37 protein-coding genes (1 of these 37 running past the window's edge) are annotated in these 57,671 nt (G+C 63.2%); 19 read left to right on the top strand and 18 right to left on the bottom strand.

The window, feature by feature from the left end; translation table 11 throughout:
* The 3 genes from PQU94_RS15700 to PQU94_RS15690 form a co-directional block, all read right to left on the bottom strand.
* Positions 1–27 carry the 5' end (the start) of a GntR family transcriptional regulator gene (locus PQU94_RS15700; RefSeq protein ID WP_272742381.1) on the bottom strand. 633 nt of this gene lie to the left of the window's left edge, so 27 of the gene's 660 nt are visible here — the first part of the coding sequence; the start codon lies at positions 25–27; its stop codon lies beyond the left edge, outside the window.
* A 187-nt stretch (positions 28–214) separates the two neighbouring features.
* Complete coding sequence (locus tag PQU94_RS15695) at positions 215–1,234, bottom strand: 4-hydroxyproline epimerase (protein WP_338736362.1); 1,020 nt, start codon at positions 1,232–1,234, stop codon at positions 215–217.
* 258 nt (positions 1,235–1,492) lie between these two features.
* Positions 1,493–2,407, bottom strand: a complete 915-nt coding sequence (locus tag PQU94_RS15690) for a dihydrodipicolinate synthase family protein (RefSeq protein WP_272742379.1) — start codon at positions 2,405–2,407, stop codon at positions 1,493–1,495.
* 77 nt (positions 2,408–2,484) lie between these two features.
* Between PQU94_RS15690 and PQU94_RS15685 the strand changes: the two genes are divergently transcribed.
* The 4 genes from PQU94_RS15685 to PQU94_RS15670 all read left to right on the top strand — a co-directional run bounded on the left by PQU94_RS15685 (position 2,485) and on the right by PQU94_RS15670 (position 8,436).
* Positions 2,485–3,714, top strand: coding sequence for an NAD(P)/FAD-dependent oxidoreductase (locus PQU94_RS15685; RefSeq protein WP_272742378.1), 1,230 nt, complete (start codon positions 2,485–2,487; stop codon positions 3,712–3,714).
* Between the two features lie 11 nt (positions 3,715–3,725).
* Positions 3,726–4,907 (top strand): M24 family metallopeptidase, encoded by a 1,182-nt coding sequence (locus PQU94_RS15680; RefSeq protein WP_272742377.1) that lies wholly within the window; start codon positions 3,726–3,728, stop codon positions 4,905–4,907.
* 13 nt (positions 4,908–4,920) lie between these two features.
* Positions 4,921–5,085 carry a hypothetical protein gene (locus tag PQU94_RS15675; RefSeq protein WP_272742376.1) on the top strand — a complete coding sequence of 55 codons (165 nt, stop codon included), beginning with the start codon at positions 4,921–4,923 and terminating at the stop codon, positions 5,083–5,085.
* Positions 5,086–5,253: 168 nt separating this feature from the next.
* Positions 5,254–8,436 carry a glycoside hydrolase family 2 TIM barrel-domain containing protein gene (locus PQU94_RS15670; protein ID WP_272742375.1) on the top strand — a complete coding sequence of 1,061 codons (3,183 nt, stop codon included), beginning with the start codon at positions 5,254–5,256 and terminating at the stop codon, positions 8,434–8,436.
* Here the strand turns inward: PQU94_RS15670 and PQU94_RS15665 are convergent.
* Complete coding sequence (locus tag PQU94_RS15665) at positions 8,430–9,452, bottom strand: LacI family DNA-binding transcriptional regulator (RefSeq protein ID WP_272742374.1); 1,023 nt, start codon at positions 9,450–9,452, stop codon at positions 8,430–8,432. The genes PQU94_RS15670 and PQU94_RS15665 overlap by 7 nt on opposite strands.
* Positions 9,453–9,570: 118 nt before the next feature.
* Positions 9,571–11,805, bottom strand: a complete 2,235-nt coding sequence (locus PQU94_RS15660; protein ID WP_272742373.1) for a glycoside hydrolase family 3 C-terminal domain-containing protein — start codon at positions 11,803–11,805, stop codon at positions 9,571–9,573.
* A gap of 720 nt (positions 11,806–12,525) precedes the next feature.
* Here PQU94_RS15660 and PQU94_RS15655 point away from each other — a divergent pair.
* The 4 genes from PQU94_RS15655 to PQU94_RS15640 all read left to right on the top strand — a co-directional run bounded on the left by PQU94_RS15655 (position 12,526) and on the right by PQU94_RS15640 (position 20,298).
* Positions 12,526–14,373: a carboxylesterase/lipase family protein gene (locus PQU94_RS15655; protein WP_272742372.1), complete on the top strand. Its 1,848-nt coding sequence runs from the start codon at positions 12,526–12,528 to the stop codon at positions 14,371–14,373.
* 81 nt (positions 14,374–14,454) lie between these two features.
* Positions 14,455–16,755 (top strand): glycoside hydrolase family 3 C-terminal domain-containing protein, encoded by a 2,301-nt coding sequence (locus tag PQU94_RS15650; protein WP_272742371.1) that lies wholly within the window; start codon positions 14,455–14,457, stop codon positions 16,753–16,755.
* 158 nt (positions 16,756–16,913) lie between these two features.
* Complete coding sequence (locus PQU94_RS15645; protein WP_272742370.1) at positions 16,914–19,280, top strand: S9 family peptidase; 2,367 nt, start codon at positions 16,914–16,916, stop codon at positions 19,278–19,280.
* Positions 19,281–19,284: 4 nt separating this feature from the next.
* Positions 19,285–20,298 (top strand): Ldh family oxidoreductase, encoded by a 1,014-nt coding sequence (locus PQU94_RS15640; RefSeq protein WP_272742369.1) that lies wholly within the window; start codon positions 19,285–19,287, stop codon positions 20,296–20,298.
* Between the two features lie 18 nt (positions 20,299–20,316).
* On the opposite strand, the gene PQU94_RS15635 is transcribed toward PQU94_RS15640, so the two are convergent.
* Positions 20,317–21,324 (bottom strand): cupin-like domain-containing protein, encoded by a 1,008-nt coding sequence (locus PQU94_RS15635; protein WP_272742368.1) that lies wholly within the window; start codon positions 21,322–21,324, stop codon positions 20,317–20,319.
* A gap of 193 nt (positions 21,325–21,517) precedes the next feature.
* Between PQU94_RS15635 and PQU94_RS15630 the strand changes: the two genes are divergently transcribed.
* The 3 genes from PQU94_RS15630 (at position 21,518) to PQU94_RS15620 (ending at position 28,572) form a co-directional block, all read left to right on the top strand.
* Positions 21,518–24,487, top strand: a complete 2,970-nt coding sequence (locus PQU94_RS15630; RefSeq protein ID WP_272742367.1) for a TonB-dependent receptor plug domain-containing protein — start codon at positions 21,518–21,520, stop codon at positions 24,485–24,487.
* A 196-nt stretch (positions 24,488–24,683) separates the two neighbouring features.
* On the top strand, positions 24,684–27,026 hold the full coding sequence (locus tag PQU94_RS15625) for a glucosidase family protein (protein ID WP_272742366.1): 2,343 nt from the start codon (positions 24,684–24,686) through the stop codon (positions 27,024–27,026).
* 139 nt (positions 27,027–27,165) lie between these two features.
* Positions 27,166–28,572, top strand: a complete 1,407-nt coding sequence (locus PQU94_RS15620) for an amino acid permease (RefSeq protein WP_126423267.1) — start codon at positions 27,166–27,168, stop codon at positions 28,570–28,572.
* 173 nt (positions 28,573–28,745) lie between these two features.
* Here PQU94_RS15620 and PQU94_RS15615 read toward each other — a convergent pair whose 3' ends face one another.
* The gene (locus PQU94_RS15615) at positions 28,746–30,089 is read right to left on the bottom strand and encodes a sigma-54-dependent transcriptional regulator (protein WP_272742365.1); all 1,344 of its coding nucleotides are present in this window, start codon (positions 30,087–30,089) and stop codon (positions 28,746–28,748) included.
* An 8-nt stretch (positions 30,090–30,097) separates the two neighbouring features.
* Positions 30,098–31,792 (bottom strand): sensor histidine kinase, encoded by a 1,695-nt coding sequence (locus PQU94_RS15610; RefSeq protein ID WP_272742364.1) that lies wholly within the window; start codon positions 31,790–31,792, stop codon positions 30,098–30,100.
* A gap of 198 nt (positions 31,793–31,990) precedes the next feature.
* On the opposite strand from PQU94_RS15610, the gene PQU94_RS15605 reads away from it, so the two are divergent.
* Positions 31,991–33,367: a dicarboxylate/amino acid:cation symporter gene (locus PQU94_RS15605; RefSeq protein WP_272742363.1), complete on the top strand. Its 1,377-nt coding sequence runs from the start codon at positions 31,991–31,993 to the stop codon at positions 33,365–33,367.
* Between the two features lie 178 nt (positions 33,368–33,545).
* Complete coding sequence (locus PQU94_RS15600; protein WP_272742362.1) at positions 33,546–34,262, top strand: TorF family putative porin; 717 nt, start codon at positions 33,546–33,548, stop codon at positions 34,260–34,262.
* A 98-nt stretch (positions 34,263–34,360) separates the two neighbouring features.
* On the opposite strand, the gene PQU94_RS15595 is transcribed toward PQU94_RS15600, so the two are convergent.
* On the bottom strand, positions 34,361–35,584 hold the full coding sequence (locus PQU94_RS15595) for a sensor histidine kinase (RefSeq protein ID WP_272742361.1): 1,224 nt from the start codon (positions 35,582–35,584) through the stop codon (positions 34,361–34,363).
* A 3-nt stretch (positions 35,585–35,587) separates the two neighbouring features.
* A complete protein-coding gene (locus tag PQU94_RS15590) occupies positions 35,588–36,160 on the bottom strand; it encodes a response regulator transcription factor (protein ID WP_272742360.1) in 573 nt (190 codons plus the stop codon).
* 117 nt (positions 36,161–36,277) lie between these two features.
* Here PQU94_RS15590 and PQU94_RS15585 point away from each other — a divergent pair, with 117 nt between their 5' ends.
* From PQU94_RS15585 to PQU94_RS15575, 3 genes are read left to right on the top strand one after another with little or no spacing between them, the layout of a single operon-like run.
* Positions 36,278–37,576: an efflux RND transporter periplasmic adaptor subunit gene (locus tag PQU94_RS15585; RefSeq protein ID WP_272742359.1), complete on the top strand. Its 1,299-nt coding sequence runs from the start codon at positions 36,278–36,280 to the stop codon at positions 37,574–37,576.
* Complete coding sequence (locus tag PQU94_RS15580) at positions 37,573–38,253, top strand: ABC transporter ATP-binding protein (RefSeq protein ID WP_013480861.1); 681 nt, start codon at positions 37,573–37,575, stop codon at positions 38,251–38,253. Before PQU94_RS15585 ends, PQU94_RS15580 begins: the two co-directional genes overlap by 4 nt.
* A gap of 8 nt (positions 38,254–38,261) precedes the next feature.
* Complete coding sequence (locus tag PQU94_RS15575) at positions 38,262–40,706, top strand: ABC transporter permease (RefSeq protein WP_272742358.1); 2,445 nt, start codon at positions 38,262–38,264, stop codon at positions 40,704–40,706.
* Positions 40,707–40,766: 60 nt separating this feature from the next.
* Here PQU94_RS15575 and PQU94_RS15570 read toward each other — a convergent pair whose 3' ends face one another.
* Positions 40,767–42,080: an MFS transporter gene (locus PQU94_RS15570; protein ID WP_272742357.1), complete on the bottom strand. Its 1,314-nt coding sequence runs from the start codon at positions 42,078–42,080 to the stop codon at positions 40,767–40,769.
* 402 nt (positions 42,081–42,482) lie between these two features.
* On the opposite strand from PQU94_RS15570, the gene PQU94_RS15565 reads away from it, so the two are divergent.
* Both PQU94_RS15565 and PQU94_RS15560 read left to right on the top strand, forming a co-directional pair.
* Positions 42,483–44,837: a glycoside hydrolase family 95 protein gene (locus PQU94_RS15565; protein WP_272742356.1), complete on the top strand. Its 2,355-nt coding sequence runs from the start codon at positions 42,483–42,485 to the stop codon at positions 44,835–44,837.
* Between the two features lie 83 nt (positions 44,838–44,920).
* Positions 44,921–46,531, top strand: a complete 1,611-nt coding sequence (locus PQU94_RS15560) for a family 43 glycosylhydrolase (protein ID WP_272742355.1) — start codon at positions 44,921–44,923, stop codon at positions 46,529–46,531.
* 131 nt (positions 46,532–46,662) lie between these two features.
* Here the strand turns inward: PQU94_RS15560 and PQU94_RS15555 are convergent, their stop codons facing one another.
* The gene (locus PQU94_RS15555; protein ID WP_272742354.1) at positions 46,663–47,412 is read right to left on the bottom strand and encodes an IclR family transcriptional regulator; all 750 of its coding nucleotides are present in this window, start codon (positions 47,410–47,412) and stop codon (positions 46,663–46,665) included.
* A 249-nt stretch (positions 47,413–47,661) separates the two neighbouring features.
* A complete protein-coding gene (locus tag PQU94_RS15550) occupies positions 47,662–48,672 on the bottom strand; it encodes a zinc-binding alcohol dehydrogenase family protein (protein WP_272742353.1) in 1,011 nt (336 codons plus the stop codon).
* A gap of 316 nt (positions 48,673–48,988) precedes the next feature.
* On the opposite strand from PQU94_RS15550, the gene PQU94_RS15545 reads away from it, so the two are divergent.
* Complete coding sequence (locus tag PQU94_RS15545; RefSeq protein ID WP_272742352.1) at positions 48,989–50,245, top strand: DUF3422 domain-containing protein; 1,257 nt, start codon at positions 48,989–48,991, stop codon at positions 50,243–50,245.
* A 187-nt stretch (positions 50,246–50,432) separates the two neighbouring features.
* Here the strand turns inward: PQU94_RS15545 and PQU94_RS15540 are convergent, their stop codons facing one another.
* The 5 genes from PQU94_RS15540 to PQU94_RS15520 form a co-directional block, all read right to left on the bottom strand.
* The gene (locus PQU94_RS15540; RefSeq protein WP_272742351.1) at positions 50,433–51,557 is read right to left on the bottom strand and encodes a pectinesterase family protein; all 1,125 of its coding nucleotides are present in this window, start codon (positions 51,555–51,557) and stop codon (positions 50,433–50,435) included.
* Positions 51,558–51,561: 4 nt separating this feature from the next.
* Positions 51,562–52,521, bottom strand: coding sequence for an alpha/beta hydrolase (locus PQU94_RS15535; protein ID WP_272742350.1), 960 nt, complete (start codon positions 52,519–52,521; stop codon positions 51,562–51,564).
* A 52-nt stretch (positions 52,522–52,573) separates the two neighbouring features.
* Complete coding sequence (locus PQU94_RS15530) at positions 52,574–55,585, bottom strand: TonB-dependent receptor (protein WP_272742349.1); 3,012 nt, start codon at positions 55,583–55,585, stop codon at positions 52,574–52,576.
* A gap of 124 nt (positions 55,586–55,709) precedes the next feature.
* On the bottom strand, positions 55,710–56,675 hold the full coding sequence (locus tag PQU94_RS15525) for a FecR family protein (RefSeq protein ID WP_272742348.1): 966 nt from the start codon (positions 56,673–56,675) through the stop codon (positions 55,710–55,712).
* Complete coding sequence (locus PQU94_RS15520) at positions 56,650–57,225, bottom strand: RNA polymerase sigma factor (RefSeq protein ID WP_272742347.1); 576 nt, start codon at positions 57,223–57,225, stop codon at positions 56,650–56,652. The genes PQU94_RS15525 and PQU94_RS15520 overlap by 26 nt, the downstream gene beginning before the upstream one ends.
* Between the last annotated feature and the right edge of the window lie 446 nt (positions 57,226–57,671).

Here is a 57,671-nt window from a genome sequence, read left to right as displayed (position 1 = left end):
GGAGAGCGTTTGAACGACCAGCGCCATGGGGAACTCTTGTTTGGGTTTATATGTTATACGCTTCTGGTAACATTGTGTCGCTAACGCTAACAAGTCAATATCTGTAACCTGATTCTGCGTATAATGTGAGCCGCAAACCCTTTGTCACAAACGCCCGGAGCGGGCAACGGCTATCCGCGGCCCGCTCCGTTGACGGAGTGAGGGGGCTGAGCGGTCAGACGACCTGAAAACCGTCCCAGAACTGATCTTCGCGGTCGATCCAGATCGTGTTGAAGCCGGTTGAGATCGCCGAGCCTTCGATGGACGGGATGATGGCGGGCTGACCGTTGAGATCGACCTCTTTCGTCACCACGCCGGTAAAGCGGCTACAGATATAGCTCTGGTGGATAAAGGGCTCTCCCACCTTCAGGCGGCCCGTGGCGTGCAGGTGCGCCAGCCGCGCAGAGGTCCCGGTGCCGCAGGGCGAGCGGTCGATGGCGCGTTCGCCGTAAAAGACCGCGTTGCGACCGTGGGCGGGCGTCGCGTCCCCCTCCGCGTTTTTGGGGGCGTCGGCCCACAGGACGTGGCTGACGCCGCGAATGGTCGGGTCGAGCGGGTGCACGGGCTCATAGACCTCACGCACCAGGGCGCGGATGGTGCGGCTCAGTTCGATGAGGCGCGCGGCCCCCAGAGCGTCGAGGCCGGTATAGGGGCCGTCTTGGGTGGGCTCGATAATAGCGTAGTAGTTGCCGCCGTAAGAGACATCGAGCGTGATCGCGCCGAAGTCCGGCACGTCTATCTCAATACCGGTTTTGGCCAGATAGGCCGGGACATTGGTGATCCTGACCGCCGTCACCCTGGGGCCGTCGGTTTTATAGTCGATGTCGATAAGCCCGGCGGGCACTTCGAGCTTCAGCCTGCCCGGCGTGCGCGGCGTGATCAGGCCGTTTTCCAGCGCGAAGGTCACCATGCCGATGGTGCCGTGGCCGCACATGGGCAGGCAGCCGGAGGTTTCGATAAACAGGATACCGGCGTCGGTGTCCTCGCGCGTCGGCGGATAGAGGAAGCCGCCCGACATCATGTCGTGACCGCGCGGCTCATAACACAGTCCGGTCCGGATCCAGTCGAAGCGGGTCAGGAAGTCCTGCCGCCGTTCGGACATGCTGGTGCCGCGCAGCAGCGGCGCACCGCCCGCCACCAGACGCACCGGATTACCGGCGGTGTGACCATCAATGCAGAAGAAGGTGTGACGCATAGGGGGCCTCATAAAAAAGTCTCCCGATAAATCGGGATACTTTTTCATGTAAATCAATAAGGACGCGCCGGAACCGGAGCGCAATCCGATAAAGTGGCATCACTTTTCGGAAAAATTGCGCGACTACCAAAAAGTTGAGCCGATTTCGACTTAACCTAAGCGAAAAAGGCTCAACGGCGGCCCGTCGTTCCGGCGCGGATTTTATACCTCCCCGCTGTGCGGGGAGGCGGACCAGACCGCGTAGCGGTCTGGAGGTGCTTACGCCGCCTTGTTGATGCTCAGCGACGGGCGCGAGGCAGCGGCCTCTTCGACCATTTTGATGATCTGGGCGCGGCGCTCACCGATCAGCGGCATACGCGGCATCCGCACGCGCTCGGAGCCGCGACCCATGACCTGCTCGGCCAGCTTGATCGACTGCACCAGATCGTGCTCGGCATCGAGGTGCAGCAGCGGCAGGAACCAGCGATAGATTTCGAGCGCGGTCTTGGTGTCGCCCGCTTCCAGCGCCTTGACCAGCATGACGGATTCGTGCGGGAAGGCCGAGGTCAGGCCCGACACCCAGCCCTGCGCGCCCAGCAGCAGGCCTTCATAGGCCACGTCGTCGAGGCCGGCGAAGATCGAATAGCGGCTGCCAAAGGCGTTATAGACGTCGGTGAAGCGGCGCGTATCGGCGGCGGATTCCTTGATCGCCACGATGTTCTTCACCGGGCGCAGCGCTTCGAGCGCATCATTGCCGATATTGACGCGGTAGGCGGTCGGGTTGTTGTAGAGCATGATCGGCAGGGCGGTGGCATTGGCCACCTGCGTGAAGTGCTCAACCAGCTCATTCGTCTTCGGCACATAGACCATGGCCGGCAGCAGCATCAGGCCATTGGCACCGATTGTTTCGGCGTCGCGGGCAAAGGCGACGGCGCGCGGCGTGGTCAGTTCGGAGGTGCCGACGACGACCGGGACGCGACCGTTGACGACTTCGACGATGGCCGACAGCAGCATACGCTTTTCGTCGGGTTCCAGCGAATTGTTCTCGCCGCAGGTGCCGAGCGCGATAATGCCGGTCACGCCGTCCTTGATCAGGTCGTCAATTACGCGCTGGCTTTCCGGCACGTCAATGGATAGGTCTTCTTTGAATTGTGTGGTGACCGCCGGAAACACGCCGCGCCAATCGACATTCATTGTTTACTCCAACTGCTTGCGTAAGAATATATACCGTATACAATATGCGATGATGCGGCGCAAGAAGGAACGTGCATTTGTCTAGGGTCATCATTGTCGGGGGCGGAATCGTCGGTTTGTCCGTCGCCCTGGAACTCCAGAAACGCCGCGGTGACGTGACAGTGCTTGATCCGGAATCCCCCCGGAAGGGGGCATCATACGGCAATGCGGGCCATATTGCTATCGAACAGGTGGAGCCGCTGGCGTCGTGGGGTTTGATTCGCAGCGCATGGCGGCGCTGGTTCGCACGCGGCGGGGCCTTGTCTTTTCCCGCCGCTGGTGTTGCGGCGTGGTTACCCTTTGGTCTGCGGCTGATGGCCGCAGCCGCCCCGGCCCGCTTTGCCCACGGCAAGGCCGCCTTGTCGGCGCTGATGGGCGAGGCCATGCCGGCGTGGCGGCGGCTGGTGCAGTCGCTGGGTGCGCCCGACCTGATCTGCGAAGACGGCCACTATGTGGTCTGGGAGAGCGAGGCGTCGGCAAAGGCCGGTCTGGCCGCCTGGCGCGAGACGGATACCGGTTCGGCGCGTTTCCACGTCCTCACCCCGGACGAAAGGGCGGCGGTGTCGGCCCTGACGCCGCGCCCCCTGCACGGCGGCATCCGTTTTGAGAATACGGGTCAGGTCGCCGATAATGCGCGCCTGCTGGCCCAGATGGAGGCGGCGTTTCTTACGGCAGGCGGGCAGGTCGTGCGGCAAAAGGCGGTGGGGCTGAGCCTGCGCGACGGCCATGCGCAGGTCGAAAGCGATGACGGCCTGATGCGGGCGGCGGAATCGGTGATCATCTGTGCCGGGGCGCGCTCAAAGCCTTTGATGGAAGGGATCGGGCACGCGGTGCCGCTGATCGCTGAGCGCGGCTATCACATCCAGAGTGCCCGGCACGGCTGGCCCGCCGGGATGCCGCCCGTGGTGTTCGAGGACCGTTCGATGATCGTGACGGGCTTTGAGAGCGGTTTGCGCGCCGCCAGCTTTGTCGAACTGAACCGGCCCGATGCCCCGCCGGACGCGCGCAAGTGGCAGAGGCTGCGGCAACACGTCAGCGAACTGGGCCTGCCGATGGATAGCGAGGTGGCGGAATGGATGGGCATACGCCCCACCCTGCCGGACTATCTGCCCGCGATCGGCCGCAGCGACAAGGCGCAGAATCTCTACTATGCCTTCGGGCATCAGCATCTGGGCCTGACGCTCGGGCCTCTCACCGGCGAGATCGTCGCCGCCATGGTCGAAAGCGGCACGGGCCCGCAGGCCTTTGATATCAAGCGTTTTGCGTAAAGGATACGGATATGAGCATTGGCGGTTCCACCATCGAGGCCGAACTGGCGACGCTAAGCCCGCCGGTCGCGGCGGCGGCGATTGACGATTACGAATACCAGGCGCGTCTGGACAAGGCGCGGCGGCTGACGCGCGATATGGGCGCGAAGGCGCTGCTGATCGGGGCGGGGGCGTCTTTGCGCTATTTCGCCGGGGTGCCGTGGGGGGCGTCGGAGCGTCTGGTCGCCATGCTGCTGCCCGTCGATGGCGAGCCGCTGATCATCTGCCCCTATTTCGAGCGCGGGTCGCTGGAGGCCGATCTGAAGATTCCGGCGGAACTGCGCCTGTGGCAGGAGGACGAGAGCCCGCACGCCCTGATCCGATCGGCCATGCAGGACCTGGGCGGCGGTGTGCTGGCCGTCGATCCGGCGATCAGCTTCGAAATGGTCAGCCGCCTGATGCGCGAAACCGGCCTTGAGGTGCGCGAGGCCTCGGCGGTGATCAATGGCTGCCGCATGTATAAATCGGCGGCGGAACTGGCCCTGATGCAGCAGGCCAAGTCGATGACCGAAACCGTGCACCGGGCTACGGAGCGCATCCTGAAAGAGGGCATCACCACGACCGAGGTGATCAACTTTATCGAAGCCGCACACCGTAAGATGGGGGCGGCGGGCAACAGCTTCGTCATCGTGCAGTTCGGTCACGCCACCGCCTATCCGCACGGCCTGCCGGGGGTGCAGACCTTGCGCGAAAACGACCTCGTCCTGATCGACACGGGCTGCTACGTGCAGGGCTATACGTCCGACATCACCCGCACCTATGTCTATGGGCAGGCGACGGCGGAACAGCAGCGCATCTGGGACATCGAAAAGGAGGCGCAGGCCGCCGCCTTTGCCGCTGTCGAGGTGGGCAAGCCGTGCGAGAGCGTCGATTACGCGGCGCGCGCCATTCTGGAAAAGCACGGGCTGGGGCCGGATTATCAGTTGCCGGGCACGCCGCACCGCACGGGCCACGGGATTGGCCTGAGCATCCACGAACCGGCCTATCTGGTGCGCGGCGACCAGACGCCCTTGGCGCCCGGCATGTGCTTTTCCAACGAGCCGATGATCGTGGTGCCGGAGCGCTTCGGCATCCGTCTGGAAGACCATATGTATGTCACGGAATCAGGGGCGAAATGGTTTACGGAGCCACAACCGGCCATCGACCGGTTGTGAGGAGAAGCTCAACATGTCCGCATATGAGTCAGAATTCCGCGCTGAGGTCGAGGCGGCTCTCAAAGAGGCCAACGCCCCTGACGCAGTGTGGGTAACGCATGAAGAGGTCAAGGCCAATATGGAGCGTCAGAGACAGGCATTTTTGATCCGTCTTCGGGAGGCAGAACCGAAGACTTAGAGCATTCGTCGGCTCAGTTGAGCCGCCAAATGGCTCTAAGTTTTTGTTGGGTCGCGCAAATTTTCCGAAAAGTGCTATCCACTTTATGGGATTGAGCTCTAGATTCTACCATTGCCATATTGTATACCGTATAATAATCTGCCCGAAAACGACGAATAAGGGCAGATCATGGTCAGCAAGGTGGGGGCGCGGGGCGTCCTGTACGCGGTATCGGTGTCGTGTCTGGCGCTTGTGGCGGTAACGCCGGGGCAGGCTCAGACGGCGGCAGAGCTGAAGGCCATAGCCGAGGCTCCGCCGCCCGATGTCACCGGTCGCGCCGAGTGGGAGCAGCCCGAAGTCATGGCGGTCAATCGCCTGCCGATGAAGGCGACCTTCTTCAACTATGAGAGCGTGGAAAAGGCTGTGGCCGGGCAGATGGCGGCTTCGGCCAACTATCTGACGCTCGACGGCACCTGGAAATTTACCCTGTCCAAAACGCCGGAAAGCCGCCCGGTGGACTTCTATAAGCCCGACTTCGATGTCTCCGGCTGGGGCACGGTGCAGGTGCCCGGCATCCTTCAGGCGCAAGGCTATGGCGTGCCACTGTTCAGCGGGGCCGGCTATCCGTTCGGGGCCAATCAGCCCTATGTGCGCCACGAGGTGAACGAGGTCGGGTCCTATCGCCGCGACTTCGACCTGCCCGACTGGCGCGGCAAGGACGTCTTCCTGCATATCGGTGCGGCGGGGGCGGCCTATTATATCTGGGTCAATGGGCAGAAGGTCGGCTATTCCGAAGACTCCAAACTGCCGTCGGAATTCGACCTGACGCCCTATGTCCGGGCGGGTAAGAACACCATCAGCATCGAACTGTATCGCTACGCCGATGGCTCCTATCTGGAGGATCAGGACTTCTGGCGGCTGTCGGGCATCGAGCGCTCGGTCTATCTCTATGCCGAGCCCAAAACGCGGCTGGGCGACTATACGGTCACGGCTCTGCTCGACAAGACCTATACGGACGGCGTCTTCGCGCTGGAGGCCGAACTGAAAGGGGTCAAGGGGGCGGGGACCATCACCGCCACCCTTTATGACGGTAAGGCTGTGGTGCTGACGGCCAGAGGGCGCGCCACTACGGACAAGCCGGCGCACCTGTCGGGCACGATCAAAAACGTCAGACAATGGTCGGCGGAGACGCCGAACCTCTACCGCATGGTCATCGAATACCGTGACGCCAAAGGCGCTCTGGTCTCGGCCACCTCGAAAAAGATCGGCTTCCGCACCATTGAAATCCGCGATGGCGAGGTGCAGGTCAATGGCAAGCGCGTCATGATCAAGGGCGTCAACCGCCACGAGCACGACCCCCATACCTTCCGCGTCGTGTCGCCGGAAACGACGCGCAGGGACATGGAGCTGATGAAGCAGGCGCACGTCAATGCGCTGCGCATGTCGCACTATCCCAACGATCCGCACGTCTATGATCTGGCCGACGAATACGGCCTCTATGTGATGGATGAGGCCAATATCGAGAGCCATACCTATATGGCCATGATCGCCGACATCAATCAGCGCTACAAGGCGCAACTGGGCTATAAGCCGCACTGGTACGCGGCGCACCTCGACCGCGTGTCGCGCATGGTCGAACGCGACAAGAATGTCACCTCGGTCGTCTTCTGGTCGCTGGGCAATGAGGCGGGCATTGGCCCGGCCTTTGAGCGTGCGGCCGCATGGGTGCGGGCGCACGACAAGACTCGCCTGCTCAACTTTCTGGGCTATGGCACGATCGGCGAGGAGCACCGCCCCAATGCCTATGTCGATATCTACGCCCCCATGTACGACAGCCCCGTCAAGATGGCCGACTATGCGCAGGACAACCGCTACAGCCAGCCGATGATCCAGTGCGAATACGCCCACGCCATGGGCAACAGTCTGGGCAATCTGGAAGACTACTGGGAGACGATCCGCGCCTATAAGAAGCTGCAAGGCGGCTTTATCTGGGACTGGGTCGATCAGGCGGTTATCCGCAAGGACGACAAGGGTCGCGACTACTGGGCGCAGGGCTTCGACTTCCCCAAGGGCGAGTGGGAAGACGACTCGACCATCGGCGACGGCGTGGTGCAGGCCGACCGCACGCCGGACCCGGAATATTACGAGCTTCAGAAGGTCTATTCGCCGGTGGTGTTCGAAGGCGATCCCAAAACGGGGACGCTAACTGTCGTCAACCGCAACGACCTGATTGACCTGTCCGGCTATGCCTTTGGCTGGAAACTCGAAAAGGACGGGGTGACGGTGAAGACCCGCACCTTGACGGGCGTCAATGCCCCGGCGGCAGGCCGCGCGACGGTGCCGCTCGATCTCGGTACCATAAGCTATGACCCGGCAGCCGAATATGTGCTGACCGTTTCGGCCGTGGCCGCCGATGACCGTATGCCGGGCGTGCCGAAAGGCAGTTCGATGGGCTGGACGCAGTTTGTCCTTCAGACAGCGCGCCCGGCGGCCCTGACCGCCAGCGGGCCGGTGAAAGTCACCCGGACGGCGGCAACCGTCGAACTGAGCGCCGGGCCGTCGCGCCTGACGCTCGATGCCAAGACCGGCCTGCTGAGCGCCTATGCCGTCAACGGGCAGGTGCTGCTGAGCGGCGGTACGCCCTATTTCTGGCGCGGGCCGACCGATAATGATATTGGCACGGGCGTGGTGACCAGTCACGCCATCTGGAAGACCCTTAGCGAAAAGCGCACGCTGGAAACGCTGGAGGTGTCGGATGCGGGCGACGTCAAGGTCGGCTGGCGCGTCGGGGCGGGATCGGTGCGCTTTACGACCACCTGGCACCTCTATGGCGACGGCACGCTGGATGTGAAGGCCGACTATGTGCCGCTGCGTGACGACCTGCCCGATCCGCTGCGCGTCGGCCTGAAGTTTGCGACCAACCCCGCTCTGACCGATCTGCAGTGGTACGGGCGCGGGCCGCAGGAATCCTATGCTGATCGCAAGACCGGGGCGGCCATCGGCCTCTATCAGGGCAAGGTGGCCGATCAGTACCACAATTACATCCGCCCGCAGGAGTCGGGAAACAAGACGGATGTGCGCTGGATGGCCCTGACCACGGCGACGGGGCAGGGGGTGCGCGTCACCGGGCATCAGCCCCTGTCGGCCAATGCCCTGGCCTTCCCGGTTGAGGACCTCTATCAGCAGCCGGTGGGGCAGCGCCACTCGTCGGACATCGCGCCGCATGGCGACGGTACGCTGATGATCGACGCGCTTCAGACGGGTGTGGGCGGCGATACGGGGTGGAATACGGTCGGGCGTCCGCACGTCAAATACCGCATCCCCAATGCGCCGCTGAGTTATGGCTTTACGCTGCGCCCGCTGGGTCAGTGAGCGGGTGGGGCGGTGGTGCCGCGCACGATCAGGCTGAACTCCAGCCGGTGCGCTTCCTTGGTCCGCACGGCCAGATCACCGCCCAGCCCCTTGACCAGAATATCGACCGCGCGTTCGCCCATATCGGTTATCGGCTGACGGATGGTCGTCAGGGGCGGCCAGACGCTTTCGGCACCTGGGCTGTCGTCGAAGCCCACTATCGACAGGTCGGCCGGAATGGACAGGCCGAATTTCGCGGCGGCGGTCATCAGACCGAAGGCGACCAGATCGCTGCCCGCAAAGATGGCCGTCGGGCGGTCGGCCTGCCTGAGCAGGGTTTCGCCGGTTTCGATGGCGCCTTTGGCCGTGGCATTGCTGACCGTGATCAGCGGATAGGGCGGCACACAGCCCTTTTCTCGGAAGAAGCGCGTATAACCGTCATAGCGGTCGATACTGGCCCCCGTTTCCTGAAAGCCGACATACATGATCTGCCGGTGGCCCAGTTCCCACAGGTGGGCCATGACCTGTTCGGCGGCCTCCGTGTCGTTCATGTAGATGAAGGAGGAGCGTTCCAGCGCGACGCGCGGGGCGATGCGCACATAGGGGATGCCCAGTTCCTCGATAATATCGAGAATGAAGGGGCTGTCGCACATGGGGGGCGGCACGACGAGGGCATCGAAGCGCGACGAGCCGAGCCGGCGCAGCACGCTCTGCCGGTCCTCCGTCTCCATATCCCGGCACGACTCCATGATCATGTGATAGCCGTGACGGCGCGCGGCGCGCAGCACCCCCGTTTGCAAGGCGCTGTAGTAGTAGTGGATTTCGTCACTGAAGACGAGCAGCCCGACCAGATAGCTGCGCGAGCCGGGCAGAGACCGCGCGGCGGCATTGGGCTTGAAATTGTGCGCATCGACAATCGCCTGCACGCGGGCGCGCGTGGCGGCCCCGACGCCGGTTTCATGATTGAGCACGCGCGAGACCGTTTTGATGGAGACCTGCGCCTCCCGCGCAATATCAATAATGGTCAGTTTTCTCATGAGGCCGCGCAGGGTGGAGGAGATATATTTTTCCTCTGTTCTCAGACGAAGTAAACGCCTTTTATGCCCGGAGCGGATGTCAGACCCTGGCCCGACATCCGCTGCGGGTTCTGCTCTTTTAAGGTTTGCGGGTGGCGGCCTTCATCTGCGCGCTGGCGGTCAGGCCGGTATCCTCGGCGTCCTGGGCCACGGTGATCTCATAGCGACCGGCGGGCTGTACCCACTTCTGCGCCTTCGCATCAAAACGCGACAGCAGGCGCATATCGGCGGAGAGGGTGACGGTGGTGCTCTGACCGGGGGCTAGATCGACCTTGGAGAAGGCGATCAGACGCTTGGCCGGGCCGTCCGGCCTACGGTTGAGATAGACCTGCGGCGCGTCCTTGCCGCGCACGCTGCCCGTATTGGTGACCTTGAAACTGACGCTCAGGGTGTCGCCGCCCGTCACCTTGACATCGCTGTAGGCGAATGTGGTGTAGGACAGGCCATGGCCGAAGGGGAACAGCGCCTTTTGCCCCAGTGCGGCAAAGCGGCGATAGCCGACATCGGACCCTTCGTCATAGCGCACGTCGAAGACCTGACCGTCCGGCAGGCCCAGACCCGGCAGCTCGGCGCGCGGATACTGGGTGATGGCCGTGGGGAAGGTCACGGGCAGGTGGCCCGACGGATTGACCTTACCGGTCAGCACATCGGCAATGGCTTCGCCGCCGCGGTCGCCCGAATACCACGCTTCGACCACCGCCGGGGTCTGCTTCAGCCACGGCATGGCCACGGCCCCGCCGGTTTGCAGCACCACGACCGTCTTCGGATTGGCTTCGGCCAGAGCCGCGATCAGGGCGTCCTGACCGTTCGGCAGGCTGAGGTCCGGGGCGTCGTCGCCTTCGGCCATCCACTGATTAGCGAAGACGATCACAAGATCGGCCTCTTTGGCCTTGCGCGCCGCTTCGGCGGCATAGCGGCCCGTGTCGAAGCGGACGGTCGTCTGCGGCAGACGCTCCTTGAGCGCTTTCAGCGGCGAAGAGGGGTGGAAGTTCATGCGGTTAAAGGCCGCCATCATGCCTTCGCCACCGACGGGCAGGGCGATCTGTGCCGCGTCGGCGGTGACCTGAGACGAGCCGCCGCCGGACAGGACGCCCGCATCGGCGTGGCCGCCGACCACCAGAATGGTTTTGGCGCTGGCGGCCAGAGGCAGGAGGTTGCCCTCGTTTTTGAGCAGGACGATGCCTTCGGCGGCCGTCTGACGCGACACCTCGGCATTGGCGGCGCGATCGACGTTGACTGCGGGCGGCGCGTCGAACAGACCGGCGGCGAACATCGAGCGCAGGATGCGGCGGCTCATGTCGGAGACGCGGCTGGCGGGCACGGCCCCGGTCTGCACGGCGGCCTTCAGCGGATCACCGAACCACACCTGCTTGTCGAGCTGTTCGCCCGACTGCTGATCGAGACCTTTGAGCGCGAAATCCGTCGCCTTGACCGCCCCCCAGTCCGACATGACATAGCCCTTGAAGCCCCAGTCGGTCTTCAGAACCTTGTTGAGCAGGAAGTCGTTGCCGCAGGCATAGGCCCCGTTGACCAGATTATAGGCGCACATGACCGAGCCCGGCTGACCCACCTCATGCGCGATCTGAAAGGCCAGAAGGTCGGATTCGCGCATAGCGGCTTCGGAAATGACGCTGTTGGCGAAGTTGCGGCCCGTCTCCTGATCATTGACGGCAAAATGTTTCATGGTGGCGATCAGGTTCTGGCTCTGGATGCCCTTGATGGCCGCCCCGGCGATGTGCCCGGCCAACAGCGGGTCTTCGCCCGCATATTCGAAATTGCGCCCGCCGCGCGGATCCCGCGCCAGATTGACCCCGCCGGCCAGTTGCACATTGATGCCGCGCGAGCGCGCTTCCTGACCCACCACGACGCCGCCCTTATAGGCCAGGTCGGTATTGAAGGTGGCCGCCAGCAGCAGGCTGGAGGGCAGGGCGGTGGCCGTGTCGCCGGGGCGCACATTGCCGGGATTGGTGACGCCCAGAGACGCGTCGCTTTCCTGCTGCGCCGGAATGCCGAGGCGCGGCACACCGGCGATATAGCCCGCCGAGCCGATGGCCCCTTCGGGTAGCTTCATGCCGGGGAAGAAGGGGATGGCCATCGGGCCGTGCAGCAGGCCGAGGCGCTCATCCAGAGTCAGTTCCTTGTCCAGCAGGTTGGCGCGCTGATCGGGGCTGAGGGTGCGGTCCTGCCACGGCTTTGGCCCAGGGGCCTGAGGCGTGTTTTGAGCGTGGGTCGCCCCCACGCAGAGGGCCAGAAGCAGGGCGGTGGCCGAAGCGGCCCGCAGGGTTCTGGCGCGTAAAGCGGTCGTCTGTGTCATGATAGATCCCTGTTGTGTAAGCCCGTCCGGCGAGAGGGTCGCACGTCAGGCCATTGCTTTTATGTGGGCCGAAAGCCACGCGGGACACCGATCGGTCTGGCGCGAGCTCCGGGACGTTGCCGGGCAGAAAAGCGGCGTTTACGGCCATATTTTGGGACAACGTTGTCTCAAATAGTCGCGGTTTTTGCGCTTCGTCAAGGGTTTTTGCCTCCCCTGACCCCAGGCGAGGCACCGATGCGAGGGTCTGGCTTTCACGGGGGAGAGGTGTAATTTACGTATAAAAGCCTTGCCCGAAGGGGGCGGGTCACCGGTGCGCGTCCCGCGCTTAAAATCGCTGAGCACCTTATTAAAACACTTTATTTTTAAGAATTCTTTGGTCTTTCCGGGGCGGCGGTGACGGTCGGCGGCACGGGTCAGTCTTTGGCGCGGCGCCCTTGTGGGGCAAAAGTCTCCGTCCTTTCAATGGTCTCTCAGTTCGGGCGAAGGGTCGATGGTCTGCGTATTGACAACGTTATCCTAATTCGTCAGGCTGTGGGGACGTGGAAACGGTTGAGCGGGGATGGCTTCAGCCGCAGGGGCAGGGCCTTCGGGGCGGTCACCTCTGTCGGGCGGGAAGATGACCTGGGCTCGGGCCGCCACGGCGTCCACAGTGATGACCCTATAAAAACAAGACCCCACAGGGGTCACAGGCGAGGAAACAACATGGCTAAAGTGTCGCTTATGTCCGCCAGCCGTATGGCGCTGGCGATGGTTGCCGGTAGCGCGGTGACAATGTCCGCCCTGCCGGTTCTGGCGGCCGCACAGGCGCCGGTCGAAACGGTGTATGGTGCGGTGAAAGGGGTCACCGCCGACGGGGTGGAATCGTTTAAGGGCATCCGCTTTGCCGCCCCGCCGCTGGGCGAACTGCGCTGGCGTGCGCCGCAGCCCGCCCCCAAATGGTCGGGGGTCAAGCTGGCCGACACCTTCGGCAATGACTGTATGCAGACGCCGTTCGGCGGGGATGCCGCCCCCTTGGGGGCGAAACCGGCCGAAGACTGTCTGTACGTCAATGTGTGGCGTCCGGCCGGGGCCACCAAGAGCGCCAAACTGCCTGTCATCTTCTGGATCTATGGCGGCGGTTTCGTCAATGGCGGTTCGTCGCCTTCGGTCTATGACGGCTCGTCCTTCGCCCGCAAGGGCGTCATCATGGTCAGCGCCAACTACCGTCTGGGGCGCTTCGGCTTCTTCGGCTTCCCGCAACTGACCAAGGACAATAAGGATAACGGCCTGCTCGGCAATTACGGCTATATGGACCAGATCGCCGCGCTGAAATGGGTCAAGGCCAATATCGCGGCCTTTGGCGGGGACCCGGACAATGTCACCATCTTCGGTGAGTCCGCCGGGGGCGGTTCGGTGCACACCCTGATGACCTCGACCCAGTCGCAGGGCCTGTTCGCCCGCGCCATCGTGCAGTCGGGCGGCGGGCGCGGCAATTTGATGGGCAACCGCACCCTGTCCGAAGACAAGCCCGGCCTGCCGTCGGCGGAAACGCTCGGCGTCAATTTCGCGCGGCGCAAGGGCATTCAGGGCACAGGGCCGGAGGCGCTGGCGGCGCTGCGCAGCCTGACGGCGGAAGATGTCAATGACGGCCTGGGCATGATGACCATGAGTCAGGCCACGCAGACCTATGGCGGCCCGATGGTCGATGGCGTTATCGTCAGCGACTCGCCGCAGGCCGTCTATGAGGCCGGGCGTCAGGCCAAGGTGCCCTTCATGATCGGGGCGGTCACCGCCGATATCGGCTTTGGCTTTGCGCCCAGCAAGGACGCAGCGTTTGCCGCCTTCGGTCCGCTGGCCGACAAGGCGCGCGCCGCCTACGATCCGGACGGCAGCAAGTCCTTGCAGCAGGTCAATACCGAAATCGCCATGGACAAAACCATGGTCGAGCCGTCGCGCTTCGTGGCGGCCACGCTGGCGGCGCAGGGCCTTCCGGCCTATGAGTTCCGCTTCGGCTACGTGGCGGAATCGATGAAGGCGGAATGGAAGACGGGCACGCCGCACGCCACCGAAATCCCCTATGTCATGAACACGGTCAAGGCCAAGTACGGTGACAAGCTGACGGCGGCTGACGCGAAGATCGCCGATCAGACCAACAGCTACTGGGCCAATTTCGCCAAGACGGGCAATCCCAACGGCCCGGGCCTGCCCCACTGGCCGGCCTATGACGCGGCGAAGGACGAGCTGATGCTGTTCACCGCCGAAGGCGTGCCGGTCAGTCAGGTCGATCCGTGGAAGGCGCGCATGGAGGTCACGGCCGCGGCGGCGTCCCTGCCGCCCGCGCCGCCGCCGCCGACGCGTACCGCCGATGGCCATTTCGGCAGCAAGGTGTCGCCGCTGGGGGATATGCTCGACGATGCCGCGGCCAAGGCCGTGCTGAGCAAACATATTCCCGACGTGGTGAACAGCCCGCAGATCGGTATGGCGCGGGGCCTGACCCTGCTGGCGCTTCAGGCCTATATCCCCAGCCTGACCGACGCCCTTCTGGCGAAGATCGACGGTGATCTGGCGGCCCTTCCGGCCAAAAAATAAGCCCAAAAAAAAGACCGTCTGGCGCGCGCCCGGCAGCGGGGGCTCGCCAGACCTCATAATCCTATCGACAGGGAATTCAGGATGACGTTCGTGAAGCGCTCTCTCATTGCCACGGTCGCCCTTGGCGCCATGCTTGTGTCCGCGGCTCCCGCTCTGGCGCAGTTCGGCCCGCCGCCGCCCCCGCCGCCGCCCAAGGCAACGCCGTGGACAAACACGGCGCTCGATGCCCATACGCGCGCCGAGCTCCTGCTGAAGGAGATGACGCAGACCGAGAAACTGGCCCTGCTGATGGGGCATTTCGGCACCAATGCCGAATGGATGAACCTGCGCGGCGATATTCCGGGTCTGGGGTGGAAGATGCCGGCGGAGGCCCGTCCGCAATCGGCCGGTTTCGTCTTCGGTGTGCCGCGTCTGGGCATCCCGAACCAGTGGCAGGCCGATGCCGGTATCGGTGTCGCCTCTCAGGCCGGGCCGGCGCCGCGCCTGCGTACCGCCCTGCCGTCGGGGTTGGCCACCGCCGCCACCTGGGACCGTCAGATGGCCTTTGCCGGCGGGGCGATGATCGGCCGCGAAGCGCGCCTGTCGGGCTTCAATGTGTTACTGGCGGGCAGCGTCAATCTGGCCCGCGAACCGCGCAATGGCCGCAATTTCGAGTATGGCGGCGAAGACCCGCTGCTGGCCGGGGTCATGGTGGGTGAGCAGATTCGCGGCATCCAGTCGAACCAGATCATTTCGACGCTCAAACACTTTGCCTTCAACGATCAGGAAACGCACCGCAACTCGGCCTCGGCCAATATTTCGGACAAGGCGGGGCGCGAATCCGACCTGCTGGCCTTTCAGTACGCGCTGGAAGTCGGCAAGCCGGGGGCCGTGATGTGCGCCTATAACCGCGTCAATGGCGTCTATGCCTGCGAGAACGATTACCTGCTCAATACGGTGCTGAAAAAGGACTGGGGCTTCAGCGGCTTCGTCATGTCGGACTGGGGCGCGACCCATTCGACCATTCCCGCTGCCAATGCCGGCCTCGATCAGCAATCGGGCTATCCGTTCGACAAGGCCCCCTATTTCGCGGGCGCGCTGGCCGATGCGGTCAACAGCGGTCAGGTGCCGGAGGCGCGCCTCGATGACATGGCGCGGCGTGTCCTGTGGGCCCTGTTCTCGACCGGGGCCTTCGACAAGGCCGTCGAGGTGAAGGAGGCCGAGATCGACTTTGCCGCGCACGGCAAGGTGTCGCAGGCCGACGCCGAAGCGGGCATGGTGCTGCTGAAAAACGAGGGCGTCCTGCCGCTGGCTGCCAGTGCCAGAAAGATCGTCGTGCTGGGTGGCTATGCGGATCGTGGCGTGCTGTCGGGCGGCGGTTCGTCTCAGGTCTATGGCCACGGCGGCAATCCGGTGGCCGATCTCAACCTGGGGCCCAAATTCTTCCCCGGCCCGGTGACCTATTATCCGGATGCGCCGGTGGCCGCGCTCAAGCGTCTCACCAGGGCCGAGGTGGTCTATGACGACGGCAAGGACCTCAAGGCGGCTGCCGAACTGGCCCGCAGCGCCGATGTGGTCATCGTTTTCGGCACCCAATGGACCGCCGAGGCGATAGACGCGGCACTGAAACTCGATCAGAACGGCGACGCCCTGATCGAGGCCGCGGCTGCGGCCAATCCCAACACCATCGTCGTGCTGCAAACTGGCGGACCGGTGCTGATGCCGTGGCTGTCGAAGACACGCGCCGTGCTGGAGGCCTGGTATCCGGGAACGCAGGGCGGGACGGCCATTGCCCGCGTCCTGACCGGGGCGGTGTCGCCGTCGGGCCGCCTGCCTCTCACCTTCCCGGTGTCGCTGGATCAGTTGCCGCGACCGGTGCTCGACGGGCTGGGCCAGCCGGACAAGCCCGTGACCCAGATCAATTACGAGATCGAAGGGGCCGCTGTGGGTTATAAATGGTTCGACCGGCAAAACCTCAAACCCCTGTTCGCCTTCGGCCACGGCCTGACCTATTCGCGATTCGCCTATAAGGGCCTGAAGGCCGATCTGCGCGACGGTACCCTGTCGGTCAGCCTCACGGTCGCCAATACCGGCAAGCGGGCCGCTGCCGATGTGCCGCAAATCTATGTGGCGGCCCCGCAGGCGGCGGGCTGGGAAGCGCCCAAGCGTCTGGCGGGCTGGGACAAGGTGGCGCTGAAACCGGGGCAGAGCCGCACCGTGACCGTGCCGGTCGATCCGCGCACCCTCGCCACCTACGATCCGGCGGGCCGCCTGTGGCGGATCAGGGCCGGTACCTACACGGTGGCGGTTGGGTCGGCGGCAGATGCTCTCGGCCCGAAGGTCGAGGTGACGCTGCCGGAGGCGACCTTCGATGTGAAAGGGCAGCGACTCGCCGGAAACTGATGGTTTCCTGGCGACGCGCCTGCGCCGGTCCGGCTCCCCCCGGACCGGCTTTTCTTATGGTGGCTTCCGGCAAAACGCCGGGGCCACACGATAGGTTGACTTATTTGTATATAATATACAAAATGCCCTTTTGTGGTGATGCGAAGGGGCAGAGGGTCATGAAGCGTTGCGTCCGGATTTCGGCCCTTGTGGCCCTGAGCCTTCTGAACAGCACGGCCCTGATGCCCACCGGGGCGGTGGCGCAGACACTGGCCGCCAAGGCTGCCCCCAGCGTGACCGCCTACGAAAAAGCCATCGGCCTGCGCGAAGCGTGGTCCGGTCTGACGCGCGATATAGCCGAACCGGCGCAATGGCTGGATGGCACGCAGACCTTCATCTACCGCAAGACGGTCGCAGGCGGGTTTCAGTTCATCCGTATGGACGCGGCGACGGGGCAGAAGCAGGTGGCCTTCGACCACGACCGGCTGGCCGCGGCCTTCAATGCGGCGGCGGGCACGGCGTTCAGCGGCCTGACCCTGCCGTTCACGCCGCCCTTTTCGATGACGCAGTTCAGCGATGGCGGCCAAAAGGTCGCTATCCGCTGGGATGAGGCGATGTGGTCTTGCGATCTCGTGGCCTATCTATGTGAAAAGACCGTGGACCGGCGGCAGGATCGCGGCTTTTCCGGCGTGGTGCGCGACCTCAGATCACCGGCTGACAATACGCCCAAACCCTCACCGGACGGTCAGTGGCTGGCCTTTGTCGAAGGCTTCAACCTCGTCATCCGTCCCGGCGCCGGGGGCGAGACGATCCGCCTGTCCACCGACGGGTCGCAGGGGCAGTTCTACGATCCGGAATCGATCCAGTGGTCGCCGGATTCGCAAAAGATCATCGCCTATCGCGTCCAGCCGGGCTTTCGCCGCGAAGTGGTGCGGGTCATCTCCTCGCCCCCCGATCAGGTGCAGCCCAAGGTCGATACCCAGCTCTATGTGAAACCCGGCGACCCTATCGACATCGACCGGCCCGTGCTGTTCGAGGTCAGGACGCGCCGTCAGATCGAGATTGCCACCGATCTCTTCCCCAATCCCCTGTCGCTGAGCCATCTGAGCTGGCGCAAGGACAGTCGCGGCCTGCGCTTTGAGTATGATCAGCGCGGCCATCAGATCTATCGCTTGATCGAGGCCGATGCGGCGACGGGCCGGACGCGCGTCGTGGCCGAGGACCGCTCGGACACCTTCATCAACAGCTACAGCCGACGCTTCAGCTACGATGTGGGGGGTGAGGGGCGCGAGCTGATCTGGATGTCGGAGCGCGACGGCTGGAACCACCTCTATCTGTACGACGCCATGACCGGCCAGGTGAAGACGCAGATCACGAAGGGTGAATATGTGGTGCGTCAGGTGCTGAAGGTCGATGACAAGGCGCGCCAGATCTATTTCGCCGCCAACGGCAGGCGTAAGGGCGAAGACCCGTACTTCCAGCACTATTACCGCGTGGATTTCGACGGCAGAAATCTGACACCGCTGACCACGGCCCCGGCTTATCACGATGTCAGCGTCTCGTCGGACATGCAGTACTATACCGACACCTATTCGCGGGTGGACCTGCCCAATGTGATGGAGCTGCGCCGGGTGGCGGACCGCAGCCTTGTCACCACGGTCGAAAATGGCGATATTTCGCGCCTGACGGCGGCGGGCTTCAAACCGCCGGAGGTGTTTACGGCGAAAGGTCGTGACGGCAAAACCGATATCTGGGGCGTCATCGTGCGCCCGACCAATTTCGATCCGAACACAAAATACCCGGTCATTGAAAACATCTATGCGGGGCCGCATTCGTCCTTTGTGCCCAAGACCTTCTGGCCCTTCGGCCCGCACTCCAGCGGCGACAAGGTGATCGGCATGCAGTCTCTGGCCAATATGGGCTTCATTGTGGTGCAGATCGACGGCATGGGGACGCTGAACCGTTCCAAGGCCTTTCATGATGTGGCGTGGAAAAACCTTCAGGATGCGGGTTTCCCCGATCGCATCGCCTGGCACAGGGCGGTGGCCGCCCGTTACCCTTATTACGACATCAGCCGGGTCGGCATCTATGGCGGCTCGGCGGGCGGGCAGAACACGCTGAGCGCCCTTGAGGAATATCCTGACTTCTACAAGGCCGGGGTCGCCTATGCCGGCTGTTACGATAACCGCATGGACAAGATCGACTGGAATGAGGCGTGGATGGGCTGGCCCGTCGATGCCAGCTATGCCCGCGCTTCGGGGGTCGAAAACGCCCATAAGCTGAAGGGCGACCTGCTGCTGGTCGTCGGCGAACTGGACATGAATGTCGATCCGGCTTCCACGCTTCAGGTGGTCAATGCCCTCATCAAATCGCGCAAGGATTTCGACCTGATCGTGGCGCCGAACGAAGGCCACGGTGCCTTGCGCAATACGGGCGATGTCAATTACGGCCTGCGCCGTCAGTACGACTTCTTCATCCGCCACCTGCAAGGCGAAGCGACTCCGGCGTGGAATGCGCGCCCTGACACCCTGCCGAAAACGAAGTGACAAGATGACCGAGACCGTAAGCCTGACCCTCGACGACGCCCGTGCGCTTAGTCTGCGCACCCTGATCGGTAACGGCTTTTCCGAAGCCCATGCCGAGGCGATCACCGCCACCATTCTGGCCGGGCAGCGCGACGAATGCCATTCGCACGGCCTATACCGCCTGCTGGTGTGCGTGGCGACGCGCCGGGCGGGCAAGGTGTCGAATGCCGAACCGCTGATCAGCGACGCGGCACCGGGGCTGGTGCGGGCGGACGCGCAGGGAGCCTATTCGCTGCTGGCTCTGGCGCGCGGCCTGCCGCTTCTGGCGCACAAGGCGCGCACGCAGGGGATTGCCGCGCTGGCCATCACGCACTGCTACCACTTTTCGGCCCTGTGGCCGGAGGTCGAAGCCATTGCCGCCCAAGGTCTGGTAGGACTGGCCATGACGCCCAGCCACGCCTGGGTCGCGCCGCATGGCGGCACAAAGGGCGTGTTCGGCACCAATCCGCTGGCCTTTGCCTGGCCGCGTCCGGAAGGTGAGCCGTTTGTGTTTGACTTTGCCACCAGTGCCGCGGCGCGCGGTGAGATTGAACTGCACCGCCGGGCGGGCAAGCCTATCCCCGAAGGCTGGGCGCTCGATAGCGACGGCCAGCCCACGACCGACGCCGAAGCGGCTATGTCCGGGGCCATGCTGACCTTTGGCGGGCATAAGGGCTCGGCCCTGTCGGCCATGATCGAGCTGATGGCCGGGCCGCTGATCGGGGATTTCCTCAGTCTGGAATCCTACGCCTACGATGCGGGGCAGGGGGCGACGCCCTATCACGGCGAGCTGCTGCTGGCCATCGACCCCGAGACCTTTATGGGCGGGGCTTACGCCCACCATGCGGGCCGGGCCGAGGCGCTGTTTGACGCCATAGTGGGGCAGGGGGCGCGCCTGCCGTCGCAACGCCGCTACGAGGCCCGCGCGCGCACGGCGGCCACGGGGAGGGTGAGCATCCCCGCTCAGCTCTATGCGGATATCGTGGCGCTGACGGTTTAGTTTATCCGTGGTGACATCTTAATCTTGCAGCGCTTTCACAATCTGGCGTTTCAACCTGCGACGCATGGGGGCATCCAGCGGGCCGTACAGGCCTTTGTCGCGCGGGGTGAGGTGCGCCACCGGGTCGCCATTCTCACCGAACACATAGTGGGCGAACAGGTTACGCCACACGCTGCGTTCGGGCTCAGGCAGGTCGCGTATGGCCAGCAGGGCGTGCAAAAAGGCCTCAGACGGCGCGGCGTCAGGCACAGGTGCGGCCTCCCACCAGTAGTTGACCAGCACGTTGAACGGCGACAGCGAGCGCACCTGATGCCACCAGCCGTAGGGGATATAGAGGGCGTCCCCGGCCTCAAGCTCGATATCGACACGCACGGCCTGCGCCTTGGCATAGCGCGGGTAGCGGCTGAGGTCCGGGCGGTCGATATCGACCATGCTGACCGGCACGCCGCCGATGGTGCGTTCATAGGGTCCGGGATAGAGGTTGGGGAGTTGCTCCGGCGGGAACAGGCTGAAGCGTCGCCGCCCGGCCACGACGCAGGCGATATTGTCGTTCAGATCGTAATGGGTGCGTGTCACCACTGCATTGCCGATCCAGATGCGCGGGGCGACATCGGGCAGCAGGTCAAGGCGGTTCTCGGCGGCAAAGCCCGGCATCTGCGACGCGATGGGCGTCGATTGCAGGCTGATGGCCAGAGGGTCGGCCTTGTCGCGTTCGCCCAGCAAGCGTTCCAGCACCTCCGGCACGGTCGCCGGGCCGTGGCTGAAATTGGAGACGTGGGTGTCGAAGCCGTAGAAAAACGTGCCCCTGGCCTGCGGGGGTGCCACATAGACCCCCGCCTGGGCTCCGCTGTCGTGGCTTAGCAGATAGTCGGCCAGCGCCTCATCCGACGTCCGGCCCAACTGCACGGCGGGCCAGTCCGCCACCACGCCTTCGAGCACCGCCGGCTTGCACGCCGGGCGGATATGCTGCGCGAACACGGTGCGATCCGGGCGGTTATACCGGGCAAGCGAAGCATCGTGGGACATGGCGAACTCCTGCAACGTAAAGGCAAGGGGGCAGTGAAAAAAGCCTGTGCGTGCGTATTGTATACTTTATGTGACTAAATCGTATAAAATATATTTGACGCCTTCGCAGAACGATGTTTAGCTTTGCATATGTCAGAATTGTTTCCGAATGGCGTGGCTGAACCGCGCTGTCCGGCCAGTCAAGGGGATCAGCATGAAAAAGCTTACGACGCGGTCGTTAATTATGAGCAGCGTGGCGGCCTCCGCCATCTTTAGCGGCTGGGTGGCGGCCCCCGCCATGGCGCAGGCGGACGGTGCCAGTCCGGCCGTCGAGGAGGTGGTGGTCACCGGTACCCGCATCCGCCGTCCGAACCTCAAGAGCGCGTCGCCCATCACCACGGTCGATGCCGCCGAAGTGAAGCTTCAGGGCTCAACAGGCGTGGACAGCTATCTTGCCAAGCTGCCGCAGATCGAGGCCGGGAATAACGAAAACCAGTCGAACAATTCCGACGGTACGGCGGGCGTCAACCTGCGCAGCCTCGGTGGCAACCGCGCGCTGGTCCTGATCGACGGTCAGCGCTTCCTGCCATCTCTCGGTGTGGATCTCAACTTTGTGCCGTCGGTTCTGGTTGAGCGCACCGATGTGCTGACCGGTGGGGCCTCATCGGTTTATGGCTCGGATGCCATGTCGGGCGTCGTCAACTTCATTATGAAAAAGCGTCTGGACGGCGTCATCGTCGATGCTCAGTACAGCATTTATAACCACAAAAACGATAACGACTATTTGCGCGGCATTCAGGCGGCCCGAGGCTTTAAGCTGGCCGATAAAAATGTCTGGGATGGCAAGAAGTACGACTTCAATATCGCCGCTGGCGGCCGCATCAACGAGGGCAAAGGCAACATCCTCGGTTATTTCGGCTATCGCAAGATGGAAGCTGTGCGGCAGGACGCGCGGGACTATTCGAACTGCGCGCTGAACTTCGCCGACGACAAGGGGTCATCTTTCGCTTGCGGCGGCTCGGGCAACCATGCCTACGGCTGGTTCCGCCCTCTGGACGATCTTGCCGGGGTTAACAAGAACCAGAACTGGGCCAATGCCAAGGATGGCTCGAAGACATGGGTGCCCAACGATTCCAGCTTCGCCTATAATTACGCCCCAGATAATTATACGTTGCGTAATTCTGAACGCTATCAGGCCGGTGGGTTCCTTAACTATACCTTCAATCCCCACGCTGAAGCCTATGGCAGCTTCATGTTCATGGATGATCATTCGATCAGTCAGGTCGCGCCGTCGGCCATCTGGTCGGGCCGGGCGTTTGACATCAATTGTAATAACCCGTTCCTCAGTACGTCGCAGGCTTCTATGCTCTGTGGGTCGGCAGCAGGCAGCAGCACCACTGTAAAAAGCTGGGTATCGTTCCGGGCCGCCACCGGTGAGCCACGCCGCAATGACATGCGCCATACCAACTATCGCTTTACGGCGGGTCTGAAAGGCGAAATTATCGATGGCTGGCGCTACGATGCCAACTATATGCACGCGATAACCGTAGGTCAGTTCAACTATCAGAACGACATCAATCAGGATAAGGCGGCGCAGGCGCTTCAGGCGGTTCTGGTCAATGGACAGGTCGTGTGTAAGGACAGTTCCAACAACTGTAAGCCCATTGACGTGTTCAGCGCCAAGGGCCCTTCATCCGAAGGCTATGCCTTTATCTATGCCCCGACTTTTACCCGTAACGAACAGACGATTGACGTCTATAACGCTTATGTCAGCGGCGATCTCGGCCAGTATGGTGTCAAGTCGCCTTGGGCCAATGACGGCGTGGCCGTGGTGGCTGGTCTTGAACACCGCACGGAAACGCTTGATGTAAAGCTGGACGAAACTCAGCTTTCTTACGCCACCAATGCTGATGGCAAGGTATCGGTGGATGAATGGTTCACAGAATTCGATATACCGGTGGTAGCGGACAAGCCGCTGATCCACTCGCTGAACCTAGCTCTTGGTTACCGCAAATCGACTTATAATACATCCTCCTCTACCTCCGTCGGGTCGGAAAAGAAGACCGAAACCTCCAAGTTCGAGGTTCGTTACGCACCCACGACCGATATTCTCCTGCGCGCCAGCTATAACCAAGCCATGCGAGCGGCCAATATTACCGAGCTGTTCGCGGCTCAGGGCGTGGGCAATGTGGCCCTGATTGATCCCTGTTCGGAAAACAATCGCGTCGCCAGTCTGGAACAGTGTCAGCGTACAGGCGTAACGGCTGCGCAGTATGGAACGACAACGCCCCCCATCAAGCGCAGCACTATTCCCGATACACCTGCCGATGTGGGTACAGCACTGGGTGGCGGCAATCCCGATCTGAGCCCCGAAAGGGCCAAGACGACCACCTTTGGATTCGTTCTGACACCGCGCTTCGTGTCCAATCTTGTGCTCAGCGTCGATTATTACAAGATCCGGATTGAGGACTATATTGGGTCGGTTCCGGCTCAGACGGCCGTATCTCAATGTATCGAAACCGGTAGCGCCTTCTATTGCGGCCTGATCCATCGTGATCCCATCACTGGTGCGCTTTACGGTTCCGACAAGAAGGGCGGTTATGTAATTTCCACTAATGTTAACACTGGTTATCTAGAAACCAAGGGAATCGACATTACGGCCAACTATCGTCTGGCAACCGGCTACGGTGATGTGAACTTTGGCTTTGTCGGCACTCTGCTCAATGCCTTGGAAACCGAGGTGCTGCCGGGTCTGGGGTCTTATGACTGCAAGGGTCTGTACGGTGGCACCTGCGGTCAGCCGTCTCCGAAGTGGCGTCATAATCTGCGCGCCACCTGGACGGTGCCGTGGGCGGATCGCTTCTATGTACCGACCAGCGTCTCGCTCAACTGGCGTCATTTTGGTGGCACGGAACTCGCCACCAATACCAATGATCAGTATCTGACCGGCACCAAATCGACGATAAATGCTCGCATCGGCAACTATGATTATTTCGATCTTGCCGTGACCAAGGACCTGCCGCACGGGTTGGTGCTGCGCGCCGGTATCAACAACCTGTTCGACAAAGACCCGCCGGCCATCATGAGCGGTCTGCTGGTCGAAAACGGTAACGGCAACACCTTCCCCAGTACCTATGATCCATTGGGTCGGATGTTGTTCGTCGGCCTCTCGGCGAAGTTCTGAGCCCACTCGGCCGGTGTCGTTTCACAAATGACACCGGCGGTATCGGTAGTAGCGTAAGCGTTTCTCACTCTCCTCCCTTCCGGCGTCATTCCTCCCGCGCCGGGGATATCCCCCCTGGGCGGCAAACCTCTGTCCCTGACGGTTTGCCGCCATTTTTTTGTCAGAGCGTGTTTCTGAAAGCGCTCGGGAGACGTCCATGACCCCCGGATTTCATCGTCGCGCCTTTTTGCAGGGATCGCTCGCCGGGACGGCGGGCCTGGGCGCCGCTTCGGCGTCGGCTGCGCCCCTGTTGCCCGCCCTGGAGGCCCTGAGCACGGTAAAAACCGACGGCCTGACCCCATTGGCGCAGTTCACCGCTCATGGCACGTCATGGACCGCGCATGAGGATCAGACGCGTCGCGACGGCCCGATCGTCTTCACCTGTGACAAGGGTGCCTTTTCCCTGTCGAAGCGCCCGGAGGCGGTGTTCGACGACATCACGCCCGCCTATCTGGGGCTGGCGCTCAAAGATATCTGTCAGGCCGATGCTGATCTGCTGGCCGACAAGCTGCTGGCGCACGGCGACGATCCGGACCCGGATGAGGTGCGCCGCGCGGCCCCGCCGGCCGGCTGGAACTTCACTCGTGAGTCGCTGTGGTGGCGGATGCCGTGGACGACCTTTGTCGGCACGACGCAGCAAGGCGATACCATGCCCGTCTTTCCCAACGGGCGCACCCGGACCTTTCGTCCAGAGCACGTCTTTCCCGAACTGAGCGGTGACGATAAGGTCTCCCGCCGCTGGGAGGGGCTGCTGGGCGGCTGGCTGCCCGCGGTTCACAAGATCATCGAAATCTCGCCGACGCGACACTACGACCTGCTGGTCTTTGCCGATGTGACGGCGACCGACAAACTGGTGGTGCAGACCTGGCATCGCACCATCCAGTACGACCACGGAAAGCCGGTAAAGACGGCGTTCGGCCATTCCTACGCCCCGTTCCCGCCGCGCCGCGTCGAGCCGACCGCCGAGGCCTTTTACGAGGGGCTCCTGACCTTTGCCGGTGACTGGCAGGCGCGCCTGAAGGATCAGGCGAAGCTAAGTATCCCCGATACCGCCCTGTCGGACATGGTCAGCCACGCCTTTGCCAAGGAGCTGATGGTGCGCCCGCAAGGCGTCTATCCCAAATATGGCGTGGTCGATCGCGACTATTTCGGTTCGGAATATGACGGGTTTCAGGACACCTTCACCTCATCGCTCTACGCCAATCTGGAGTGGGGGCGCTTCGATCAGGCCAGGGCCGTCCTGATCAACTATTTCGAGGACTTCGTCTTCGCCGACGGGCAGATCAATATGCGCGGGCCGGAGGTGGCGCAGTTCGGCCTGACGCTCAGCCTGCTGGCGCGCTATCTGCGCTATACGGGCGATACGGCGACGCTGAAACGCTTTGCCGGCAAGATCGAAAACACGGCGGCCATCCTCACCGAACTGCACGACGTGGCGCTGAAAAAGCCCGTCGGGGACGCCGGTTTCGGCCTGCTCGACGGCTGGAGCGAGTCCGACGCCTGCCTGCATCCGGACCCTTCGGTGTGGTGGAAACCCTACTGGAACAATTCGGCCTTTGCCGTGCGCGGCTGGCGCGACATCGCGGCCGTCTGGGCCATCATTGCGACGGAGCGGGCAGGATTGGCCGCCGACTGGAAGAGGCGCGCCGACACGCTTCAGGCGCAACTGGTCAAGACCCTGCGCGCCAATATCCGCCACGACCTGACACCGCCCTATGTGGCCATCCTGCCGGGGGCCACACGGACCCATCGTCAGGCCATGATCGAATCCGCCCGCACCCAGACGGGTAATGAACAGGGCTGGGCGCACCGCGCCTATGCCGAACTGCTGCACGCCGACGTCCTGCCCGACGATCTGGCGCAGACGGTCATCGACGCCGTGCGCGGGCATGGCGGCACGGCCATCGGCGTACTGGCCAATTTCGGCCCGCCCAGCGACGACAGCCGCGACCAGTTGGGCTTTATCTCCTACGGCTATGCCCAGCAGTTGCTGCGCTCGGACCGCATCGAGGAATACCTGCTGTTCCTGCACTCGCACCGCTACCATTCGCATACGCCGGGCACTTGGGTGGCGGGGGAGGTTACGGGCATCACCGGCGGCCTGCCGCTGTTCTGCATCCCGGCGCAACTGACCATCCCCAAGCTGGTGCGCTGGGCGCTGGTGTTTGAGGCCTCGGACGCAGACACCCTGTGGCTGGGCCGCGCCGTTCCGCGTCAATGGCTCGCCTCCGAACAGCCCATCGCCATCACCGGCGCGCCGACGCGCTGGGGGCCGGTCGATCTGCACCTGCAAAGACAGGGTCTTATGCTCAACGGCGAGGTTCGCCTTGGCGGCGCGACCCGGCCCTCAGAGGTGCGTCTGCGCCTGCGGGCGCCGAAAGAGATGCGGCTGGCCTCGGTCACGGTGAACGGCAAAAAAGCGGTCGTCGAGGGCGAAGATGTGGTGATCCGGCCTCAAAACACGCCTCTTCGCGTGCAAGCCCGCTTGCGCAAGGCGTAAAAGTTGCGTTTGATACGAGTGGCGCGCGACCGTCAAATGGGCAGTTGACAGTTGGATGGTTGACAGGCGCAATAAAAGCGACACAAATCGTATACGAAACGGGGATCGACGCCGCGGCGTCTTGTTTAAGGGACTTTTCATGGGACTGTTTGGACCGCTAAAACCGCTGCATCGGGCGGAAGAAGACGGCAAGGCGCTGGCCAAGACGCTGAGCTGGCCGCATCTGATGGCGCTGGGTATCGGCGGCATTATCGGCACTGGCATCTACACCCTGACCGGGGTGGGGGCGGGGCTGGCCGGGCCGGGGGTGCTGGTCTCCTTTGCCCTTTGCGGTCTGGTCTGCGCCTGCGCGGCGCTGTGCTACACCGAAATGTCTACCCTGATCCCCGCCGCCGGTTCGGCCTATACCTATACCTATTCGGCCATCGGTGAGGTGGCGGGCTGGGTCGTCGGCTGGGCGCTGATCCTCGAATATTCGCTGGCCTGTTCCAGCGTGGCGGTCGGCTGGTCGGCGCACCTTGTCGGCTGGCTGAATGAGGGGATGGGCCTGCAATTGCCGGCCTTCCTGCTCAATGCGCCGCACGCGGGCGGCCTCGTCAACCTGCCGGCGGTGCTGGTGTCGCTGGCGGTGATGGGCCTGTTGATGATCGGCGCGCGTGAAAGCGCCACGCTGAACATCCTCTTGGTTATCATCAAAATCGTCGCGCTGGGGGCCTTTATCGTCCTCGGCCTGCCCGCCATTCAGGCCGGGAACTACGATCCGTTCGCCCCCTATGGCTTTATCGGTCAGCAGATCGGCGGCGAAAAGGTCGGCATCATGGCCGCCGCCGCCATCGTCTTCTTCGCCTTCTTCGGCTTCGACGCCGTCTCGACCTCGGCCGAGGAGGCCAAGAAGCCGGGCCGCGACCTGACCATCGGCATCCTCGGCTCCATGGCCGTTTCGACCCTGATCTACATGCTGGTCGCCGGTGTGGCCGTCGGCGTCGCGCCGTTTCAGGAAATCGCCAACAGTGCCGAGCCTTTGCCGCATATTCTGCGTGAGATCGGTTATCCGGTGGTGGCCGGTCTGGTCGGCCTCGCCGCCATTGTCGCCCTGCCGTCGGTCATTCTGGTCATGATGTACGGTCAGAGCCGCATCTTCTTCGTCATGGCGCGCGACGGCCTGCTGCCGCAGGCGGTGGCCAAGGTCAACAAGAAGGGCTCGCCGGCCCTGATCACCCTGATCACCGGCATCTTCGTGGCCATCTTCGCCGGTTTTGTGCCGCTGAAAGAAATCGCTGCCCTGTCGAACGCCGGGACTCTGATCGCCTTTATCGCCGTGGCCCTGTCGATGATCATCCTGCGCCGCCGCTTCCCGGACCTGCCGCGCACCTTCAAAACCCCGGCCTACCTGCTGGTCGGCCTTGCGGCGATCGCGGGCTGCGCCTTCATCTTCTACAGCCTGCCGATCCAGAGCCAGCTCTTTACCCTGATCTGGATGGCGATTGGGCTGGTCGTCTATTTCTCCTACGGCAAGTGGCACAGCCGCCTGAAAAAGGGCGCGTAGGCGGCCTTACAGTCAAACGCGAAAGGGCGGGGTACACCTCGCCCTTTCTGTGTACCCTGATAGAGGTAACCACAGATTTCACAGATTACACAGATGAGTTGCCCGAGGTCGTCCAGACCACGCCGCATGACCGCGCTTTGATCTGTGTAATCTGTGAAATCCGTGGTTTTAGCCTAACGTCCCCGATAGACATTCAGGTCGATGCCGTAACGATTGACCTTGTCATAGAAGGTCTTGCGCGGCAGTTTCAGCACCTCCATCACGCTGCGCACCTGTCCTTCGTGGCGCTCCAGGGTTTCGCGCAGCAGGGCCTCTTCGTAGCGCGCCACCTGTTCGGCCAGACCCGGCGCATCGTTTTCCGCACCCGGCAGACTGTCGTCTATGCCCAGCGCATAGCGTTCGGCATATTGCTCCAGTTCACGCACATTGCCGGGCCAGTCGTGCTGGCGCAGATGGCTCTGGGCCTGAAGGCTGAGGCGCGGGGCCGGGCGACCCAGACGCGCCGCCGCCGCCAGCAGGAAGTGCTGAAACAGCAGCGGAATATCCTCGCGCCGTTCGCTGAGCGGCGGCACGCGCAGGGTCACGCCGCTCAGCCGGTAATAGAGGTCGGCGCGAAACCGCCCGTCGCGCACGGCCTGCACCAGATCAATGCGCGTGGCGGCAATGACCCGGATATCGACCTGCCGTGGGCTTTCGGCCCCCTCCGGCCACACCTCGCGCGTTTCCAGCACGCGCAACAGCCGCGCTTGCTGGCTGAGCGTCAGCCCCTCGACCTCATCGAGGAACAGCGTCCCCTTATGCGCCTTTTCGATGCGTCCGATCAGGCGCGGGGCACCGGGGCGCAGGCCCTGTTCACTGCCGAACAGCTCGCTCTGAAAGCGCTCCTCGTCCAGCGCCGCGCAGCCGATATGCACAAAGGCCCGGCCCTTGCGGGCACTGAGCGCGTGCAGGGCGCGCGCCACGCGGTCCTTGCCCACGCCGGTATCGCCGCTGATCAGCGTATCGACCTCGGCCTCGGCGACGCGCACCACCACGCTTTTCAGATGGGTCATGACGGCGGAATCGCCCAGCAGGGGGTAGCGGCTGTCCTGATCGGCCAGTTGGGCATGGGCCTGCCGCAGGCGGCGGTTTTCCAGCACCAGTTCGCGCGTCTGCACGGCGCGGCGCACGCTCTGACGCAGATCGTCCTGCGCAAAGGGCTTGGACAGGAAGTCATAGGCCCCGTCCTTCAGCGCCTGCACGGCCATCGGCACATCGCCGTGCCCGGTCATCAGGATCACCGGCAGGTCAGGGTCGAGAGCGCGGATACGCGCAAAGACCTCAAGGCCGTCCATGACCGGCATCCGCACATCGGTGATCACCACGCCGGGGAAGGTCCCATCAAGGGCCTTGAGCGCCTCGGCCCCGCTGGCAAAGGCCTGCACGCTAAAGCCGTCGAGGCGCAGGGCCTGACTTTGCGCCGCCAGCAGGTCGGCATCGTCGTCAATCAGGATCAGGGGCGCGGTCACAGGGGTCATGTGCGGGGTCATGAGGCTTTACGCAGGGTCAGAATGAAGGTGGCACCGGTCTCAGAGCTTTCCGCGCTGAGCGCGCCGCCGAAATCGCGCAGAATGTCGTGAGCGATGACGAGGCCGAGGCCCAGCCCCTTGGGCTTGGTGGTGACGAAGGGGGTGAAAAGCTGCGCCTGTACCTGCGGCGGCAGGCCCGGCCCGTTATCGGCGACGCGCAGGCGCACCTGATCGCCGTCGGCGCTGAGGCTGAGGCGCACCTGCGCGTCGGGCACCCCTTCCAGCGCCTCGAAGGCGTTTTGCAGCAGATTGACCAGCACCTGCTCCAGCCGCACGCGGCTGGCCATGACCCGCAATTGCGGGTCGATGGGGTCGCAACGGAGGCTGACGCGATGGTCGCGCAGGCGGCTTTCATTGAGCAGGATGGACGAGGCCACCGCCTCTTTCAGCGGCACGGGCTCAACCTCGCTGGAGGCCTTGCGCGAAAAGGTGCGCAATTCGCCGGTGATGTGACCGAGGCGGTCGCACATGCGGATAATGGCGCTGAGGTTTTCAGCAATGATCGCCTTCGCCCCGCGCGCTGACGGTGTCTGGCTGGCGGCGGTTTCGGCCAGTACGCGGATGGTGGCGACCGGCTGATTGATTTCGTGGGCCACACCGGCGGTGATCTGCCCCAGACTGGCCAGCTTGTTGGCCTGCACCAGATCGGCCTGAAGGCGACTGAGGCGTCGCTGGGCGGTGCGGCGTTCGCGGATCTCCTTCGACAGGCGGTCATTGGTGGCGCTCAGGGCCTCGGTGCGGGTGGCGACATCGCGCTCCAGCCGTTCGCGGTATTCGGCTTCGCGCGCCGCCGACAGCCGCCTTTGCCGCAGTCTGCGCCATTGCCAGGCGCTCAGCGTCCCCAGCAGGCCAAAGGCCAGAGCGGCGGTCAGGGTGGCGGCGATGGCCGTATCGCGCGCCGCCTGATCGCTGCTGATGACGTGCAGCTTCCAGCCGACGCCCGGCAGATCAATCACCGTGTCGATCTGACGCGCCGACAGGGCGGGGAGGGGCTTGAAGCGTCGCTCCGGGTGCGCCGTCAGGAAGACCTCACCCGTGGGGCCGGTGACGTAGGTGTCTTCACCCAGCCCACCCCAGGTGGCCTCGATGGGGTCGAACTCCATCTTCACCACCACCACGCCCAGCCGGCGCCCGGAGGCGGTGACGGCGCGGGCAAAAAACAGGCCGGGCTTGCGGCTGACCGTGCCCAGCGCGAACTGTGTCGCCGTGCCGTTCGTCATGGCTTCGCGGAAATAGGGCCGGAAGCTGTAATTGCTGCCGACGAAGGAGACGGGCAGGGCCCAGTTGCTGGCCGCCACCGTCTGGCCGGAGGCCTGAATGATATAGATGACCGAACTGCGCGTCTGGGTGCGCAGTCGATCCAGCTTTTTCGAGACACCGCTATAGAGCGCGGGCCGGTTGCCGAGCAGCGCGGCGGTCACGTCGCTGTCGTCGCTGAGGACCAGCGCCACCGTCGCCTGCCGCTCCATCTCGCTTTGCAGGACGGCGGCGCGCAAGCGGGCCCGCGTTTCGACGTCTTCGGAGACGCTGCGCAGGGCGCTGGTATAGCTCAGGCTACAGACGCCCCACAGGACCAGCCCCAGACCGGCCACGCAAGCGAGGCCGGCGAGGATCAGCAGAGGCCGTCGAATCTGGCGCGGTACAGGGGGCATATCTCCCTTATAAGCCTTTGCGAATTTTCGCACAATGTCCGGGTTACATGTGTGAAATTCCACACAAAATAGGGGCCTGTCTTTGCTATAAATTTTTAAATTTCAATGGATTAATGAAAACAGGCCGAAGTGTGGGCACAGGGGTGGTGCCGGATTATGGTGCGTTAACAAAAACCACCAAAGGGTCGAGGAACACCCATGCAGATGCATACCCCAACGGACACGCTGACCGCGGCCGCGCCGCGCAAGCGTCCTTTCTACACTCATCTCTATTTTCAGGTGCTGGTCGCCATCGCTTTGGGCGCGGCTATCGGGCACTTTTACCCGCAGACCGGCGAGGCGCTGAAACCGCTGGGTGACGGCTTTATCAAGCTGGTCAAGATGATCATTTCCCCGGTCATCTTCCTTACCATCGTCACCGGTATTGCCGGTATGGGCTCGCTGAAAGGCGTCGGCTCGGTCACGGGCAAGGCGTTTGCCTACTTCCTGACCTTCTCGACCCTGGCCCTGATCGTCGGCCTGATCGTCGCCAATGTGGTTCAGCCCGGTCACGGCATGAATATCGACCCGGCCACCCTGCACAATGAGAAGGTGACGGAATACGCCGCCAAGGCGCACGAAACGACCCTGATCGGCTTCGTGATGGACATCATTCCGACGACCTTCACCTCGGCCTTTGTCGAAGGCAACATCCTTCAGGTGCTGTTTATCGCCATCCTGTTCGGCATCTCGCTGATCTTTGTCGGTGAGCGCGCCAAACCGCTCGTCAGCCTGCTCGAACTGGTCAGCGCCGGTATCTTCAAAATGGTGTCGATCCTGATGAAGGCCGCGCCCATCGGGGCCTTTGGCGCCTTTGCCTTCACCATCGGCAAGTACGGCATCGCCTCCATCATCAATCTGGCGGCACTGGTCGGCACCTTCTACGCCACCTCGGCCCTGTTCGTGATCGTCATTCTGGGCGCCGTCTGTGCGGCCAACGGCTTCTCGATCTTCAGGCTGATCAGCTATCTGAAGGCGGAGCTGCTGCTGGTGCTCGGCACCTCGTCGTCGGAGTCGGCCCTGCCGAGCCTGATGGAAAAGATGGAGGCCGCAGGCTGCAAGCGTTCGGTCGTGGGCCTTGTCGTGCCGACCGGCTATTCGTTCAACCTCGATGGCACCAATATCTACATGACGCTGGCCGCCCTGTTTATCGCTCAGGCCACCAACACCCACCTGTCGCTTGAGCAGCAACTGCTGCTTCTGTCGGTCGCCATGCTGTCGTCCAAGGGCGCAGCCGGGGTGACGGGCGCGGGCTTCATCACCCTGGCCGCCACCCTGTCGGTGGTGCCGAGCGTGCCCATCGCCGGTATGGCCATCATTCTGGGCGTGGACCGCTTCATGTCGGAATGCCGCTCGATCACCAACTTCATCGGCAATGCGGTCGCCACCGTCGTCGTCAGCCGCTGGGAAAAGTCGATCGACATGCACACCTTCCGCGCGGCGCTGAGTGGCAAGCCTGTGGTCGAGGCCGAACCGGTCATGGCCATCCACGGGGCTCCGGCGGGTCTGCAACTGGGCGAAAAGAGCGCGGACTAACCTTTTAAGGATGGAACCTTCCGGCCATCCCCCGGCCGTGTCCCCCCGACGTGGTTCCATCCTGACTGACCCGTGCCGGTGTATCGGTTCGAGCCTCCGGCACGGGTATTTTTCCCCTAAACCCTTTCTTCTCAAATTCATGCGAGACTGCCTTGCGGTTTCGCAAACGGAGACCCTCATGTCTGCGAACACTATCCGTTTGTCGGCGGCCCTGCTTGTGGCCCTTCCCCTAACTCTGTCTCAGGCCGCGCAGGCCGCCCCGGCCGCCAGGCCTGAAAGGATCAAATATTCCGCTGAGGTCAAACTGCTGAGCGACGGCATCTATCGCGGCGTCAGCCAGACCGAGGGCCGCCCGCAATACATTGTGGGTGGGCAGGCCGCTTACGGTAAGTTCTTTGCCGGTGTCCTGTACAAGTCGATGCGCGACCGCACCACGGGCGTCGATAACCAGACCCAGGCCATCCTCGGTTACAAGACCAATCTGGCAGGCAATGACATCGTGGCCCGCGCTATCTACAAGCAGTATAACGGCACCAAAGCCGGCATTGATAATGAGTGGATGGAGTACGAATTTACCGCCACGCGCAAGCTGACGAAAAGGCTGAGCGGCAAGCTGAACTTCGCCTATGCCGACGACAATTACGGCAAGGCAAAGACGGCGACCTACACGGACCTGGGTCTCGACTATAAGGTCACGCCCAAACTGTCGTTTCAGGTGGCCAATGGCTTCCGTCACAACCGGCACAGCGTCGATTACACCAGCTATCTGGCCGGGGTGAGCTATGCGGTGACGCCAAAATTTATGGCCAGCCTGACCTTCACCACGACCGACAAGGGCGATCTGGGCGACAAGTACGGCGAGTCCACCTTCATCACCCTGTCGAAGAAATTCTAGAGCGAAATGACTTTAGGTGGAAGCGCCATTTCGCTCTAAATTTTTGTTTTGTCGCGATGTTTTTGCGGAAAACCGCTCACACTCTTCCGCACATCGCTCTAGATTTTAGAAAGACTAAAGGCGAAACGGGCGCCGCCCAAGGCGTCCGGATCGCCGGGACTGAGCGGCAACAGGCTGAGGTCCGAGCCGTGGCCCTGTACGATCTGCCGGGCCAGACTGAGGCCCACGCCCGTACCGGTGGCCTTGGTGGTGAAGAAGGGCATGAAGACCTGACGGCCATGTTCGGCCGGGATGCCGGGGCCGGAATCCTCGATCAGTATGGTCAGGTCATTTTCCCCCGCAGCGGCGCGCAGGCGGACCCTGGGGTCGCCGCCCTTTTCGAGCGCCGCCTGTGCCGCATTGTTGAGCAGGTTCCCGGCGCACAGCCACATCTGATCCTCGTCCATGCGGACCCTCACCTCCTCGGGCGGCACCTCCCACAAAAGCCTGACCCCCTTGTCGCTCCACTGAGCGGTGAAACTCTCGTGCAGCACCTCCAGCCATTCCGACAGGCGCACCGGTTGCAGGCTGGGCGGCGGCAGACGGGTCAGGGCGCGATAGGCATTGATGAAGTCGTGCAGGCCTTCGGTGCGCGCTACCACCCGCTCCAGGGCCTTGATGGCCAGTGCGCGCGATTGCGGTGTATCGTCGGTGAGCAGGTCGAGCGCGCTCTTGCTCATCGAAGCCACGGGCGTCAGGGCGTTCATCAGTTCGTGATTGAGCACCCGCAGCAGGTCACGCAGCGCCGTGGCTTCGGCGGCGCGCACATCGGCGGAAATATCGGTCAGGATGGCCAGTTGCGAGGTCCGCTCATCCTCGATCAGCTCGTTGTGCTGAACGGCAAAGGTGCGGCCTTCCCAGACGATCTGCTGCCCCGGCGCAAACAGGTCGCCACCATCACCGACAAGCGTGCGGCGCACGGCCAGAGGCAGGGCGTAGGCGACGCCGAACAGTTGCCGTGCCGCGCGGTTGACGGCAATGATCTGACCATCATCGGTTTGCAGCAAAAGCGGCGAGGGGGCCTGATCGAGCAGCATCTGAAGCCGTCGCCGCCCCAGCTCCGCCGTAAAGATCGGCGCGGGGCTTAGCCGGGCGCGCAGGCGTTCACGCGCCAGATGGAAGGCCGGGCTGTTGACGCCCGCCACGGCCAGACCGACGGCGGCCAGTCCGCAAACCAGCGCCGTGGCGTAATAGCCCTGACTGAGGGCCAGCCACAGCCCGACCCCCAGGGCGAAGACGCCCACCTGCGCGACAATGCTGAGCCAGATGCGATGAGACCCCATGCGTCACAGACCGTGCTTTTCCATGCGCCGGTACAGCGCCGCCCGCGTCAGGCCAAGGTCCTTGGCGGCGTGCGAGATATTGAACTGATGCCGGCTGAGCGCCGCCTTGATCAGCTCACGCTCCGAGCGCTCCAGATTGAGGTCCTGCGGCGGCAGATCGGCGGGGACGCGCGGCGGCGTCTCAATGGCGGCACGCAGGGCGGCCACCAGCCGCTCATTGTTCCACGGCTTGACCACGAAATCCTGCGCCCCCAGCCGCATGGCCTGAATGGCGATGCTCATGCCCGAATGGCCGGTGACGACGACGACCGGCAGGTGCGGGGTCTTATTGAGCTGCTCCTGCAGGAAGGCCAGCCCCGCTTCGCCCGATGTATCGCCGCGCCGGTAATTGAGGTCGAGCAGCAGCACGTCCGGCGTCTCAGACTCCAGCAGGGCGCGCGCCTCATCCGGCGACTGCGCGCTGCGCAGGGTGAAGCCCTGCCGCGTCAGGACCAGCTCGGCCGCCGCCAGAATGTCGGGGTCGTCGTCGAGAAAGACGGCGCGCGTCAGAGGGGGTGTTTCGGCTTCGGAGGGCATGTTCGGATTCGGACACCTGCGGGGCGACTTAAATCCTGATTTGAGGGCAAAAATCGACAAAAAGCAAGCAAAATGAATTATTTATATGAATTGAAAAGGCTGTGTTAGCGTTTTAACATGCCCGATAACGTCCTCTCATCCTCCACCACCATGGACCGCAAGCGCGCCAAACCCTGGTATCGCCGCCGTCCGTTTCAGATCACCGCTGCCGCCGTCGTCATCGCCACGGCGGGCCTCGCCTTTTACCTGACCCTGCCCAAGTCGGGTACGGTAACGGTCGAGGCCCGTACCCTCGAATCCGGGGAGGTGGTGCGCGCCCCCTATCAGGACTACGTGCCGCTGCGCGCCGAAGCCGTGCCGCTCGACACGGTCTATATCACGGCGGCGACCGCCGGTCGCGTGCAGGCCGTGGCGGTGAGCGACGGCGATCGCGTCACCAAGGGACAGGCGCTGGTCTATCTGGTCAACCCCGCCCTGACGCTGGATGTGTCGGCGCGCGAAGCCGATATTTCGGCGCGTCTCACCGACAATTCCAACCAGTTGATGGCGCTGAAAACCGCGCAGGAAAGCCGCGAACAGGCGCTGGCCGATGCCGCCTATGCCCTCAGCCGCGCCGAGCAGGAGTATCAGAAGCGCCAGACCCTGCTCGACAAGGGCTTCATCAATGCGGCGGCGGTCAAACCCTATGCCGATGAGGTCGCCTATCAGCGTCAGCGCGTGGCGGCGCTCAAGACCGCCCAGACGCCGGACGCGCAATTCTATGCCGGTCAGCGCCGTCAGGTGCAGGACAATGCGCAGGATCTGCGTCGCAATCTGGGGGAGGTGCGTCGCGGCCTCGACGCCCTGACCCTGACCGCCCCGGCGGCGGGCCGCCTGACCGCCTTCAGCCTCAAGCCGGGGCAGGCGGTCAAGGAGGGCGACGCGGTGGCGCAGGTCGATTCCGAAGGCAGCTACAAGCTGCGCGCCGAGGTCGATGAATTCTACCTGCAACGCCTGTCCGAAGGCCAGAAAGCCGAGGCCAGCCTGCACGGTCAGACGGTCAGCGTCGCCGTTTCGAAAGTCTTCCCGCAGGTGACCAATGGCCGCGTGGTGGCCGAATTGCAGTTTGTCACGCCGCCGCCCGCCGATCTCAAACGCGGCGAAACCGTCGATATCCGCCTGAGACTGGGTCAGACGACGCCGGCCATTCTGGCCCCGTCGGGGAGCTGGCTGACGGAATCGGGCGGGGCGTGGGTGTTTGTGCTCAACGCCAAGGGCGATCAGGCCAGCCGCCGCGCCGTCACGGTGGGCCGCCGCAACCCCGAACAGGTCGAAATCCTCAGCGGCCTCAAACCCGGCGAGCGCATCGTTACTGCCGGAGTCTCCAACCTGCGCAATGCGCAATATCTCCACATCAAGTCGGACCCGAATTCATGATTGAGCTTCAAAACGTCTCCCGCCTGTACCGGTCCGATGAGATCGAAACCACGGCCCTGCACAATATCAACCTGACCATCCGTCAGGGTGAATTCGTCGCCATTATGGGGCCGTCGGGCTGCGGAAAATCGACCCTGCTCAACACGCTGGGCACCATCGACCGCCCGACCTCCGGAGCCTATCTGTTCAACGGGGTCGATCTGGCCAAACTGAGTGAAGCGAAGCTGGCGCAGCATCGCGCCCGCCATCTCGGCTTCATTTTTCAGAGCTTCAATCTGGTCGATGACCTGACCATCTATGAGAATATCGAGCTGGGCCTGCTCTATCGTCAGGGGCAGAAGGGGTCGCGCCGTCAGGCGATTGAAACGGCCATGGACCGCGTGGGCATCGCCCACCGGGCGCGCCACTTCCCGCATCAGTTGTCGGGCGGTCAGCAGCAGCGCGCCGCCATTGCGCGCGCCATTGTCGGCAATCCCGACCTGATCCTGGCCGACGAACCGACGGGCAATCTCGATACCGAAAACGGCGCGCAGGTCATGGACATCCTTAAAGGTTTGAACGCCTCTGGGGCGACCATCATCATGGTCACCCACTCGCCCAGCCACGCCGATCAGGCCAGCCGCCGCGTCGATATTCTCGACGGGCAACTGGTGGCCTCTGTCGCCCAGATGTTGTGAGGCCTGATATGTTACGCTCTGTCCTGATCGCCTTCTGGCGCTCCTTCACCCGACATCCCCTCTATGGCGGCCTCAACCTTCTGGGCCTCAGTCTCGGCATCGCCGTCTTTATCGCGCTCAGCCTGCTGGTGCGCTTTGAAACCGGCTATGAGACCTGGAGCCCCGAACGCGCCAAAATCTATACCGTCGGCACCCGCTATTTCTTCCCCGGCATGACCGATGAGGTGCGTATCGGGGGCATGGGTGGCCTGACCGAAGAACTGAAGGCCAGCTATCCGCAACTGGTCACGGTGCGCGACTGGTCGAACCCGGTCACGGTGCACAAGGGGTCGGAGGTCTATTCCGAGCAGATCGAGCTGGTCGATCCGGAGTTCCTGACCTTTTTCGGCATGCCCATGCGCGCCGGAGACGCGGCTACGGCGCTGAATGATCCCGGTAGCGTGGTCATCAGCGAGGAAAAGGCGCGTAAGTATTTTGGCACGGTGGATGCGGTGGGCAAGACCCTGACGCTCAGCGATGCCGAGGGGCGCAAACCCTATGTGGTCAGCGCCGTTATTCGCGATCTGCCGGAAAACAGCGATCTCAAATCGGGGCTGTTGCGGCGCCTCACGCCGCAGCGCACGGCGATGGAGACCGACACCTGGCATCACTGGGGCTCGGTGCAGCTTTGGGCCTTCCTTAAATTCGATACGCCGGCGCAGGCGCACGCCTTACAGGCCCAGTTGGACGCCTTTACCGACCGTCAGGTGGGCAATAATTTCGGCCCCGGTGTCAAGGGCAGCAGCCTGATGAAGCTGGTGCTGGTGCCGCTGGCCGATGTTCACCTGATCGACCCCAAGCAGAAGGCGGCCATCGTCACACTGGGTCTGGTCGGCGTGGTGGCGCTGGTGCTGGCCCTGATCAACTACGTCAATCTGGCCACGGCACGGGCGGGCCTGCGGGCGCGTGAAGTGGCGGTGCGCAAGACACTGGGGGCGCGTCCTTCGGCCTTGCGGCTGCAATTTCTGGGGGAGGCCCTGCTGACCCTGCTGCTGGCCTTTATCGTAGGCCTGTCTCTTGTTGAACTGACCCTGCCGCTGATCAATGCCGCCGGGGGCCTGTCTCTGGCGCTCGATTACACGAAAGACGGGATATGGCTGGCCGGGCTTCTGGGGGTGGTGCTGTTGGCCGGTCTGGTCGCGGCCCTCTATCCGGCCTTTGCCCTGTCGGCCTTCAAACCGGCACAGGTGCTGGCGTCGAGCCGCACCCCGGCGGGCGGCCGTCTGGGGATGCGCCTGCGCGAAGGCCTCGTCATTCTGCAATTCGCGGCGGTGGTGATGGCCTTCACCCTGATGCTCGGCTTCATCAAACAGATCGAGCATATCCAGTCGGCCGATCTCGGCTTCAAGCGCGACGGCCTGCTGCTGGTCAATTCGATCCGCGACGTCAATATCAATGCCGCACAGCGCGAGGGCTTTCAGGCGGCCGTGCGGGCCCTGCCCAATGTCACGGCGGTCAGTATCGCCAATGCCATTCCGGGCGATCAGAACACGGTCAACAACTCCAATATCGTTTTGCCGGGACAGCGCGACAAGCTGACCGAATCGCCGACGGTCAACTGGTCGGTGGTCGGTCCGGGCTATTTCGATCTGATCGGCATCAAACTGCTGGCCGGGCGCTATTTTGATCCGCGCTTTGCCGAGGATCAGACGTGGGTGGGTGACAAGGCCGAGCCGGGCCGGGTGACCAATGTCGTCGTCAGCCGCCTGACGGTGCAGCGTCTGGGCTTCAAGACACCACAGGCCGCTGTGGGGCAGACCGCGCGCTTCTCTGATCATACGGTGCGTATCGTCGGTGTGGTCGAAGACGCGCGCTTCTATCATCCGTCGGAGCCCATTCCGGCCAAGCTGTATATGTTCGATGCCCACGTCGCCTACGCGGCCGTAGGCTTTGTCCGCTATGCCGGCGTCAGCGAAAGCGTGATGCGTGAGCGTCTGCGCAAGGTGTGGCGTCAGGTGGCCCCGGACGTGCCGTTCGAAGTCACGTCGGCCTATGAGAACCTCGACAAGTATTATAAGCCCGAACGCGACCGCTCCAACCTGTTCGGGGTTGGGGCCGGGGTGGCGGCGCTGATCGGCTGTATCGGGCTCTACGGTATGGCAGCGTTCAATACCTCACGCCGGGCCCGTGAAATCGGCCTGCGCAAGGTGCTGGGGGCGTCGCGCGGTCAGGTGGTGCGGCTTCTGACGCTGCAATTCCTGCGCCCGGTGCTGATCGCCAGCGTCATCGCCTGGCCTCTGGCTTGGCTGGCTCTGGGGCAGTGGCTGTCGCAGTTTGACGACGCCATCGGCATCAGCCCGCTGTTCTTCCTTATCGCCACGGCGGCGGCTCTGGCCATCGCACTGGGGACGGTGGGGGGGCTGGCGCTCAGCAGCGCCTCGACCGAACCGGGCAAGGCGCTCAGGCATCAGTAAGAAGATCAGGCATCAGTAAGAAGAAAGGCCCGCTCCCTACAGGAGCGGGCCTTGTTTTTTTTAGTTCTTCAAAATCTTCTCTTCCGGCACTTTTTCGAGCCGGGGGGCAAGCGTATGGATGACCAAAATGGCGATCAGATAGGCCGAGCCTGCGACAATGAAGATGGGCTGGTAGGATTTGAACAGCTCCAGAATATAGCCGTTATAGGTCGTCATCAGCATACCGCCGATGGCTCCGGCCATACCGCCGATACCGATGACCGAGGCCACGGCCTGCTTCGGGAAGAGGTCCGACGGCAGGGTCATAAGATTGGCCGACCACGCCTGATGCGAGGCGGCGGCCAGCCCGATAATGGCCACGGCCCCCCACAGATTGCCGACGAACTGCGCCGCGACGATGGGGGTGACCAGAAGCGCGCACATCAGCATGGTCGATTTGCGCGCCGCATTGGGGGTGCGCCCGGCCTGCAACTGCTTTGACGAGGCCCAGCCGCCGAAGATCGAGCCGACGTCGGCCAGAATATAGATGGCGATCAGCGGCGGCCCGAAGGTTTTAAGGTCAAGGCCATGACGTTTGTGCAGAAAGTCGGGCAGCCAGAACAGATAGAGCCACCAGATGGGATCGGTCAGGAACTTGCCCAGCGCATAGGCCCAGGTCTGAGGGAAGGTCAGCAGCTTGAACCACGAAATTTTGGCCGCGGGCGTGGTGGTTTCGGTGGCGGTCGTGTCGTCCGACTGGATATGCGCCAGCTCGGCGGGCGAGACGCGCGGGTGTTCCTGCGGGCGGCGATAGATGATCATCCACGCGATCAGCCACAGGGCGGTGATAATGCCGATGGAGATGAAGGCGGCGCGCCACCCGAAGGCCAGCGTAATGGCCGGCACGACCAGAGGGGTGACGATCGGCCCCAGCGCCGTCCCGGCATTGAAGATGCCGACGGCCTGAGCGCGCTCCTTTTGCGGGAACCATTCCGACACGGCCTTGAGCGAAGCGGGGAAGGAGCCCGACTCACCGAAGCCCAGAACGGAGCGGGCAATGGCAAACTGCGTCACCGAATGGATCAGGCCGTGGCCGATGGAGGCGACGGTCCAGATGGTGAAGGCTACCGCGTAGCCGATGCGCACGCCCACCGCGTCGATAATGCGCCCGAAGGTCAGAAAGCCCACCGCATAGAAGCACTGAAACCAGAACACGATGTGGGCATAGTCGATCTCGGTCCACTTCAGCTCATCCTGAAGCGTCGGCTTCAGAATGCCGATCATCTGCCGGTCGATATAGTTGATACCGATAGCGATGAACAACAGGGCGCAGATCACCCACCGATAGCGTCCGATTCCCTTTGTGGAATAGACGAGGTCCGGCCTTTGGTTCATGCTGACGTTTCCTTTTCTCTGTACGGCATTGCTAGCTTTTGTTTTGTCGCGCATTGTCCGAAAACCGTTGCACCGTTTTCAGAAATGCGCGCCAAGAGGCTTTTGATTGTTTTGGGGTGTCTGTGACACCGGTGGCGCAACCTATGCCGACCTTTGCCGGTATGAAAAGGGGCAAAACGTCCGTTGGGGAAATAAAAACGATTGCGCACCTGTCGGGACAAGGGCCTGACCCGTTGGATGAGACGGTGGATATCCGATAGCTACCTTTATATCGGGCGGCCCGATACCCACAGCCGGTGCGGGAAAAACATCGCGCTGACGCTTTTTTGAAACGCCGCGCTTTCGCTCGCCCGTGAAACGGCTATTGTCCCGTAAAACACAATACAGAGAGGGAACCCCAAAATGACCATCAGCCGTCGTGAAACGCTCCGTATGTCCGCAGGTCTGTCCCTGCTGGCCCTGCTGCCACCCATTGCCGAAGCGCAATCCACGAAGCCGGCGGGCCATGATCTGCGCCTATGGTACCGCGAACCGGCCAATGAATGGACCGAGGCCCTGCCGCTGGGCAACGGGCGGCTGGGGGCCATGGTGTTTGGCGGTGTGGCGCGCGACCGGCTGCAACTGAACGAAGATACGCTGTATGCCGGGGCGCCGTATCAGCCGGCCAATCCCGACGGCCCGGCGGCTCTGCCGGAAATACGCAAGCTGATCTTCGAGGGTAAATATGTCGAGGCGCAAAAGCGTATTGACGCGCACTTCATGGGCAATCCGGTCAGTCAGGTTTCCTATCAGACGATCGGCGAACTGACCCTGACCTTCGGGCCGTCGTCGAATGCCAGCGGGTATCGCCGTGAGCTGGATCTGACGAAGGCGCTTTCGACCGTCACCTATCGTCAGGACGGCGTGACCTATACCCGCGAAACCTTCATCAGTCCGGTCGATCAGGTGCTGGTGATGCGCCTGAGCGCCGACACACCGGGGAAGATCAGCTTTCAACTGGGGTTTGAAACGCCGCAGGTGGCGACCGTGGCCATCGAAAGTCCGCAGGAGATCGTGCTGTCCGGGCGCAATGGCGGCCACAATGGCAAGGACGGGGCGTTGCGCTTCGAAAGCCGCGTGCGCGTGGTGGCCAGCGGCGGTCAGCAGAGCACCGGTACGGATGAGCTGGTCGTGACGGGGGCCGACAGCGCAATGGTCTTCATGGCGGCGGCTACCAGCTTCAAAGCCTTCCGCGACGTGTCGGGCGACCCGACCGCCATCACCCAAGACCAGATGGCCAGGGCCGCGACGCGTTCGTTCGACGACCTCTATGCGGCGCATCTGAAGGCGCACAGCGCGCTGTTTGAGCGTGTCAGTGTCGATTTCGGCCGTACCGAAGCCGCCGATCAGCCGACAGGGCAACGCATTGCCCGCTCACAATTCCAGAACGATCCGGCGCTGGCGGCGCTTTATTACCAGTACGGCCGCTATCTGCTGATATCGTGTTCGCGACCGGGCACGCAGCCCGCCAATCTGCAAGGCCTGTGGAACGAGAAGCTGAACGCCCCGTGGGGCGGCAAGTACACCATCAATATCAATACCGAGATGAACTACTGGCCGGCCGAGCCCACGGCCCTGCCGGAACTGACCGAGCCTTTGGTGCGACTGGTGAAGGAGATTTCGGTGACCGGGGCCGAAACGGCCAGAATCATGTACGGGGCGCGCGGCTGGGTGGCGCACCACAATACCGATCTGTGGCGGGCCACGGCACCTATTGACGCCGCCTTCTACGGCACCTGGCCGATGGGCGGCGCGTGGCTGTGCCTGCACCTGTGGGATCGCTACGACTATGGCCGCGACACGGCCTATCTGAAAGACATCTATCCGCTGCTCAAAGGGGCATCGCAGTTCTTCCTCGACACGCTGGTGAAGGACCCCGCGTCCGGTTACATGGTCACGGCGCCGTCGATTTCGCCGGAAAACGAACACAGGTTCGGCACCTCGATCTGCGCCGGGCCGACCATGGACATGCAGATCCTGCGCGACCTGTTCGCCAATACGGCACGGGCGGCGGACATCCTCAAAACCGATGCGGGCTTCCGCGCTGAGGTCCTGGCCATGCGCGACAGGCTGGTGCCCAACCAGATCGGCAAGGCGGGTCAGCTTCAGGAGTGGAAGGACGACTGGGATATGGAGGCACCGGACCTGCACCATCGCCACGTCTCTCACCTCTACGGCCTGTTCCCGTCGCACCAGATCACCACACGCAAGACGCCGGAACTGGCGGCGGCGGCCAAAAAGTCGCTGGAGCTGCGCGGCGACATGTCCACCGGCTGGGCCATCGGCTGGCGCATCAACCTGTGGGCGCGGCTGGGCGAGGGGGAGCGCACGCACAGTATTCTCAAGCTGCTGCTGGGGCCGGAGCGCACCTATCCCAACATGTTCGACGCCCACCCGCCGTTCCAGATCGACGGCAATTTCGGGGGCACGTCGGGCATGACCGAGATGCTGATGCAGTCCTATGACGATCAGATCATCCTGTTGCCCGCCCTGCCGACCGCCTGGCCGAAGGGACACGTCACGGGCCTGAAGGCGCGCGGCGGCTTTACGGTGGACCTCCACTGGGCCGACATGACGCTGGAGCGGGTGACGATCCGCAGCGCCTTTGGCGAAAAGGCGACGCTGGTGCTGGGCGATGATCGCCTGCCGCTGGCGCTGAAAAAGGGCCAGTCGGCGACCTTTGGCCTGCGGGCGGGAGGGCTTGTCCGGACCGCCTGAACGCGGGGTCTTTCCGGTTGACGGATTGCGCGCAAATGAATGAAGATGCGCGCAATTAACAAATACGGGGAAGGACAGGTGCCATGACCACGAACCGGCGTCACGCGCTCACAGGTCTGGGGATGGGGGCGTTTCTGTTCGGCGCGCCCGCCGGGGCCGCCCCCGCTAAAAACGGCCCCGCCACGTGGCGCAAGGGGATAGAGGGTCAGCGCCAGCCGGATCTGGGGAACGGCACCTTCCTCAACCCGATCATGGCCGGGGACCATCCCGATCCGTCGATCCTGAAGGACGGCGACAACTATTACATGACGTTTTCGACCTTCGACGCCTATCCGGGTCTGGTGATCTGGCAGTCGAAGGACCTCGTCAACTGGCGGCCCATCGGTCCGGCCCTGACCCGCAATATCGGCTCGGTCTGGGCCCCGGAACTGTGTCAGCACAAGGGCCGCTACTACCTCTACATCCCGACCAAGAAGACCTCGGCACCGGGTTCAAAGACCACCTCATGGGTGATCTGGGCCGACCGTATCGAAGGTCCGTGGTCCGAGCCCATCGACCTCGACCTGCCGCGCCATATCGACCCCGGCCATGCGGTGGGCGAAGACGGATCGCGCTGGCTGTTCCTGTCGGGCGGTGACCGGGTGCGCCTGTCGGACAACGGTCTGTCGAAGGCGGGTGAGGTCGAGCACGTCTATGATCCGTGGCGCTATCCGTCCGACTGGGTGGTCGAAGGCTTTTCGCCCGAGGGCCCGAAGATCACGCGCCACGGTCAATACTACTACATGATCCTGGCGGTCGGCGGCACGGCAGGCCCGCCGACGGGGCATATGGTCATTGCGGCGCGGTCGAAGTCTATAAACGGGCCGTGGGAGCACCATCCGCGCAATCCGCTGGTACGCACGACGTCCGCGGGAGAAAAGTGGTGGTCGCGCGGCCACGCCACGCTGGTCGAAGGGCCTTCTGGCGACTGGTGGGGCGTGTATCACGGCTATGAAAACGGCTTCTGGACGCTGGGGCGGCAGACGCTTCTGGCCCCGGTAACGTGGTCAAAGGACGGCTGGTTTGATTTCGGCGGCGGTGACCTGTCGGAGCCCATAAAGAAGCCCAAAGGCGGCAAACCGCATGGCTTTCAGCCGGTGCACGGACAGGCCTTGTCTGACGATTTCACGACCGACAAGTACGGCATTCAGTGGAACTTCTTTAACCCGTCGCCGGACGAGAAAAGCCGTATCCGCCGCGAAAACGGCGTGCTGCACCTCACGGCGTCGGGCGAGGCCCCAAGCTCCGGTGCGCCGCTGATCACCATAGTCGGTGATCCGGCCTATGAGATCGAAATGGAGATCGAGGTCGATGCGGGCGTGCGCGCCGGACTGCTGCTGTTCTATGACACCAAGCTCTATTGCGGTCTGGGGTTTGACGCCCAAAACTTCGTCACGCATCAGTACGGCATCGAGCGGGGACGTCCGGCCCATGACTATGGCCGTCGGATGCGGATGCGCTTGCGTAACGACCGGCATATCGTGACCTTCGACACCTCGGCGGACGGTCAGACCTGGCGGCGCTTTGACCGCGGCATGGAGGTGTCGGGCTATCACCACAATGTGCGCGGGGGCTTCCTGATGCTCAAGCCGGGCTTCTATGCGGCCGGGCAAGGCGAGGCGCGCTTCCACCACTTTCGATACAGAGCGCTCTAGATCATTATGATTTTTGATAGAAACATAATATCTAGATTTTGTTTAGCCCCTCGCTGGGCGGTGGCTTTGCCACCTTGGCCGCCGCCTCAATGGCGGCTTGAGCGGAAGGATTACTAAGAAATCATTCCGCTCTAATAAAGCTCGCTGGAAATGGCCTGTGCCGTCTGGCGCAGGCGCTCCAGCACCTGCGGCTTGTCCATATGGCAGACTACGTGCGTCATGAAGGGCACGATCAGGGCGGCGACGGCGTGGTGTGAGCGGGCGGCGAAGATCGGCACGGCCAGATCGACAATGCCCAGCGTATAGGCGCTGTCGCGCACCAGATAGCCCTGACGCTTCGCTTCGCGCGCCTCATCGAGGAAGGCGCGCAGGACGGGGCGATCAAGGCGGCCGCGCATGGTGTGATACCAGTTGAGCTGATCGCGCAGGGGCAGGAAGCCGAAGATCAGCCGCCCGGACGTGGCGGTGGCCGCCGGGGCACGGAAGCCGACCTTAACCCCGAAGGCGGTCATGCTCTCGCTTTCGGCACGGGCGATGGCGACGATGTGTTCGCGCGACAGGACGGTCATGTGGCACGACTGCTCGCTGTCGCGGGCCAGGGCGCGCATATGCGGCAGGGCCGTTTCGATCAGGCTCTGGCGCGGCGGGTAGAGCATGCCGAAATCGAACAGGCGGCTGGTCATGGTGTAGCGCCCGGCCACATCGCGCCGTAGATAGCCTCTGGCCTCCAGAGTCAGGATCATGCGGTAGATTTCGGCCTTGGAACGCCCGACACCGGCGCAGATGTCTCCGATGCTCAGCGCGCCCGGCCGTCCGGCCAGAAACTCAAGAATCTCAATACCCTTTTCGAGGGCAGGGGCGCTGTAGGTCGGTTCGGACATTACGATTCCATCGGTTTATCACACCGTGATAGCCGTTTCGCACGGAGGCGTCAAAAGGGCTCCGCGGACCTTTGGTCGCAGGCAAAAAAAAGCCGCGCACTCGGCGCGGCCAGTTTACAGGGAGGAAACGCCCAGGAAGGGCAATCGATGCAAGGCATCGAACACGATCATCATATATGCTGCGATGCGGCAATTGCAAGGCGAGACTGTGTCAAGTTCAGTTACAAATCACAAAAAGTCTGTGAGGGGTTACACCTCCACCAAGGCCTTGATCACCCCGGCTTCGGGGGCGGTCCAGCCGGGCAGGACGTCGGGCAGGTCGTTGAGCGTCGTGCGGTGCGTATTGAGCGCCGCCGTGGGGATCAGGCCGGCGCGGATAGCACTCAGTACCTCTTCAAAGTCTTCCACCGTGGCGTTACGGCTGCCCAGCAGGGTGGTTTCGCGCTTGTGGAACTCCGGATCGTTGAAGGTGATGTCGGCAGAGACGACCGAAATCAGCACATAGGTGCCGCCATGCCCGACATAGCCGAACCCGGCCTCGATGGCCTTGGGCGAGCCCGTGGCGTCGAACACCGCGTCATAGAAGTCGCCATCGGTCAGGGCCGACAGCTCATCGCGCGTGGTGGGTGACAGCACGACCCCATGGTCCATGCCGAGCGTCTTCAGGCAGACCTCGACGCGCGTACCCTGTCCGTCCAGCACAGTCACTTCTGCGCCTTTCAGCTTGGCGAAGAGGGCCGTGGCCATGCCAATGGGGCCAACCCCGGTCACCAGCACGCGCTGACCGGGCTGCACCTGCGCGCGACGCACGCTGTGGCAGCCGATGGCGAGAAATTCCAGCATGGCGGCTTCGTCCAGCCCGATACCCGTGGCCGGGAAGACGAAGGCTTCGGGGACGCTGAGATATTCGGTCATGCCGCCGTCGCGGTGCACGCCCAGCACCTGAATCTTCATGCAGCAGTTGGGACGGCGCTTGCGGCAGGCGGCGCAGGTGCCGCACGACAGATAGGGCATGATGTACACCACATCGCCGCTATTGAGCGCCGAGCCTTCCGGGGCCTCGGCCACTTCGCCGGAGAGTTCGTGGCCCATGACGCGCGGATAGCTGAGATAGGGCTGGGTGCCGCGAAAAATGTGCATGTCCGTGCCGCAGATGCCGACGCGACGCACGCGAACCAGCACTTCACCGGCCTGTCGCACCGGTTTGTCGCGCTGAATGCGCACCAGCTTGCCGGGACTTTCGCAGATGACCGTATCCATGGGGAACCCTCGTGGTGACTACAGGGGTGTAGCTACAGCGCGCCCGTGTGGGTGTCAAATATGAAATAGAGATTTAATCGTAAACAATTGTGTGGCGGCTATTATAATCTGTTGCCGAAAGTGTCCGACCTTATGTCTGACAAATAGGCGTTTCCGTTGCGTCATCCGGCCAAATCTCTCACTATGTGAGGGTACCTGTAGCGATGTGTCGAAAAGTGTAAGCGGTTTTCGACAAAAATATCGCGACAAAACAGAAATTTAGAGCCGGATTAGGCTTCCGTTTGAAATCATCCCGCTCTGGCCGACGGACCACGCCATGACCTCGATTGCCGACCACCCCCTACGTCAGACCTTAAGCGACCTCATGCACGAACGCGCCCTGCCGGTTCTGTCGGCGCCCGTCGCCTTGCGTAGCTGGGTTCTGCTGGTGGACGATGCCGAACGCGCGGCCGAGGCGGCGTGGGTCGAAGGGCTGAGCGAGGCCTCGCCCGAAGACGGCCGTCTGGCGCAGATCGGGGCCGAAGGCGGCCGCATCTGGGAACGCCACGGCGAGTTTTCGACTTGGCTCGGCTATACGGCGGAGGCGGCGGCGCTGACGGCGGCCTCAGAGCGGCTGGGCTTTGGCGTGATCCGCGCCGAGGGGTTCGACTGGCTGAGCGGGGCACCGGGGCGCGTGTTCCGCAGCGTCGAAATCTCGGTGATGACCGAGGCCCCGGACCCGGCGCGATTGAGTGCCTGTCTGTCCCTGTCCACCTGCGTGAGCTGCGAGGTGTTTGACGGACGCGCGCGTCTGTGGACCGATTTTCGCGGCCACGACACCGGGGCGGGGCGTATCTTCATTCACGATCGCGGGCTTCAGAACGACGAGCTGTCGCGCCTGTTGCAGACCCTGATCGAGATTGGCCACTACCGCAAGCTGGCCCTGCTGGGCTTCGGTGAGGCGCGCGCCGTTCTGACCTGGCTCAAGGGGGCCGAACGGACTCTGGTGGACATTACGCGGCAGCTCAATGAGGGGCGCACCTCGCAGGAGGTCATCTATGAGCGCCTGACGGCCCTGTCGTCGGATGTCGAACAGCGTGTCAATGAGGTGGGGTTCCGGCTGGGGGCAACCGAGGCCTATGCGCGGCTTGTCGAGGATCGCCTGACCTCCTTGCGCGAACGCCGCGTTGAGGGGTTTTCCACCATGCGCGAATTTATCGAGCGGCGGCTTCAGCCGGCCATGCGCACCTGCGAAGCGGCCTCGGCGCGGCTGGGGGACATTTCCAGCCGCATCGGTCGCATCGGCGACCTGCTGCGCGCGCGGGTGTCGATCTCGCTGGAGACGCAGAACCAGTTGCTGCTGCAAAACATGAACGCGCGCGCCGAGCTTCAGGTCAAGCTGTCCGAACTGGTCGAAGGGCTGTCCGTCTTTGCCCTGTCCTACTACATCATCAACCTGATCAAATACGTGCTGGAGCCGCTGGTTGGCCATTCTCCGGCAGCGACGGCGGGCTACAGTGTCGGGGTGATCGTCGTGCTGCTGGGGGCGTGGCTCTTTATCCGCCGCCGCAAGCGGCACCTGAAGGCGGCGTAAAAAAAAGCCGCCCGGTGAGGGGCGGCCAGTGAGACGCATCAACGGGGAGCCGAAGCGTCAGGAAGGCTTATTTCACCTGATGCCAACGGCCGAAGATGCTGACCGCATCCGGCCGTTGAAGAAACGAGAATTTCTCATTTGTATCAGCGACATGAGAAATTCTCGAAAGGAATACCAAGAGTCATTTTCAATGACTCTTGGTATGAGGCCAGCCGTCGGAGAGCTGACGGCGCACGGTCGCGATGTCCGGGGCGTCTTTCCAGCGGATGCCGATGTCGCGGTGCGCCGCCCCCGGTCCGGTCGAGCCGCTTTCAAAGAAGCGCGAGTCCTGCGGATGAAAGACCGCTGTCTTGCTGCCATCGCGCGCCGTGCCGCCCATGCTGGTCCAGTGGTCGGGGTGGATATGGGCGTCCATCACGCAGTCGATAAACAGGGCCTGCCCCACGGCGTTGGGATCGGCATAGCGCCCGTCCGGGAAGGTGGTGGTCGGGTGCCAGGGCCGGGCCAGCGCCACCGCGCCGTCGGGCACACCGGCTTCGCGCGTCAGGCGCGAGCGATAGACGACGAGGCCGATGGGCTGGCTCAGGGGCGTGGAGGGGGCCAGCAGGAAGGAATGGAACTCCCCCGGCGGGGTGGGCGCGCCGCGATTGCGGGTGCGCAATTCGCTGTCTTCGATCAGAAGCTGCCCATTGCCGAAGATGAAGTCGATATTGCCGGCGATCAGGCTGTCGCGGATCACCGCCCGCCTGCCATTGGCAAACAGCGTGTCCTGATAGCCAAGCATCGCCGTCTTGCGGAACAGCACGCGGTCGCTGTCAATATCGAGCAGCACGGCGACGGCCTGCGAATTGCCAATCTTCTGCGGGTCGCCCGCCGGCCGTGCGTCGTTGCTGAGGTAGTCGAAGGTGTTTTCGACGGTCAGACCCTCCACCGTCACCTGATCGGCATTGATCGTCAGGGTCGCCGAGCCGGGCGTGCCCCACTTGCGGCGGTGATACTTGCCCGCCGTTTCGGCCACGGCGTCAAAGTGCAGGCGCGTGCGTTTCGCACCCGCGCCTTTGAGACGCACCTTGGGGCGGCTGACCGTCACTTTTTCATAATAGTCGCCCGCCGCCACGTCGATTGCGACCCAGGTGTCGCTGGTGTCCGCCTGCGCGGCGTCGAGCGCGGCCTGCACCTTTGTGAAACAGGCTTTTTGCGCGCCGCAGTCGGGGCGCACTTTGAGACGGGTGGCGGCCTCGGCGGGGAGGCTCAGCGCGGCAAGGGTCAGACAGGCGACGGCGCTGGCGAGCAGGATGGGGCGTACAGACATGAGCTCAGGGTTCCGACAGAAAACCGTCAATCAGATCGACAATGCGGCTGAACCACGGATCGAACAGCCAGATGTCGTGGGGGGCGTTGTCAAATGTGGTATAGCGATAGGCAATGCCCTGCGCTTTCAGCCTGGCCTCGACGTCTTCGTGACCGGCGGTAAAGCGTGTCAGGCCGCTGCTGATCACCAAGGTCGGCGGGGCGGCGGCGCTGACGTGCCGGGCGGCACTGGCTTCGCGCCAGCGGTCGGGCACCTTTTCCATGGCACCGCCCAGCCACAGACCGGCGGCCGAGTTGTCCCCGGCGGCGTTTTCATATTGCAGGGCCAGCGGCGTGGTGAAGTCGAGCACGCCGTCAATGTCGATCAGGGCGCTGACCCGCGTGTCGTCACCGGCACGGCTTTTGTAGAGCGGGGTGTCCGCCGTATAGGCCAGAAGCGCGGCCATCTGCCCGCCGGATGAGGCGCCGCCTATGGCCAGCCGCTGGGGGTCGATGCCAAAGGTCTGCGCCTGCCCCTTCACCCAGACAAGGGCGTCATTGACGTCGATCAGACCCGCCGGATAGGGGGCTTCGGGCGACAGGCGAAACTCCGGCAGGAAGACGGCATAGCCGCGCTGCGCCAGCCGGGTGGCCAGAGCGTAGAAATGCGACTTGTTGCCCGACCGCCAGCCACCGCCGTGCACCAGCAGGATACCCTTGCCACTGGCGCGCCCGGCAACGGGCAGGAAGACGTCGATATGCAGTTCGCGCGCGCCGATGCTCTTGTAACGGCGATCGAACAGCACCTTTTGTCCGCTCTGGAACTCGGCCACCGGCCAGCTTATGCCCGCATACTGATCCTTATAGCGCTCAAACCGCTGCGAGATGGTGTAGCTGTCGTCCACCGGGATCAGGTCGGCGGCGAGAGCGGGGGTCAGGAGCCCCAGACCCAGCACACCGGCGGTAAGAGCGGGCAAAAGCCGCATGGTTTACTCCTGTAAAGGCGGCCACCGGCGGGTGCCGATGGCCGCTTATTTATTAGTATTTGTACCGCAGGCCCAGAATCCACTGCGCCCCGGTGTGGGTGTATTCGCGCGTCAGATCCATGTCGCCGGTGTCACCGGTGCCGTAGATGCGCTCCACTTCGTCGGTGATGTTGATGCCTTCGAAGGTCAGGGTCAAGCGCGGCGTGACGTTGTAGAAGGAGGCGAAGTCCACATGGGTGGGGCCGTATTTGCGCTCCTGCACGTGACCATTGCCTCCCGGTTCGCTGAGCAGAAAGTCGTCCCGCTTGTTGACCGACAGACGCGCCCCGAAGGTCTCGGTGTCGTAATAGACGGTCAGGTTATAGGAGTTGGGCGACAGGCCGGTGGAGTCTTCGGCCGAGACGTGGGTGTAGTTCGACGCGATGCCCAGCTTTGACCACGGCCCCGGCAGGAAGGTGAAGGGCTGATTATAGGTCAGTTCGAAGCCCTTGACGCTGTTGCCCTTGTCGCTGTTAACCGGGATGGTGAAGGTGTAGGGCACCTTGGCCGGGTCGGCATTGTAGGAGGTGTCGTACAGCGGGTCGGCGTAGATGGCCGGCCAGAAGGACGGGTCGATCATCTGCTTGACCACATCGGTCTTCAGCGAGCGCACAATGTCCTTATGGAAGACGGTGAAGGCCAGAAGCCCTTCGTCACCGAAATACCATTCGACGCCCAGGTCCAGATCGTTCGACTCGTAGGGCTTCAGCGACGGGTTGCCGACATTGCCGACCGTGCGTGTGGTGTAGCCGAAGACGGGGCCGGCAATGTTCAGCGAACTGAGGCCCGGACGGGTCATGCTGCGGCCATAGGAGGCGCGCACCACAAGGTCGCTGCGCACGTCCAGCGCCGCATTGATCGACGGCAGATAGTTGTCGTAATCGACATTGACCTCGACCGGCGTACCGCTGACCTGCGCCTTCGAGCTGACCTTGGTCTTGACGTAGCGCAGACCGGCATTGGTGCGCAGGCGCATACCGGCGATGTCGTATTCGGCGTTCAGCTCGCCATAGGCCCCAAGGGTTTCTTCGCCGACGGTCCAGCCGGCCCCGGCATTGTTGGTATAGCCCGCCGGGATGACGCCCGCCGCGGCAATGGCGTCGAAATCGGCGACGCGGAAGGGCAACAGGCCCGGACCGTCCAGCCCCTTGCCGAAGTTGGAGACGGGGAAGGGACGGGTATAGCTGGACGGATTGAAGCTGGGCGTCGCACCGAGGCCCTCGCCATAGCTTACCTTGCGATCATTATAGCTGAGACCGGCCTTCAGCGACACGTTGTCGGCATTGTAGGTGGCGTCGAAGCGCGAGGTGAAGTTTTCCTTCTTCACCGTATTGATGCGGTTCGAAGCCGTCAGGGCGTTGATATAGTTGCTGGCCTTGTTCGGATCATAGCTGCCGAAGCTGATGCTCGGCACATAGGCATTGCCGCTGTAGTCATAGGCGTAATAGTGCGGCACCGAGCGGTAGTAGAAGCGCAGTTCCGTGCGGTCGGCATCGTCCACCGCTGACCCGGCCATGGCGTCGAGCGTCAGGCGCTCATTGACCTTGAAGCGGCCAGACAGGACGACCTGATCAAAGGTCGATTGCGAATCCTGACGGCGGCTTTCGTACCACGAGGTGACGTCGTTAAACGCGGCGGCGACCATGGTCTTGCCATCGCCGCCGATCTTGAACGACAGCGGCGTCTGACCGGTAAAGTTACCGGCGGTGCCGTGCGTCAGCAGCCATTCCATCGAATTATAGCTGTCGCGGTCATTGGTCAGTTCCGAATGCAGGACGTCCAGCGTGATCAGGGCGTTTTCCGAGGGCTTGTATTGCAGCGAGCCGGTGACGCCGATGCGCTTCTGATCATTGCCGAAATAGTCGGCGCGCGGCAGGCGCGGAGCCCACAGGCAATCGAGCGGATCGCTGGCCCCGCAGGCTTTCGGCGTCCCGGTCACGGTCGGGTTGGTCTTGGCCCACGAATCGCCATTGGCGTAGGGCGAGGTCCAGCGCACGCTGGAATAGCCTTCCTGATGCACGGTGCGGTTGGAGGCCGCCACCGACAGAAGCGCCCCGAACTTACCGTCCGCAAACGTCTTGCTGACCAGCAGGGCGACGCGCGGATCGGCCTTTTGATTGAGGGTGTTGTAATTGGCCTGCGCCGAGGCGGAGACGGTGAAGTCCTCACGGAAATCGAAGGGGCGCGCCGAATAGAGGTTGACCGTCCCGGCAATGCCGCCTTCTTCGGTCGAGGCCTTTTGCGACTTTTCGATGTCGATACGGTTGAACAGTTCCGAGGCGAACAGGTGGAAATCGAAGGCGCGGCCCGCATTGAGGGTGACGCCGCCGCTGTCGAGGCCGTCGCTGCTGGCCGGGACTTCCATGCCGTTCAGGGTGGTGCGCGTAAAGTCCGGACCGAAGCCGCGCAAGGTGATATTGCGGCCTTCGCCGCCTTCGCGCGACATAGCCACGCCCGGCACGCGCTGGATGGATTCGGCGAGGTTGAGGTCCGGCATCTTGCCGATATCTTCGGCGACGATGCTTTCCACCGCATTGGCGGCGCGGCGCTTGATAGAGCGGGCCTTGCTCAGCGAACCGCGGATACCCTTGACCACGACCACGGTTTCTTCGGGCGCAGCGGCGGGCTCGTCAGAGGCGGTGGTGTCGGCCGCATAGGCGGTGCGGGTGATGGGGATGGCGTTGTCGCGCGCCGCCGGGATCTGCTCAGCCAGAACAATAATGCCATTGGAGCGGGTAACCGGTGTCAAATTCGTGCCTGCCAACAGGCGCGACAGGCCTTCGCGCACCGGCATATTGCCCTGAACGGCGGCGGTCTGCTTGCCCTTCACGACCTTTTCCGGCGCCATAAGCTGGATATTGGCCTGCTGGGCGAACTGCGGAATGCCGCGTTCGGCCGCCTGAGCCGGGACGTTGAACGATTTAACCCCCTCCTGTGCCACAGCCGGTACGGCGGAGACCATAAGCAACGTGCCGCCCGCGAGCAGCAACGGGCCATTAAACGCGCGCATAAATGCATTCGTCATCAGATTATTCCCTGTAGGAGCGCCCCGTGGTGCGCATTATTATTATTGAAGGTCCCGATTATTATAAAATTTGGGCCTTCCTCAGTTACGATGCCTGGCAAACGGACTTCCGTATGCGGGACATTTATTTTTTTATGCCGATCACTATGGCCTTGTCGGTCTTATGGATGTCTGCGCCAAAGGCTTCGACCACGGCCCCCGAAAAGGCTTCCGGATCATTGGCGCTCAGCCGCCCGATCAGGCGCTCGCGCCCCAGGGCCTCATCCTCGATGACGATCTGGATGCGGTTATAGCGATTAAACTCTGCCGCCACCTGCGTCAGGGTCTTGCCGTTCAGGGCAATCTGCCCTTCGCGCCACGCCAGATCGCTGTCGATGGCGTCGGGGGCGTGGCTGATCCGGACCGGCTGATGCTCGCGTAGAACGGTGCGTTCCCCTGCGTGCAGCAGGACGGCTTCGCGGGCATCCCCGACCGACCAGGCCTGCACCGTGCCCTCGGTCACCTGAACCTCGACACCGTCGGGACGTTTCTTGACCGAAAAGGCCGTGCCGACGGCCCTGATGCGGCTGGGCCCGGCGCTGACGATAAACGGACGCTGGCGGTTATGCGCCACCTTGAACCACGCCTCGCCCTCGATCAGTTCGATGCGTCGCTCGCTTTCGGCCATGTCGATGCGCAGGCGGCTATCGGTATTCAGCGTGGCGATCGAGCCGTCGCTCATGGGCAGGCGGCGGATTTCGCCCATGCGCGTCACGGCCTCGTCCTGACGCAAAGCAAAAACGGCCAGAAGACTGGCGGCGATCAGGCCCCCACCGGCAGTGGCCGCCGTCAGAAGGCGTCGGCGCGACAGGGTCTGCCACAGGCCGGGGGCGGAATCCTGCCACGTCGCGGAGGGGCCGAGCGCCTGCGCGCGCGACAGGCCGTGCCAGCCCGCCTCCGCCCGCAGCAATGCGCCGCGCCGACGCGGGTCACCGGCCAGCCATGCGTTCAGCGCCGCCGCGTCCTCCGGCGAGAGCGGACGTGGCTTGACCGCCCACAGGCTGGCCGCGTGCGCAATCTGCTCGCTAGTTTCGACCGGCGTCGGTACCACGCATAAACTCCTTTCGGGGCTGGAGACGGGGTTCGTCTTCGGCCATGGCCTTCATGATCAGACGCAGCGCCTTGGCCGCGTCATTTTCCACCATATGTTCGCTCAGGCCCATACGGCGGGCGATTTCTTTCTGGGGCAGGCCCTCGATCTTGCGCATTTCGAACACCTGACGGCAGCGCGCGGGCAGGGTGGCGATCACCCGCTTCAGACGCGCCAGATCCGAGCGCGCCACGCTGACCTGTTCCGGCGAGGGCAGGTCGCTCATGACCTCCAGCCGGTCGATCTCGTCCACGCTTTCGATGCGCACGATGCGCGCCCGACGCAACCGCATCAGGGCGATATTGCGCGCCACTGTGAAGAAGTAGGCGCGCGGCGACGTGATGTGCTCAATGGCCGTCAGTTCCGCCATGCGGCAATAGGATTCCTGAAGAATATCCTCGGCGTCGTCGCGCCCCAACCGGGCACGCATCAGCCACGCCCGCACATCCGCCTCATGAGGCAGGATCTGCGAAGCCACCCAGTGGATGATGTGATCCGGCGCGGACTCCATTCGGGCCTCCCGATACTATGATGCCTGAGCGGGCGGCTTCCGTAAATTTAAGTTCGCTTTTTGGCTGGATCATTATTTGTTTAGCCACTCGCCGGGCGGTGGCTTTGCCAGCAAGTCGGGTGTCTAAGGATTTTGGCCACGAAAAACACGAAAAGCACGAAAGGCTGCGGTATTGATCTTGCCCGAAGGGCCATTATTGAGCCGCCCAGAGATACGCTTGGCGCTTCGCGCCGAAGGATGAACGTCGCCGTTCGTGCTTTTCGTGTTGTTCGTGGCTAATCTTCCAACCTTACACCCGCAGCGCCACCTCATAGGTGGCCTGTGTCTGGGCGGCGATGTCGTCGAGGGTGACATCTGGGGCCAGTTCGACCAGCACGAGGCCTGAGCCGTCGGGCTTGACCTCAAACACGCCGAGCGTCGAGATGATCAGATCGACCACGCCCGCC

This window comes from Asticcacaulis currens (genome assembly GCF_028550395.1).
GTDB lineage: Bacteria > Pseudomonadota > Alphaproteobacteria > Caulobacterales > Caulobacteraceae > Asticcacaulis > Asticcacaulis currens.
The sequence above is the reverse complement of the archived record's forward strand: the minus strand, read 5'-3'. Positions and strand labels throughout refer to the sequence as shown.

Coding starts and splice junctions, on each gene's coding strand:
- PQU94_RS15695 (WP_338736362.1), bottom strand. CDS start 1,234: ATGCGTCACACCTTCTTCTGCATTGATGGTCACACCGCCGGTAATCCG.
- PQU94_RS15690 (WP_272742379.1), bottom strand. CDS start 2,407: ATGAATGTCGATTGGCGCGGCGTGTTTCCGGCGGTCACCACACAATTC.
- PQU94_RS15680 (WP_272742377.1), top strand. CDS start 3,726: ATGAGCATTGGCGGTTCCACCATCGAGGCCGAACTGGCGACGCTAAGC.
- PQU94_RS15675 (WP_272742376.1), top strand. CDS start 4,921: ATGTCCGCATATGAGTCAGAATTCCGCGCTGAGGTCGAGGCGGCTCTC.
- PQU94_RS15670 (WP_272742375.1), top strand. CDS start 5,254: ATGGTCAGCAAGGTGGGGGCGCGGGGCGTCCTGTACGCGGTATCGGTG.
- PQU94_RS15665 (WP_272742374.1), bottom strand. CDS start 9,452: ATGAGAAAACTGACCATTATTGATATTGCGCGGGAGGCGCAGGTCTCC.
- PQU94_RS15660 (WP_272742373.1), bottom strand. CDS start 11,805: ATGACACAGACGACCGCTTTACGCGCCAGAACCCTGCGGGCCGCTTCG.
- PQU94_RS15655 (WP_272742372.1), top strand. CDS start 12,526: ATGTCCGCCAGCCGTATGGCGCTGGCGATGGTTGCCGGTAGCGCGGTG.
- PQU94_RS15650 (WP_272742371.1), top strand. CDS start 14,455: ATGACGTTCGTGAAGCGCTCTCTCATTGCCACGGTCGCCCTTGGCGCC.
- PQU94_RS15645 (WP_272742370.1), top strand. CDS start 16,914: ATGAAGCGTTGCGTCCGGATTTCGGCCCTTGTGGCCCTGAGCCTTCTG.
- PQU94_RS15640 (WP_272742369.1), top strand. CDS start 19,285: ATGACCGAGACCGTAAGCCTGACCCTCGACGACGCCCGTGCGCTTAGT.
- PQU94_RS15635 (WP_272742368.1), bottom strand. CDS start 21,324: ATGTCCCACGATGCTTCGCTTGCCCGGTATAACCGCCCGGATCGCACC.
- PQU94_RS15630 (WP_272742367.1), top strand. CDS start 21,518: ATGAAAAAGCTTACGACGCGGTCGTTAATTATGAGCAGCGTGGCGGCC.
- PQU94_RS15625 (WP_272742366.1), top strand. CDS start 24,684: ATGACCCCCGGATTTCATCGTCGCGCCTTTTTGCAGGGATCGCTCGCC.
- PQU94_RS15620 (WP_126423267.1), top strand. CDS start 27,166: ATGGGACTGTTTGGACCGCTAAAACCGCTGCATCGGGCGGAAGAAGAC.
- PQU94_RS15615 (WP_272742365.1), bottom strand. CDS start 30,089: ATGACCCCTGTGACCGCGCCCCTGATCCTGATTGACGACGATGCCGAC.
- PQU94_RS15610 (WP_272742364.1), bottom strand. CDS start 31,792: ATGCCCCCTGTACCGCGCCAGATTCGACGGCCTCTGCTGATCCTCGCC.
- PQU94_RS15605 (WP_272742363.1), top strand. CDS start 31,991: ATGCAGATGCATACCCCAACGGACACGCTGACCGCGGCCGCGCCGCGC.
- PQU94_RS15600 (WP_272742362.1), top strand. CDS start 33,546: ATGTCTGCGAACACTATCCGTTTGTCGGCGGCCCTGCTTGTGGCCCTT.
- PQU94_RS15595 (WP_272742361.1), bottom strand. CDS start 35,584: ATGGGGTCTCATCGCATCTGGCTCAGCATTGTCGCGCAGGTGGGCGTC.
- PQU94_RS15590 (WP_272742360.1), bottom strand. CDS start 36,160: ATGCCCTCCGAAGCCGAAACACCCCCTCTGACGCGCGCCGTCTTTCTC.
- PQU94_RS15585 (WP_272742359.1), top strand. CDS start 36,278: ATGCCCGATAACGTCCTCTCATCCTCCACCACCATGGACCGCAAGCGC.
- PQU94_RS15580 (WP_013480861.1), top strand. CDS start 37,573: ATGATTGAGCTTCAAAACGTCTCCCGCCTGTACCGGTCCGATGAGATC.
- PQU94_RS15575 (WP_272742358.1), top strand. CDS start 38,262: ATGTTACGCTCTGTCCTGATCGCCTTCTGGCGCTCCTTCACCCGACAT.
- PQU94_RS15570 (WP_272742357.1), bottom strand. CDS start 42,080: ATGAACCAAAGGCCGGACCTCGTCTATTCCACAAAGGGAATCGGACGC.
- PQU94_RS15565 (WP_272742356.1), top strand. CDS start 42,483: ATGACCATCAGCCGTCGTGAAACGCTCCGTATGTCCGCAGGTCTGTCC.
- PQU94_RS15560 (WP_272742355.1), top strand. CDS start 44,921: ATGACCACGAACCGGCGTCACGCGCTCACAGGTCTGGGGATGGGGGCG.
- PQU94_RS15555 (WP_272742354.1), bottom strand. CDS start 47,412: ATGTCCGAACCGACCTACAGCGCCCCTGCCCTCGAAAAGGGTATTGAG.
- PQU94_RS15550 (WP_272742353.1), bottom strand. CDS start 48,672: ATGGATACGGTCATCTGCGAAAGTCCCGGCAAGCTGGTGCGCATTCAG.
- PQU94_RS15545 (WP_272742352.1), top strand. CDS start 48,989: ATGACCTCGATTGCCGACCACCCCCTACGTCAGACCTTAAGCGACCTC.
- PQU94_RS15540 (WP_272742351.1), bottom strand. CDS start 51,557: ATGTCTGTACGCCCCATCCTGCTCGCCAGCGCCGTCGCCTGTCTGACC.
- PQU94_RS15535 (WP_272742350.1), bottom strand. CDS start 52,521: ATGCGGCTTTTGCCCGCTCTTACCGCCGGTGTGCTGGGTCTGGGGCTC.
- PQU94_RS15530 (WP_272742349.1), bottom strand. CDS start 55,585: ATGACGAATGCATTTATGCGCGCGTTTAATGGCCCGTTGCTGCTCGCG.
- PQU94_RS15520 (WP_272742347.1), bottom strand. CDS start 57,225: ATGGAGTCCGCGCCGGATCACATCATCCACTGGGTGGCTTCGCAGATC.